The 57,671-nt window shown below is 68.9% G+C and carries 51 protein-coding genes, 3 pseudogenes and 1 riboswitch (1 of these 55 running past the window's edge); of the genes and pseudogenes, 28 read left to right on the plus strand and 26 right to left on the minus strand.

The window, feature by feature from the left end; translation table 11 throughout:
• The first annotated feature begins 408 nt into the window (after positions 1–408).
• Positions 409–1,254 carry a class I SAM-dependent methyltransferase gene (locus tag G447_RS0107400; RefSeq protein ID WP_026430588.1) on the plus strand — a complete coding sequence of 282 codons (846 nt, stop codon included), beginning with the start codon at positions 409–411 and terminating at the stop codon, positions 1,252–1,254.
• Positions 1,255–1,440: 186 nt separating this feature from the next.
• Positions 1,441–2,463 carry an alpha/beta hydrolase gene (locus G447_RS0107405; RefSeq protein ID WP_026430589.1) on the plus strand — a complete coding sequence of 341 codons (1,023 nt, stop codon included), beginning with the start codon at positions 1,441–1,443 and terminating at the stop codon, positions 2,461–2,463.
• Between the two features lie 106 nt (positions 2,464–2,569).
• On the opposite strand, the gene G447_RS0107410 is transcribed toward G447_RS0107405, so the two are convergent.
• The 3 genes from G447_RS0107410 to G447_RS11285 form a co-directional block, all read right to left on the minus strand.
• Positions 2,570–3,535 carry a Fic family protein gene (locus G447_RS0107410; protein WP_026430590.1) on the minus strand — a complete coding sequence of 322 codons (966 nt, stop codon included), beginning with the start codon at positions 3,533–3,535 and terminating at the stop codon, positions 2,570–2,572.
• A gap of 286 nt (positions 3,536–3,821) precedes the next feature.
• Entirely contained in the window at positions 3,822–6,200 is a 2,379-nt protein-coding gene (locus G447_RS0107415; protein WP_026430591.1) for a hypothetical protein, read from the minus strand.
• A gap of 136 nt (positions 6,201–6,336) precedes the next feature.
• Positions 6,337–7,398: a helix-turn-helix transcriptional regulator gene (locus G447_RS11285; RefSeq protein WP_243442333.1), complete on the minus strand. Its 1,062-nt coding sequence runs from the start codon at positions 7,396–7,398 to the stop codon at positions 6,337–6,339.
• Between the two features lie 132 nt (positions 7,399–7,530).
• On the opposite strand from G447_RS11285, the gene G447_RS0107425 reads away from it, so the two are divergent.
• The 14 genes and pseudogenes from G447_RS0107425 to G447_RS0107495 all read left to right on the plus strand — a co-directional run bounded on the left by G447_RS0107425 (position 7,531) and on the right by G447_RS0107495 (position 19,538).
• Positions 7,531–8,166, plus strand: coding sequence for an MptD family putative ECF transporter S component (locus G447_RS0107425; protein WP_051226280.1), 636 nt, complete (start codon positions 7,531–7,533; stop codon positions 8,164–8,166).
• Between the two features lie 133 nt (positions 8,167–8,299).
• Positions 8,300–9,004 carry an energy-coupling factor transporter transmembrane component T gene (locus G447_RS0107430; protein ID WP_026430593.1) on the plus strand — a complete coding sequence of 235 codons (705 nt, stop codon included), beginning with the start codon at positions 8,300–8,302 and terminating at the stop codon, positions 9,002–9,004.
• Entirely contained in the window at positions 9,001–10,617 is a 1,617-nt protein-coding gene (locus G447_RS0107435; RefSeq protein WP_026430594.1) for an ABC transporter ATP-binding protein, read from the plus strand. The genes G447_RS0107430 and G447_RS0107435 overlap by 4 nt, the downstream gene beginning before the upstream one ends.
• 235 nt (positions 10,618–10,852) lie before the next feature.
• Positions 10,853–11,104: pseudogene (locus G447_RS11290) on the plus strand (AAA family ATPase); the annotation flags it as partial.
• Between the two features lie 98 nt (positions 11,105–11,202).
• A complete protein-coding gene (relB, locus tag G447_RS0107445; protein ID WP_026430595.1) occupies positions 11,203–11,418 on the plus strand; it encodes a type II toxin-antitoxin system RelB family antitoxin in 216 nt (71 codons plus the stop codon).
• The gene (locus tag G447_RS0107450) at positions 11,419–11,685 is read left to right on the plus strand and encodes a type II toxin-antitoxin system RelE family toxin (protein WP_005868162.1); all 267 of its coding nucleotides are present in this window, start codon (positions 11,419–11,421) and stop codon (positions 11,683–11,685) included.
• 234 nt (positions 11,686–11,919) lie between these two features.
• Positions 11,920–13,242: a replication-associated recombination protein A gene (locus tag G447_RS0107455; protein WP_026430596.1), complete on the plus strand. Its 1,323-nt coding sequence runs from the start codon at positions 11,920–11,922 to the stop codon at positions 13,240–13,242.
• A 160-nt stretch (positions 13,243–13,402) separates the two neighbouring features.
• On the plus strand, positions 13,403–14,332 hold the full coding sequence (locus G447_RS0107460; RefSeq protein ID WP_026430597.1) for an ABC transporter ATP-binding protein: 930 nt from the start codon (positions 13,403–13,405) through the stop codon (positions 14,330–14,332).
• On the plus strand, positions 14,325–15,080 hold the full coding sequence (locus G447_RS11295; protein ID WP_034476703.1) for an ABC transporter permease: 756 nt from the start codon (positions 14,325–14,327) through the stop codon (positions 15,078–15,080). Before G447_RS0107460 ends, G447_RS11295 begins: the two co-directional genes overlap by 8 nt.
• 271 nt (positions 15,081–15,351) lie before the next feature.
• Positions 15,352–16,338 carry an alpha/beta hydrolase gene (locus tag G447_RS0107475; protein WP_026430598.1) on the plus strand — a complete coding sequence of 329 codons (987 nt, stop codon included), beginning with the start codon at positions 15,352–15,354 and terminating at the stop codon, positions 16,336–16,338.
• Between the two features lie 174 nt (positions 16,339–16,512).
• The gene (locus G447_RS0107480) at positions 16,513–17,325 is read left to right on the plus strand and encodes a TetR/AcrR family transcriptional regulator (protein WP_026430599.1); all 813 of its coding nucleotides are present in this window, start codon (positions 16,513–16,515) and stop codon (positions 17,323–17,325) included.
• A gap of 21 nt (positions 17,326–17,346) precedes the next feature.
• Positions 17,347–18,468, plus strand: a complete 1,122-nt coding sequence (locus G447_RS0107485) for an ADP-ribosylglycohydrolase family protein (protein ID WP_026430600.1) — start codon at positions 17,347–17,349, stop codon at positions 18,466–18,468.
• Positions 18,469–18,604: 136 nt separating this feature from the next.
• A complete protein-coding gene (locus G447_RS0107490; RefSeq protein WP_026430601.1) occupies positions 18,605–19,237 on the plus strand; it encodes a GyrI-like domain-containing protein in 633 nt (210 codons plus the stop codon).
• A gap of 16 nt (positions 19,238–19,253) precedes the next feature.
• Entirely contained in the window at positions 19,254–19,538 is a 285-nt protein-coding gene (locus G447_RS0107495) for a TfoX/Sxy family protein (protein ID WP_026430602.1), read from the plus strand.
• 40 nt (positions 19,539–19,578) lie between these two features.
• Here the strand turns inward: G447_RS0107495 and G447_RS0107500 are convergent, their stop codons facing one another.
• Together G447_RS0107500 and G447_RS0107505 are read right to left on the minus strand one after the other, a co-directional pair.
• Complete coding sequence (locus G447_RS0107500) at positions 19,579–20,124, minus strand: GNAT family N-acetyltransferase (RefSeq protein ID WP_026430603.1); 546 nt, start codon at positions 20,122–20,124, stop codon at positions 19,579–19,581.
• A gap of 124 nt (positions 20,125–20,248) precedes the next feature.
• Entirely contained in the window at positions 20,249–21,058 is an 810-nt protein-coding gene (locus G447_RS0107505; RefSeq protein WP_026430604.1) for a class I SAM-dependent methyltransferase, read from the minus strand.
• Between the two features lie 291 nt (positions 21,059–21,349).
• Between G447_RS0107505 and G447_RS0107510 the strand changes: the two genes are divergently transcribed.
• A complete protein-coding gene (locus G447_RS0107510) occupies positions 21,350–21,865 on the plus strand; it encodes a pyridoxamine 5'-phosphate oxidase family protein (protein ID WP_026430605.1) in 516 nt (171 codons plus the stop codon).
• A 64-nt stretch (positions 21,866–21,929) separates the two neighbouring features.
• On the plus strand, positions 21,930–22,286 hold the full coding sequence (locus G447_RS0107515; RefSeq protein ID WP_243442334.1) for a nuclear transport factor 2 family protein: 357 nt from the start codon (positions 21,930–21,932) through the stop codon (positions 22,284–22,286).
• Positions 22,287–23,150: 864 nt separating this feature from the next.
• Here the strand turns inward: G447_RS0107515 and G447_RS0107520 are convergent.
• From G447_RS0107520 to G447_RS0107550, 7 genes are all read right to left on the minus strand, one after another.
• A complete protein-coding gene (locus tag G447_RS0107520; RefSeq protein ID WP_026430607.1) occupies positions 23,151–23,696 on the minus strand; it encodes a ClbS/DfsB family four-helix bundle protein in 546 nt (181 codons plus the stop codon).
• A gap of 51 nt (positions 23,697–23,747) precedes the next feature.
• Positions 23,748–24,392: a hypothetical protein gene (locus tag G447_RS11300; protein WP_034476706.1), complete on the minus strand. Its 645-nt coding sequence runs from the start codon at positions 24,390–24,392 to the stop codon at positions 23,748–23,750.
• Between the two features lie 32 nt (positions 24,393–24,424).
• Positions 24,425–25,954, minus strand: a complete 1,530-nt coding sequence (locus tag G447_RS0107530) for an MFS transporter (protein ID WP_026430608.1) — start codon at positions 25,952–25,954, stop codon at positions 24,425–24,427.
• The gene (locus tag G447_RS0107535; protein ID WP_026430609.1) at positions 25,951–26,610 is read right to left on the minus strand and encodes a DUF421 domain-containing protein; all 660 of its coding nucleotides are present in this window, start codon (positions 26,608–26,610) and stop codon (positions 25,951–25,953) included. Before G447_RS0107535 ends, G447_RS0107530 begins: the two co-directional genes overlap by 4 nt.
• A gap of 1 nt (position 26,611) precedes the next feature.
• Complete coding sequence (locus G447_RS0107540) at positions 26,612–27,061, minus strand: DUF3290 domain-containing protein (RefSeq protein ID WP_026430610.1); 450 nt, start codon at positions 27,059–27,061, stop codon at positions 26,612–26,614.
• A gap of 237 nt (positions 27,062–27,298) precedes the next feature.
• Positions 27,299–27,742: a hypothetical protein gene (locus G447_RS0107545; protein WP_026430611.1), complete on the minus strand. Its 444-nt coding sequence runs from the start codon at positions 27,740–27,742 to the stop codon at positions 27,299–27,301.
• Between the two features lie 236 nt (positions 27,743–27,978).
• Positions 27,979–28,881: a LysR family transcriptional regulator gene (locus tag G447_RS0107550; RefSeq protein ID WP_026430612.1), complete on the minus strand. Its 903-nt coding sequence runs from the start codon at positions 28,879–28,881 to the stop codon at positions 27,979–27,981.
• A gap of 167 nt (positions 28,882–29,048) precedes the next feature.
• Here G447_RS0107550 and G447_RS0107555 point away from each other — a divergent pair, with 167 nt between their 5' ends.
• The 6 genes and pseudogenes from G447_RS0107555 (at position 29,049) to G447_RS12890 (ending at position 31,766) form a co-directional block, all read left to right on the plus strand.
• Positions 29,049–29,897, plus strand: coding sequence for an aldo/keto reductase (locus G447_RS0107555; RefSeq protein WP_026430613.1), 849 nt, complete (start codon positions 29,049–29,051; stop codon positions 29,895–29,897).
• A gap of 140 nt (positions 29,898–30,037) precedes the next feature.
• Positions 30,038–30,286, plus strand: a pseudogene (locus tag G447_RS12630) (carboxymuconolactone decarboxylase family protein); the annotation flags it as partial.
• A 355-nt stretch (positions 30,287–30,641) separates the two neighbouring features.
• On the plus strand, positions 30,642–30,785 hold the full coding sequence (locus G447_RS12635) for a cupin domain-containing protein (protein WP_243442336.1): 144 nt from the start codon (positions 30,642–30,644) through the stop codon (positions 30,783–30,785).
• Between the two features lie 38 nt (positions 30,786–30,823).
• A pseudogene (locus G447_RS12885) lies at positions 30,824–31,042 on the plus strand (HsmA family protein); the annotation flags it as partial.
• Between the two features lie 125 nt (positions 31,043–31,167).
• Entirely contained in the window at positions 31,168–31,437 is a 270-nt protein-coding gene (locus G447_RS0107570) for a type II toxin-antitoxin system RelB/DinJ family antitoxin (protein WP_026430614.1), read from the plus strand.
• The gene (locus G447_RS12890) at positions 31,434–31,766 is read left to right on the plus strand and encodes a type II toxin-antitoxin system PemK/MazF family toxin (protein WP_081697884.1); all 333 of its coding nucleotides are present in this window, start codon (positions 31,434–31,436) and stop codon (positions 31,764–31,766) included. The genes G447_RS0107570 and G447_RS12890 overlap by 4 nt, the downstream gene beginning before the upstream one ends.
• 215 nt (positions 31,767–31,981) lie before the next feature.
• Here G447_RS12890 and guaA read toward each other — a convergent pair whose 3' ends face one another.
• Both guaA and G447_RS0107585 read right to left on the minus strand, forming a co-directional pair.
• On the minus strand, positions 31,982–33,562 hold the full coding sequence (guaA, locus tag G447_RS0107580) for a glutamine-hydrolyzing GMP synthase (protein WP_026430615.1): 1,581 nt from the start codon (positions 33,560–33,562) through the stop codon (positions 31,982–31,984).
• A gap of 66 nt (positions 33,563–33,628) precedes the next feature.
• Positions 33,629–34,213 (minus strand): biotin transporter BioY, encoded by a 585-nt coding sequence (locus G447_RS0107585; protein ID WP_026430616.1) that lies wholly within the window; start codon positions 34,211–34,213, stop codon positions 33,629–33,631.
• A gap of 63 nt (positions 34,214–34,276) precedes the next feature.
• On the opposite strand from G447_RS0107585, the gene G447_RS0107590 reads away from it, so the two are divergent.
• Entirely contained in the window at positions 34,277–35,098 is an 822-nt protein-coding gene (locus tag G447_RS0107590; protein WP_026430617.1) for a TetR family transcriptional regulator, read from the plus strand.
• A 535-nt stretch (positions 35,099–35,633) separates the two neighbouring features.
• Here the strand turns inward: G447_RS0107590 and G447_RS0107595 are convergent.
• From G447_RS0107595 to G447_RS0107635, 9 genes are all read right to left on the minus strand, one after another.
• Positions 35,634–36,611 (minus strand): endonuclease domain-containing protein, encoded by a 978-nt coding sequence (locus tag G447_RS0107595; RefSeq protein WP_243442335.1) that lies wholly within the window; start codon positions 36,609–36,611, stop codon positions 35,634–35,636.
• Positions 36,612–37,238: 627 nt separating this feature from the next.
• A complete protein-coding gene (locus tag G447_RS0107600; protein WP_026430619.1) occupies positions 37,239–39,311 on the minus strand; it encodes a bifunctional phosphoribosylaminoimidazolecarboxamide formyltransferase/inosine monophosphate cyclohydrolase in 2,073 nt (690 codons plus the stop codon).
• A 20-nt stretch (positions 39,312–39,331) separates the two neighbouring features.
• Positions 39,332–39,413, minus strand: a riboswitch (ZMP/ZTP riboswitch).
• 145 nt (positions 39,414–39,558) lie between these two features.
• Entirely contained in the window at positions 39,559–41,118 is a 1,560-nt protein-coding gene (locus G447_RS11315; protein WP_005869414.1) for a cell division protein PerM, read from the minus strand.
• Positions 41,119–41,255: 137 nt separating this feature from the next.
• Positions 41,256–42,173, minus strand: coding sequence for a succinate--CoA ligase subunit alpha (gene sucD, locus G447_RS0107610; protein ID WP_005869432.1), 918 nt, complete (start codon positions 42,171–42,173; stop codon positions 41,256–41,258).
• 27 nt (positions 42,174–42,200) lie between these two features.
• The gene (sucC, locus tag G447_RS0107615) at positions 42,201–43,382 is read right to left on the minus strand and encodes an ADP-forming succinate--CoA ligase subunit beta (protein ID WP_005869421.1); all 1,182 of its coding nucleotides are present in this window, start codon (positions 43,380–43,382) and stop codon (positions 42,201–42,203) included.
• A 249-nt stretch (positions 43,383–43,631) separates the two neighbouring features.
• The gene (locus G447_RS0107620; RefSeq protein ID WP_026430620.1) at positions 43,632–46,466 is read right to left on the minus strand and encodes a UvrD-helicase domain-containing protein; all 2,835 of its coding nucleotides are present in this window, start codon (positions 46,464–46,466) and stop codon (positions 43,632–43,634) included.
• A 108-nt stretch (positions 46,467–46,574) separates the two neighbouring features.
• A complete protein-coding gene (locus G447_RS0107625) occupies positions 46,575–48,065 on the minus strand; it encodes a DUF1846 domain-containing protein (protein ID WP_026430621.1) in 1,491 nt (496 codons plus the stop codon).
• Between the two features lie 144 nt (positions 48,066–48,209).
• Positions 48,210–48,860 (minus strand): LuxR C-terminal-related transcriptional regulator, encoded by a 651-nt coding sequence (locus G447_RS0107630; protein WP_005868248.1) that lies wholly within the window; start codon positions 48,858–48,860, stop codon positions 48,210–48,212.
• A gap of 22 nt (positions 48,861–48,882) precedes the next feature.
• Positions 48,883–50,061, minus strand: a complete 1,179-nt coding sequence (locus G447_RS0107635) for an ATP-binding protein (RefSeq protein WP_026430622.1) — start codon at positions 50,059–50,061, stop codon at positions 48,883–48,885.
• 265 nt (positions 50,062–50,326) lie between these two features.
• On the opposite strand from G447_RS0107635, the gene G447_RS0107640 reads away from it, so the two are divergent.
• Together G447_RS0107640 and G447_RS0107645 are read left to right on the plus strand one after the other, a co-directional pair.
• Positions 50,327–51,883 (plus strand): PspC domain-containing protein, encoded by a 1,557-nt coding sequence (locus G447_RS0107640; RefSeq protein WP_026430623.1) that lies wholly within the window; start codon positions 50,327–50,329, stop codon positions 51,881–51,883.
• Between the two features lie 19 nt (positions 51,884–51,902).
• Positions 51,903–52,433 carry a DUF350 domain-containing protein gene (locus G447_RS0107645; protein ID WP_005868255.1) on the plus strand — a complete coding sequence of 177 codons (531 nt, stop codon included), beginning with the start codon at positions 51,903–51,905 and terminating at the stop codon, positions 52,431–52,433.
• Between the two features lie 88 nt (positions 52,434–52,521).
• On the opposite strand, the gene ptsP is transcribed toward G447_RS0107645, so the two are convergent.
• A complete protein-coding gene (ptsP, locus tag G447_RS0107650; protein WP_005867846.1) occupies positions 52,522–54,204 on the minus strand; it encodes a phosphoenolpyruvate--protein phosphotransferase in 1,683 nt (560 codons plus the stop codon).
• Between the two features lie 4 nt (positions 54,205–54,208).
• Positions 54,209–54,475 (minus strand): HPr family phosphocarrier protein, encoded by a 267-nt coding sequence (locus tag G447_RS0107655; RefSeq protein ID WP_005867850.1) that lies wholly within the window; start codon positions 54,473–54,475, stop codon positions 54,209–54,211.
• A 245-nt stretch (positions 54,476–54,720) separates the two neighbouring features.
• On the opposite strand from G447_RS0107655, the gene G447_RS0107660 reads away from it, so the two are divergent.
• Positions 54,721–55,728, plus strand: coding sequence for a LacI family DNA-binding transcriptional regulator (locus G447_RS0107660; RefSeq protein WP_026430624.1), 1,008 nt, complete (start codon positions 54,721–54,723; stop codon positions 55,726–55,728).
• A gap of 181 nt (positions 55,729–55,909) precedes the next feature.
• Here the strand turns inward: G447_RS0107660 and G447_RS0107665 are convergent, their stop codons facing one another.
• Positions 55,910–57,671, minus strand: partial view of a sucrose-specific PTS transporter subunit IIBC gene (locus G447_RS0107665; protein WP_034476714.1) — the 3' portion only. The gene runs 284 nt beyond the window's last position; only the last 1,762 of its 2,046 coding nucleotides appear in the window; its start codon lies beyond the right edge, outside the window; its stop codon occupies positions 55,910–55,912.

The following is a 57,671-nucleotide window of genomic DNA, read 5'->3' on the forward strand; positions in this document are numbered from 1 at the left end:
ATCACGTTGACGACCACGTGGGACGCCACCACCACCAACCCCTTCACCGGCCAAACACTCACCCTCCCAGCAGTAGTGACCACCACCGAGAAATCCGACCCCTTCCCCATCTCCCACCTACGCATCGACCTGACCGACACCGCCGACGAACAAGACGGCCACTAACCCCAACCCACGACACGACCAGGCCCGGCCCACGGCCCCCAACGGCCCCTACGAGCCCGCCCGCCGGGCACGCCCAGCGCGGCCCACCCGCGCATGGCCAACCCGGCCGGCGCCCCGCGGTGTACGTGTACAATAACGGACGCGAAGCGGGGCGCCACAGCCTCGCAGACACAGCCCCACAGGCGCAGCCCCCGGCGCAGTCCGCGCTAGCAGGGGCCGAGGCTGCCCCAGGAAGGATTCCCGATGAGCGAACCGACCGAACGAGCACGTTGGTTCTCCGACAATGAGAAGAACTGGGACGACCGCGCGGAACTGCATATGACGGGCGACTACTGCGGCTACCAGCGCCTACTCGAGAATCCGACAGCCATCAGCGCTGAGCTCGCCCAGGACGTTGAGCGCTTCGGCGACCTCACCGGTAGGCACGTGATCCATCTGCAGTGCCACGTCGGCACGGACACCATCGGTTTCGCACGCCTGGGCGCCTCGCGGGTCGTGGGCCTCGACTTGTCCGAGGCGTCGCTCGCACACGCGCGGATCATCGCTGAGAGCGCGGGCGCCGACATCGAGTACGTCCACGCCAACGTCTACGACGCGAGGCGGGCCGTGTCCGGCGACTTCGACCTGGTCTACACGTCGATCGGAGTCCTGTGCTGGCTGCCCGACGTCGAGGAATGGGCGCGGGTCGCGGCGTCCTTACTCAAACCCGGTGGCACCTTCTTCATCCGCGACGACCACCCCATGTTCATGGCGATCGGCGAGGACGTCTCCGACGGCCTGAAGGTGGAGCAGCCGTACTTCCAACTGGACGAGCCCGCCACCTGGGACGACGACTCCAGCTACGTGGACACCCCCGGAGCGCCCCGCATCACCCACACGACGAACCACCAGTGGAACCACTCCCTCGGCCAGACCATCACCGCGCTCATCGACGCGGGCCTGGTCATCGACAGCGTCGAGGAGACCGCCCGCGCCGCGTGGTGCCCGTGGCCGGGGCTCATGGAACAGGACTCCGACGGGGGCTGGCGCCTGCGGGACCAGCCCGAACGACTCCCCCTGCAGTTCGCCATCACCGCGCACAAAGACTGAGAAAATAGCGGACGCACGCGCGCGAACGCGCGAACGCGCGCCTCGGCCGCCAAGTGGACCGCGGCGAAGCGGCGCACGAAGCCACCCCCTCGTCCGCACGAGCGGGATACCCCACACCCGTTAGCAACGACGGGAAACGGGAACTACAGTGGGAGCTATGAGAACGAAGGGCACGGGACGCGATCGATGAGTAGCAGATTCCTGAGGCCGCCCATCGGCAGAACGGCCTTGATCAGCTCGGCACTCGCCGTGTCCGCCTCCCTATTGGGCGCCGTCGGCCTCGCTTCCCACGCCTTCGGGAACGGGGCGTTCGCGCAGCGGGATCCCTCGGCGATCGCCTACGAGGACGGCGAGGAGAGCTCCCTGCCGGTGTTCACGGCCTTCTCGGCCACGGCCTTGCGACTGCACGGCTCCATCGACACGGTGCCCTACCAGCAGGCCTACCGCGGCACCACCTACGACAAGGAAGCGTACGTCTACGTTCCCAACACCTACTCCCCAGGATCCCCCGCGAACATCGTCTACCTGACGCACGGCTGGCAGGGCAGCGCCGACGGGCTGGCGGCGGACATCGCCCCCGTCATCGACCACCTCACGGACTCGGGCCAGCTCTCCCCCACACTCGTCGTGTTCGCGACCTACTACCCGGACCGCTCCTTCGCGACAGACAATTACGAGGACGACTACGAGCTCAACCGCTTCTTCGCGACGACTGAGATTGACACGATCATCGACCGCGTCGAGTCCACCTACACGACGTTCGCCCGCGGTGACACCTCGGACCAGTCCCTGAGGACCTCCCGCACGCACCGCGCTTTCGGCGGCTTCTCGATGGGCGCGACCACCGCGTGGGACGTCTTCTCCATGCGCCCCCAGTACTTCTACGGGTACATGCCGATGGCTGGCGAGTCGTGGATCGGACGCCAGACGGACGCCGACCTCGATCAGATCGCACAGCTCCTCACCGCGGGTTCCGAGCGGGCCGACTACGGGGCCGAGGACTTCCGGATCCTGGCCTCGGTCGGATCGAAGGACCCGGCCCTGAGGGACATGAGCCCCCAGCTGGACGAGCTGCGCCTCGACTACCCCGAGCTCATGACCCAGGACAGCCTGCAGCTGTGGGTGGATGAGGGCGAAACCCACTCCATGACCTCGGTTCAGAACCAGGTCGCCCACAACCTGCCACTCCTGCTGCCGCCGACGCGATAGCACAAGTCGGCTACTGCGCCCAAGACTCCCGCGACAGCCACAGCTACATCACGCCCGCTGAGGCATGAGGCCCCACCCACCAGTACGTCGCTTTCAGACCGCGAGGCTAGAGACCAGGATCGCGGACGACCCACACGCCCGCCCGCGCGCTCCCCTGCCGCGCGAGCGCGCCTTCTTCCTTCAGCTGCGCGACCATGCGCTCAGCGCTTCGCTTCGAACAGCCGAGATACTCTCCGAGCTGGGCAACCGTCGCGCGCGAATTCTCACGGAAGAACCCGAGGGCACGGGACCGAGCAACGTCGCGTTCACTCGTGGGCTTAGCAAACGGGAGTATCGACTCGCGGATCGCCGCGAGCATGAACTCAACGAATCGCTCACTCGACCCGCTCGCGCCCGACTGAGCGAGAGCCGCGTAGTAGCCCGCTTGCTTCCTCCTGATCGCGGACTCCACGGGCAGCCACGCCAGCACCGACCGCCACTTCGACAGGAGCAGGGCGTGCCAGAGCCTTCCTGTCCTGCCGTTCCCATCGGAGAAGGGATGGCAGAACTCGAACTCGAAGTGGAAAACGCACGAGGCTAGGAGCGGGTGCATGCTGGTGGAGCGCAGCCAGTCGAAGATGTCCCCCATCACCTCGGGGACATAGGTGGCCGGGGTACCGGCATGGATCAGGACTCCCCCATCGAACACGCCAACGTTACCGGAACGGAAGCGCCCAGCATCGGCGACGAGGTCGTCCATCATCACGCGGTGAACACGAAGAAGATCGTCGACGGAGTAGGGGTCCAGGTCGGGAACGAGGTCGTAGGCCCCTCGCGCGTTCTGCACCTCCAGGATATCACGCGGATCGCCAAGCACCCGCTGTCCGTCAAGGACAGCGCTCACCGCCCGCTCATCCAGACTGTTCCCCTCAATCGTGAGCGAGGAGTAGATCGTCTGGATCCTCAGCTCACGGCGCAGCGTGGGGTTCGTTGCCAGGGGCGCCTGCGGCGAGAGCATGCCGACCAGCTCAGCGATCTCCATGCAGAGCGCATCGATCGCATCGGTGCGCTCAAACGGCGGTTCGTAAGCCATGACCCCCTCCCATTACCGCCACAATTATACCGCCACTGGCGGTAATGATGAGGAGGCACATGGCAGGCCAGCAACACTCCCTGTTCGAGGACCCGGCCGACGAGGCGCGTCCCCTCGCCATTCGCAACGCCCGCACCTGGCCAACGCGCGGAGCACGGCCACCACGCATCCCTTGCCCCAGGATACGGCGAAACTTAGAACGTATTCAGGGAAGGGAGGCCCTGATGTCCCCCATGACCATGCGCATCGACGAGGAAGACGCGGCTACCGTTCGGAAGTATGCGGGTCATCGCGTTTCAGTTCTCCCAGCGCGCACCAGCTCGCTGCCGCTATCCGGGCAGAGAACACCATTTTTAACAGTCGTTTCGCGAGCCTTCTTTTCCAGGGAAGCCAGCTCTTTGATCGTCTTGTCTATGTGGGAGATCCCCTTGTCCAATCGCTTGACCGATCCCTTCGACTCCCTGTCCTTCTTGTCCTTCAGAGAATCGATCGCGCGCTGATCGGATGCTTTGCGGCGCTCCAGGAATGCCCGCAGCTCGCTGATGCATCGCAACGCGTCGCCCGGCTCCATCTCGACGAGTAGTGAACACTGGGAAAGCGCGCCGACGCAGTCCGTTTTCACACGTTGCGCGTGGTCCTTGGTGAGAGTCCCCGCGAGCGCCGCGCTTCCCGATGCCGTTGCGAGGCCGAGGGCCGCCCCGCCGCCCGTGATGATCGCCGTGCCCCCGGCCATGCCGAGTCCGCCTACAGCGAGGGACCCACCGCCAACCCACGCGAGGCTCGCGCTCGTCAGCGCGGCTCCACTCAACCCGGCCACGGCCTCGCCGGCCAGAAACGGCGCGATGAGGGGCGCAGCGAACCAGGCGATGCCGCCCATGGCGATGGTGGTCGCGACAACCCCTGTCCCTACCACAGCCCGCTTGGAGACTGCGCCCGAAAGCACACGCTCATAAGACGCCTCGGCCCGGCCCAGTCGAGTCAGCATTGTCGCGTCGATAACGTCCTGTTCGTTCACGAAAGCCTTGTCGCGCCAGTCCACGGAGAAACTCAGTTTCTTCTCCATGCGGTACGGATCGAAGCTCCTCAGCACTTGGGCGATGTACAAGCAGCGGACTGCCCCGTTCTCACCCTCCCGGATCGCGCGCAGCTCCCGGTAGGCGCTGGCGGGGTCGAGGAAGTAGTCTCCTCGGTTCTCATCATAGGCGAGGCATCGACTGCGTTTCCACGCGCTGGTGAGCTGCTCCTTCCGCTCGCGATGCTCGGTCTTCTTCGTCCGCTGGCAGTCGTCCTCGCACCACGCGAGGGTTAGGGAGTCGAGCACCCGCTGCGCTTCCTCACCCGCGGGCGCGGACACGGCCACATCCGTTCCCACGCTGTCATGACAATACCGTTCCCAGGCCTGTGTCACGTCCTCGTATATGTAGGAGCTATCGGCCCAGAGCGCGAAGGCGAAACGGGCGACCCCGACGTAGTTCAACCGTATGAAAAAGGAAGGGACGGCCCTCGTTCCAGCCGTTGCCATGCCTTCCGTCGCGGCGCGCACGGCTGCGAGGGAGGCATTCACCGCTACGAACGAACCTGAGGCTACGGTCAGCATACGGGCGAGGGCGCGGCTGTTGACGGGTAGGAAACGCGATGGGTTCACGCGGGCGAGGTCTTTCACGCTGGACACGTTGCAGCGCTTCAGCTCGTCGACGAGCCGGGCGACCGTGTAGAAGCCGCGGACAATGCACTCGTTGGCGAGCACCGAGGGCGCCTGGGTGAGCGCCTGTCCGAGCAGACCGATCTCCGTGCGCAGGTCGAAGCGGAGGGGGTCCCCGGCGTCGTCCGTGAAGAGCGTCCCGTTGAAGGCTTTCGACAGCCACTGGGAGAAGGTGCGGAACTTGCCGTCGCGGCCGATGGACATGTCCTGGAAGAAGGGGAGCGCCGAGACTTCCTTCAGGAAGGAGAGGATGGGGCCGGGGATCCCAGTGCCCGCACCGGGTGTCGCGCTCGATCCCGCCATGTCGCTGATGAGGTGGAGGACCCAGTTGACGGTCCCGAAGAGGATCTTCTCCTCGAGGTTGCGACCGATCAAGGGAGGCTCTCCGCCGGCGACGCTGGCGGGAAGGCCGAATATGGCGAAGCTGCCGTCCGTCGCCGTCCCAACTCCTTTGCCGGTGAATTGCATGATGAGGGAGCACACGAGCCCCACCGGCGAGGGGTGGTGGGAGAAGTCGCGCAGGTGGTGCTGCAGGCCTCCGCCGAACTGCGCGGTGAGTTTGTCCCCCGCAAAGGGAAAAGTCTTTTCCAAGTACCGGATGGCGTCCTCGATGGTCGCGCCTTCCTTGGAGAGCCCCACCCGCTTGGCTATGGAGATCACGAAGCCCTGCACCTTCTTCGATCCCCACGTGCGGGCATCGGCAAGGTTGAAGTCTTTCTGCCACAGGACGTTGATCGCTCCCATGAGGACGCCGCTCGCTGCGGCGAACAGGTAGTCCCTGGCCTGCGCGGGCGCCGCACTCGGATCGTATTCGTAGGAGAACGTCTCCTCCGGCTGTGCTCCTTGGTTCAGGGAGACCTCGTACGTTCCCTCAACGGGAACACCCGTCAGCTGGGGTAGGGGCGTCTTGGGGAATAAGCGGCATTCGTCGTCGCCGCCGTGAAGGATCAAATCCTGGTCCATGATTGCTCCCGTGCAATTCACAATCGGTACCGTGAGAATAACACGACAACCATCCACGCACGGGCGCTCAGCGACCGCACCGGCCCACCTGTGCTGCCACGGGCACGGCACCACCGGTTTCACGCGCTTGGGCGCCTCACGGGCCGTGGCGTCCTCGCTCAAGCCCGGCTGCACTGTCCGCATGGATGGGAACGGGTTCCGCCAGCGTTTCACCCGCCGGCCAGGCGCTCAGCGCCTTGCGGAGGTCGCTGGGGCGAACGCCGACTTCGCGTTTGAACAGCGCGGAGAACCGGCTCGGACAGGTGTAGCCCACGGCGCGCCCCACCTGCTCGATCGTGAGGTCGCTGTGCCGCAGCAGTGCCTCCGCGTGGCTCATCCTCCGCTCTTGGACGTACTGGGTGAGCGTCTTACCGTTCACCCTCTTGAAGGTCTCCTTGAACTTCGTGGGGCTCATGCACGCGATCGCCGCCAGATCCGCCAGGCGCAGGCGCGCCGAGCAGTGGTCGTCGATGTAGAGCGCTACCTCGCGCATGCGTTCCCGGTCGACGGCGGACACCGGTTTGGCTTCGCGGATGGTGGTGGAACGTGAGCGCTCGACGATGAGCCCCATCGCTTCGAGGACCCTGCCCTCGTAGTGCAGCGCGCTGCGCGCGCCGTCCCGCGGTCGTGGCCACAGCCCGGACAGGAGGGCGCTCATCTCCGGGAAGGGGCCGCTGTCGCCCAACGCGGTGAACGCCCTCTCGACCTCCTCCTCCCGGGCCCCGGCGCCGTCGCCTCCCGCGAGTTCTCCCGCCAGGCAGTTCTGCGCGAACCCGGGCGTGACCTCGATGGAAACGCATTGGACGGGGGAGCTCCCATGGGCGACTCCGCGCCAGGGGCCGCCCCCGATGCTCTGCCCCCAGACGGCGCCCGGCCTGAGCCTGCGATAGGGCTGGAACTCCTCGCCGCAAATCGATTTGAACCACGTGACCGTGAGGTACCGGTGCGGGGCCGAGTCCATGACGAAGTCCCCCTCCATCACGAAGTCGTGGATGCTGATGCTCCATTCCGCGCGCTCCGGGGACAGGTGGTGGAACCAGCCCCAGTACCGCTGGCCATCGGATTTGTAGGAGTTCCACAGTGGGCCGAAACCGTCGGGCGGCTCCGTCAGCGCGAACGACGCCCCCGCGAGGAGCGCGGCTTGGAACGCCTCCTTCATCATCCCGTCCTTTCTTCCTATTCCAATCGGACGCGAATCCGTGCGGATCGGACGGAGTTCCCCGGCGGACCACGCCAGTCCCATCCCAACTCATATACTAACGAAGGAAAGGGAAGGCGACCCTAACCTGATATGGAAGGACGGGGAACGGTGAAGCACTCCACCGCTACGAATACGAAGCCGACGGGGCTCGACACCCGTGACTTGGTCACCACGGGCGTGTTCACGGCACTGTACTTCGTGTTCACAATGGTCGGGGGCGGCCTGTTCGCGGCGAACCCCGTCCTCACGTTCTGGATGCCCGCAGCGGCCGCCCTGCTGACCGGCCCCGTCTACCTGCTGCTGATCGCCAGGGTCCCCAAGCACGGGCCCCTCATCATCCTCGGCGTCATCGAAGGCCTCATCCTCTTCGTGACGGGGATGTACTGGGGGTGGTCCGTGGCCTGCGTGGTACTGGCGGTCCTCGCCGACCTCATCGCCGGCTTGGGCGGGTTCCGCAGCAGGGCGCTGGCCTTCTGCGCGTTCGTCGTGTACTCACTGGCGCCCATGGGCTCGTACCTGGTCCTGTGGCTGGATCCCGCCGCTTACGCCTCGTACCTGATCGGAAGAGGAGGCGAGCAGGCGTACATGGACACGATGATGGCGACGGCCACGGGATGGATGCTCCCCGCGATGATCTTGTCCACGATCGCGTGCGCCGTGGTGAGCGGCCTGGTCGGCCTGCGGTTGCTGCGCAGGCAGTTCGAGCGCGCGGGGATCACAGCCTGAGGGCACCGCCCAGGTCCCCCCCGCGCCCGGCCATCGAATCCGCCCCGGTTCCCGCCCGGTCCAGTACAGCAGTCCCCAGCCCAGCCCTGTACAGCAATCCCCAGTCCGGCCCCCGTCCGCAGAAAGGCGCGTCGTGAGGAACAGTGCGCACCTCGACCCCCGCACGAAGCTCCTGTCCATCGCCGCCATGGCGGTGGCGGTGGCGCTCGCCCCCAGCACTTCCTGCGAGATCGCCCTCATGTGCGTGGCCTCCGCCTTCGGCGTCGTGGTCGGCGTGAGGTGGGGGTCCGCTGTGGCGCTCATCCTAGGGATCAGCGCTGTGGTCGCCGCGCGGTTCGTCCCCCACCTGGACAGCGTGGCCCTGCGCACCGCGCTGACCGCGTTCCTTGTGCTCGTGCGCAAAATGTTCGCCTGCGGGATCATCGCCTACGCCACCGTGCGGACCACCCCCGTGAACGAGTTCATGGGCGCGCTCGTGAAAGCCCGCGCCCCCCGCCCACTGGTGGTCCCCTTGGCCGTGGCCTTGCGGTACCTGCCCGTCGTCCGCGAGGATTGGCGCGCCATCACGACGGCCATGCGGATGCGCGGGGTCTCGCCGAGCCCCGCGGGGTTCCTCCGGGCGCCGATGCGCACAATCGACTGCGTCTACGCGCCACTGCTCCTGGGAGCGGGGCGGGTCGCCGACGAACTGACGGTGGCCTCGATAGCGCGCGGCATCGAGAACCCGGCCCGCCGCACCTGCTACCTGCCCATCGCCATGGGCGGCGCGGACTACGCCGTGCTCGCCGTCTTCTGCGCCACCGCCGTCGGCTCGTTGGCTCTGCGGGCGCTGGCATGATCGAGTTCGACCACGCCTCTTTCACCTACCGCGCACAGGGCGACGAGGGGCGTGCCGGGGCCGTGGACGTGTCGCTGACGGCGCACCCCGGCGAGGTGGTGGTGCTGTGCGGGCGCTCGGGGTGCGGCAAGTCGACCGTACTGCGCCTGGCTGGGGGTTTGGCGCCCCGCTTCTTCCCCGGAACCGCGCACGGACGCGTCAGCCTCGACGGCCGGGCCGTGGACGCCCTGGAGACGTGGGAGATCGCCCAGCGGGCGGGTTCACTGTTCCAGAATCCGCGCACCCAGTTCTTCAGCGCCGACTCCACTGGGGAGGTCGCCTTCGCCCTGGAGAACGCGGGCTGGTCCCCGGAGGACATCCGCCAGCGCGTCGGCGCCACGTTCGAGGAGCTGGGCATGAGCGCCTTGGCGGGGCGCGACCTCTTCCGCCTTTCGGGAGGGGAGCGGCAGAAGGTGGCGTTCGCGAGTCTTTGGGCAACGCGACCCGCGAATCTGCTGTTGGACGAGCCGACGAGCAACCTCGATCTGCCGGCGGTGGCGGACATGGCGGGATTCGTGGCGCGCGCGAAGGAGGCGGGATGCGCAGTGCTGGTCGCCGAGCACCGCCTGTCGTGGTTGACGGGGATCGCCGACAGGTACGTGCGCATGGACGCCGGGCGCGTGGACCGCGTGTGGGACGCCGACGGGTTCGCCGCCCTCAGCGCGGAGGAGGTGCGCCGCATGGGGCTGCGGATGCGCAGTGCCGACGAGGCGCGCCCCGTCGTTCGTCCTCCCGTCCGCGAAGCGCCCAACGTGGGTCAGCCCACACTCGGGGTGCCAGGCGGCGGCGCGGCCCCCGCAGGCGACGGGGGTCCTGCCGGCGCCGCTGCCCCCGCGCGCAGGGCGGGCCCCCGATGCTCGGCCCGGCCCGCTGGGGCGTCTGCTCCCCTGTTGTCGGCGCGGGGCCTCGCCGTGCGCTTCGGGGAGCGAACCGTCCTGCGCGGCGCGGACGCGGATTTGCGCGAGGGGGAGGTGTGCGCCATGGTTGGCGCGAACGGGGCCGGCAAGACGACGCTGTGCCGGGCGTTGTGCGGTTTCGAGCGCCGGGCCCGGGGGACCGTGTCACTGGCCGGGCGCACCGCGTCCCGTTCGGCGCGCGTCCGCGCCTCGTCGATGGTCTTCCAGGACGTCAACTACCAGCTGTTCGCAGAGTCGGTCGCCGACGAGGTGGTCTTCGGACTGCCGCGCCGACAGGCGCGCGCGGTGGATGTCGCCGCTCTGCTCGTCGGCCTCGACTTGGACGGGTTGGAGGAGCGCCACCCGGCGACGCTGTCCGGCGGTCAGAAGCAGCGACTCGCAGTCGCCGCGTGCGTGGCCGCGCACAAACAGGTGCTGGTGTTCGACGAGCCCACCAGCGGCCTCGACTTGGACGGGATGCGGCGCGTCGCCCGCCTGCTGCGGGAACTGGCCGCGCAGGGGCGCACGGTCCTGGTGATCACGCACGACCTCGAGCTGGTGGCGTGCGCGTGTGACCGCGCCCTGGTCGTCGAAGGCGGGCGCGTGGGGACCACGATGCTGGTCGCCGACCATTTCGACGCCGTGAAACGGGCGATGGGGGTCTCGCGGGAGCATTGACCCGCATGTCGGAGCGCACGGGAGTTCTATGGGCCTGGGCCCATAGACGCGCGGCCGACGGCCACTCCCCGGGTCTCCGCCGAACCGCCGCATGCCCGCCTCCACCGGGGCCATCGCGCCCGCCTCCGCCACATCTCCGCAGCGTCCGCCGACGTGCCCGCAGTCTCCGCCACGTGCGCGCCGGACCAAGACAGTAGGCTCAAAGAGCGGGGCGCCCCCACGTGGCAGCCGGGCAATGCGAGGTCAAGTGGATTCTCACGGACAGGGCTCTCTCTTCGACGAGGCGGGCGACGAGGCGCGCCCCCTCGCCGACCGGATGCGCCCCACCTCCCTGGACGAGGTCGTGGGCCAGTCCCACCAGATCGGACCCGGCAAGGCCCTGCGCTCCATGATCGAGGCCGACCGCACCCCCTCCATGATCTTCTGGGGGCCTCCCGGAGTCGGCAAAACCACCCTGGCGCGCGTGATCGCCCGCCGCACCCAGGCCGTCCCCGTCTCCCGCGCGGAGTACGGCCTCCACACACCCCTTGTCCCATGGAAACGGTGGAGTTTAGAATACAGTGTATTCAGGGAAGGGAGGCCCCAATGTCCACCATGACCATGCGCATCGACGAGGAAGACGCGGCCATCGTTCGGAAGTATGCGGAATTCGAGGGGAAAACCATCTCGGACTTCATCCGCGACGCCGTTCTCGAGAAGATCGAGGACCAGCAGGACCTCGAGGCCCTGCGCGCCACAGTCGCCGACGACAACGGCGAGCGCCACACTCACGCACAGGTTCTCGAAGAACTAGGACTGTAGATGCCCTACCACGTCGAGTACACGGACACCGCGCTCAAGCAGCTCAAGAAGATGGACCGGTTCGACGCCCGCCTCATCCTGTCGTGGATCAGCAAGAACCTCGAGGGCTGCACCGACCCGCGCGCCCACGGGAAGGGCCTGACGGCCAACCGCTCCGGCGAATGGCGCTACCGCATCGGAAGCTACCGGGCCCTGTGCGTCATCGAAGACGATCGGCTCATCATCGAGGTCTTCTCCGTCGGCCACCGCAGGAACATCTACTCATGAGGCACCAGGAGCTGTAGGCCCACTAAGCACTCGCTCCTGTGTCCTACCGCCACTGGCGGCAACCGAAGGCGAGGCGGCCAGCGAACGACAGCGCCGCGCCAGCGGGACCCGGATGCCCTCCTGCGCGGGCGGCAGCGCCCGGCGGAGCGCACGGGCACGCAAGTGGGTGCGGAGGGCCTTACCCTGGGGGCAGACGCGGGCGCGCGGCCCGCACCCACGCAGGAGGCACGATCGATGGCAGGCCAGCAGGGCTCTCTCTTCGACGGGGCGGGCGACGAGGCGCGCCCCCTCGCCGACCGGATGCGCCCCACCTCCCTGGACGAGGTGGTGGGCCAGTCCCACCAGATCGGACCCGGCAAGGCCCTGCGCTCCATGATCGAGGCCGACCGCACCCCCTCCATGATCTTCTGGGGGCCTCCCGGAGTCGGCAAAACCACCCTGGCGCGCGTGATCGCCCGCCGCACCCACGCCTCGTTCATCGACTTCTCCGCGGTCACCAGCGGCATCAGGGAGATCCGCGAGGTCATGAAGCAGGCCGACGCGCAGGCCAGCATGGGCAGGCGCACCATCGTCTTCGTCGACGAGATCCACCGCTTCAACAAGGCTCAGCAGGACGCTTTCTTGCCCTTCGTGGAGAAGGGGTCGATCGTCCTGATCGGAGCGACCACCGAGAACCCGTCCTTCGAGGTAAACAACGCCCTCCTGTCGCGCTGCAAGGTCTTCGTCCTCAACGCCCTGGCCGAGGACGATATCACCGCTCTGCTGCGCCGCGCCCTGGCGGATCCCCGCGGCTTCGGCGAGCAGGAGGTGCGCATCGCGGACGACCTGCTGCGCGCCATCGCGGTGTTCGCCAACGGGGACGCGCGCGTGGCCCTGTCCACCCTGGAGATGGCGGTCCTCAACGGCGACGAGGACGGCGGGGCGACCACGGTCACCGCCGAGACGGTCGGGCAGTGCACCTCGCGCAAGAGCCTCCTCTACGACAAGGACGGCGACGAGCACTACAACACCATCTCCGCGCTGCACAAGTCAATGCGCAACTCGGACCCGGACGCCGCCGTGTACTGGCTGGCGCGCATGCTCGAGGGCGGCGAGGACCCCCTGTACGTGGCGCGGCGCATCACGCGCTTCGCCTCCGAGGACATCGGCCTGGCGGACACGAACGCCCTGGGCGTCGCGGTCAACGCCTTCCACGCCTGCCATTTCATCGGGATGCCCGAGTGCTCGGTCCACTTGGCGCAGGCCGTCATCTACCTGTCGCTGGCGCCGAAGTCGAACAGCTCCTACACCGCCTACGGGCGGGCGAGGAAGGACGCGCTTCGCACCCAGGCCGACCCCGTCCCCCTCGCCATCCGCAACGCCCCGACGCGCCTCATGAAGGACCTGGGATACGGGCAGGGGTACCGGCTGGCGCACTACGAGGCCGACAAGGTGGCCGCCGACATGCGGTGCCTGCCCGACTCCCTCGCGGGCGCCGAGTACTACAGGCCCACCGAGGAGGGCAACGAGAGGCGCTTCAAGGAGCGCCTGGAATGGCTGAAGCGCCTGCGCGAATAGGCGCGGGCCGCGACCCCGGACGCCTCGGCGAACGACAACGACCAAGCTTAGGCGCCCCGTCGGCCACCACCGCGCGTCCAGGGCTTGCACCCATGAGTTAACGCTGTTAACCTTGCAGTCGTCAGCGAAGTTAACACCGTTAACCAATGAAGGAGTGCACATGCCTGGATCAGAATCGGGCGCGCCAGCACTGCATCTGCGCGCCGTGCGCAAGAGTTACGGGGACCACGAGGTCCTGCGAGGAGTCGACCTCGACGTCGCGCGGGGCCAAGTGCTCGGCCTCCTCGGGCGCAACGGCGCCGGGAAGTCAACCCTCATCGAGATCATGTGCGGATTGAGGAGCGCCGACTCGGGGTCGGTGTCCGTGTGCGGCGCGGACCCCGCCAAGGAGCGAGTCGGCCAGCACATCGGGTACGCCCCGCAGGACCTCGGCGTCTACCCCGACCTCACCGTCGCCCAGAACCTCTCGTTCTACGGGCAGCTCCAGGGCCTGTCCCGCAAACGTGCGCGTACGAGGACCGCGGAGGTCATGGAATTGCTCGGCCTCGAGGAGCAGTGCTCCAAGCGGGCGAAACACCTGTCCGGCGGCCAGAGGCGCAGACTGCACGCCGGGATGGCGATCATGCACGAGCCGGAGGTGGTTTTCATGGACGAGCCGACGGTCGGAGCGGACGTGGAGGCGCGCAGCCGGATCCTGCGGGCCGTGCGCTCGCTCGCCGAGGCGGGCGCCGCCGTCGTCTACACCTCGCACTACCTCGCCGAGTTCGAGGAGCTCGGCGCGGACATCGCCATCCTCGAAGGCGGGCGGGTGGTCGTGTCCGGCACGCTCGGGCGCGTCGTCGCGGACCACTCCCGCGCCTCCATCGCCCTGGGGTTCGCCCGCAACCCGAGGCCCATGGACGGCTGGCAGAACGAGGACAGGTGGCTGCGCCGGGAGGGGGACATCCCCAACCCCGGTGCGCTCATCGCCGATGCGCTGGCCTCACCTGAACTGAGGGGCAACCGCCTTGAGGACGTGCGCATAGGCCAGGCGGGCTTGCAGAGCGCCTACCTCGCAATCGTCGGAGAGGAAGAACAGGACAATGCTTAAGAAACTATCAGCCGTCATCCGGCTCAATATCCGCCTCCAGCTCACAGACCCCGCCTCCACTCTGATCCTGACGGCCATCCCCCTGATATTCATCCCCTTCATGAGCCCCGCCTTCAAATCCATGCTCATGGCGGACGGGTACGTGGACGCGACCGGGGTGGAGCAAGCGGTGCCCTCGATGGCGGTGCTCTTCTCGTTCCTCTCCGTGCAGATCATCATCAACTCCTTCATCAACGAGCGCACGTGGGGGACGTGGCCCAGACTCGCGGCCTCGGCCACCCCGAGGGGCGCAGTTCTCACCGGCAAGGCCCTGGTCGCCTACCTGCTGCAACTCGTCCAGGTCCTCGCCGTCCTGGCCCTCGGCGCCCTCGCCTTCGGGTACAGGCCGAAAGGGTCGGTGAGCGCGCTCCTGCTGGCGGTACTCGCCTTCGCCGCGGTCCTGGCCGCGCTCGGCGTCGCAATCGCCCTGTGGGCGCCCTCGCACGACCTCGCGCTCTCCTTGTCCAATATCATCGGCATGTTGGCCGCCGGGATCGGCGGGGCGTTCTGCACGGTGTCGAGCCTGCCCGACTGGGCGCAGCACGCCGCGCGCTTCTCCCCCGCGTACTGGGCGATCGACGCCATCCACTCGGTGAGCCTGGACGGCGCGGGCGTCACCGATGTCCTCCCGGCCGTCGGTGTCCTCTCACTGTTCTTCGCGGGCCTGGCCGCACTGGCGATGGCGCGCTTGGCCGTGAAGAGGGACTGAGAACCCGACCGCGGGACTCGACCTGGGCGGCGAGGCGTACGCGAACGACCCCATGATCGGCGACACCGCCTACTGGCCGCGCCAACCGCGCCTCGCGCCCCTACCATATGGACGTGGGCGCCTATCCCGGCACCAACGTGATCGGCGCCTTCACGGGCACCGACGACGGCCGGGCCGTGGCAACGTGGGCCGACAGCCGCCAAGACCTCGCCATCGCGCTCGCGTGAGCGCGGACCACGGCCACGACCGAGACAACGACTCAGGAGGACCAATGAGCCAGCAAGCCCCCGCACATGAATGGGACAAGACCTTCCCCAAGAGCGACCGCGTCACCCATGAGAAAGTCACGTTCACCACGAACTTCGGCATCACTCTGGCGGCCGACTTGTACAAGCCGAGGAACGCCGAGGGCGCGCTCCCCGCCATCGCCGTCAGCGGCCCTTTCGGGGCCGTCAAGGAGCAGGCAAGCGGGCTCTACGCTCAGACCATGGCCGAACGGGGATTCCTCACCATCGCCTTCGATCCGTCCTTCACCGGCGAGTCCGGCGGCGCACCCCGCTACATGAGTTCCCCGGACATCAACACCGAGGACTTCCTCAGCGCCGTCGACTACCTGGTCTGCCGCGAGGACGTCGATGGGGACCGGGTCGGCATCATCGGGATCTGCGGCTGGGGCGGCATCGCGCTCAACGCGGCGGCCGCCGACCCCCGGATCAAGGCGACGCTCGCGTCCACGATGTACGACTTGTGCCGCATCTCCGGCAACGGCTACAACGACTCGGCGGATGACGCCGCCACTCGCATCGCCTCGCGCAAACTGGTCGCCGCCCAGCGCACGGCCGACCGCCTCTCCGGCGAGCAGGCGCTCACCGGCGGCGTCGCGGACCCCATGCCCGACGACGCTCCGCAGTTCGCCAAGGACTACCACGCCTACTACAAGACGCCGCGCTGCTACCACCCCCGCTCGCTCTACTCCAACGACGGCTGGGCCGTCGTCAGCGCCAGCTACGCCAACGCGCGGTTCCTGTACTACACGGATGAGATCGAGAACGCGGTCCTGGTCATGCACGGCGAGGACGCCCACTCCCTCTACATGGGCCGGGACGCCTTCGCGAAGGTGAAGGGCGGGGTGAACCCGGACAACAAGCGGTTCCTTCTGGTCCCCGGGGCGAGCCACTGCGACCTCTACGACGGTGGCGGGCGCGGCGCCATCCCCTGGGACGCGCTCACCTCGTTCTTCGCCGAACACCTGGCCTGAGCGTCCGCCGGCCCCTGGCGGGCGCCGCGCACGGGGCGGCGCCGAACCCAGCGGCGAGGTAGTGCGCAGTCGCGACGTGGCGCGCGGGACGGCCCTGCCCTATCGCCCCGGCGGTGCTACGATTCGCGGTTAAGAACGGCTGAAGTCCCCACACGGAGCCAGGGAGGAGGGGCCATGCCCGGTGGCGCGCCCAGAGCACGGACTCTCACGAGGGAGAGGATCTTCGCCGCTGCGCTCGCGCTCGTCGACGAGGAGGGCCTGTCCGCCCTGTCCCTGCGCGCCCTCGGCAAGCGCCTGGGCGTGTCCCAAACGGCCTTCTACCGGTACGTGCCCGACAAGGCCACGCTGCTCGAGGGCGTTTCCGAGGAGGTGTGGAGGCTCATCTTCGAGCGTTTCCTGTCGGCTGTGGAGAAAGAACCGGCAGCAAACGATCAGTCGGCGGCGGAGGGGGGACAGGAGGAGAACGGCCGACTGGAGGACCGGGACCAGCCGAGCACGGACGGGGAAGCGGCCACGGAAAGCCAGTCCCCGGAAAGCGGCCCGGGCCTCGTCGGTGAGCAGAGTGAGGACTGGCGGTGGTATGTGCGCCAGTACGCCACGGCGCTCCACGACACCCTCCTCCAACACCCCGAGGCCGTGGTCCTGCTGCTCACCCACCCCATCTCGACGCCCGAACAGCTCACCCTGCTGGCCAAAGTCATGGTCCGCCTGTCCAACGCCAGCTTCATGCCCCCCGTCGACATGCTCGCCATCATCACGGCGGTCTCGGTGTACACCACGGGTTTCGCCGCAGCAGAAGTCGTCCCCCCCGTGGGCGGCGGCCCGGATGAGACCCCCGACGACAGCATCGCCGCAGCCATCGCGAGCCTGCCAGTCGACGACCTGTCCGCGCTCCGGGGCCTCATCGGCCAGGTGATGGACGGGAAGTGGGACTTCGCCGCCCAATTCGAACGGGGCCTGGACGCCCTCCTGCGGGGTTGGCGCTGACCCACCGCCAAGGAGAAGCACATGAGCAACATCGACAAGTACCGCGGCTGCCTGATCGGCGGGGCAGCCGGGGACGCGCTCGGGTACACGGTCGAGTTCTCGCGCGAGGACCAGATCGCGGCCCGCTACGGGGCGGGCGGCATCCGCGACTACCAGCTCGACGACCGGGGGCTGGCGCCCTTCTCGGACGACACCCAGATGACCCTGTACACCGCCAACGGCCTGCTCCACGCAGTCACCCGGGGCTGCCTCCGGGGCATTCTGGGGCCCCTGCGCGACTACGTGTCCGGTTTCTACGTGGAGTGGTCGCGCACGCAAACAGAGCCCTACCCCCTCGCCAACCACAGCGCGTGGATCTCGGCCCTGCCCGAGCTCTTCGTACCGCGCGCCCCGGGGGCGACCTGTCTGTCGGCCTGCGCGGTGGGAGCGCGGGGCACCCCGGAGGAGCCGATCAACGACTCCAAGGGGTGCGGTGGGATCATGCGCGTCGCCCCCGCGGGCCTGCTCGCCGGTCCCCGGGGAGCCGACGGCGCCGACGTGCAGCGCCTGGGGGCGCAGCTGGCGGCGCTCACGCACGGACACGAACTGGGGTGGCTGCCCGCCGGGGTCTTCGCCCACATCGTGAACGCCCTCGCCCACGGGGAGGCGGACTCCGTGCGCGGGGCCGCCGAGCAGGCGCTCGCCGCCCTGCCCGAGGCACACCCGGGCGCGCGCCGGGTGGGGGAACTGCAGGAGTTGATGCGTTTCACGCTGCGCCTGGCGGACGGCACCACCCCGGACGTGGAGGCGATCCACCAGCTGGGCGAGGGGTGGGTGGCCGAGGAGGCGCTCGCCATCGCGCTGCTGTGCGCGCTGCGCCACGAGGGCGACTTCGAGGGGACGGTCGTCTCGGCCGTGAACCATTCGGGGGACAGCGACTCAACGGGAGCCATCGCGGGCAATATCGCCGGCGCGCACCTGGGCCTGACGGGGATCCCGCGGCGCTACACGGAGCGCTTGGAGCTGGCGGACGTGGTCCTCGCCCTCGCCGACGACCTCTTCACGGGCTGCCCGATCACCGAGTACTGCGCTTCCCCCGATGGCGTGTGGGAGCACAAGTACTTGCACCTGGCGGACTACGTCGAGTGGAAACGGGGCCGGTAGGATAGAGGGGGCAGGCGGTCGGCCCCGAGGTTACCCGAGACGCCCCGGCGACCCGGCGATTCGACCGGCGCCACAGCGGCCGGCCCCGCGGCGACCCGCGGACCAGCAACTCGACCGGCGCAGGAGGAGAGCAGTCATGGCCTTCGATTTCAAGAAGGAGTACAAGGAGTTCTACGTGCCGCCGAAGCGGCCCGGCATCGTCACGGTGCCGCCGATGAACTACCTGGCGGTGCGCGGGCACGGCGACCCCAACGCCGAGGAGGGCGCGTACAAGCGCGCCATCGAACTGCTCTACGGCGTCGCCTACGCCATCAAGATGTCGAAGAAGGGCCCCCACCGCATCGACGGGTACTTCGACTTCGTGGTGCCGCCCCTGGAGGGCTTCTGGTGGCAGCAGGACTCACACGATGTGGATTACGCCCACAAGGAGGACTTCGACTGGATCTCCCTCATCCGCCTGCCCGACTTCGCGACGGCGCAGGAAGTGGAGTGGGCGAAGGCCGAGGCGGCCTCGAAGAAGGGAGGCGACTTCAGCGAGGTGGAGTTCCTGCCCTACGACGAGGGCCTGTGCGTGCAGTGCATGCACGTGGGCCCCTACGACGACGAGCCCGCGACCGTCGAGGCCATGCACGCGCACATGGAGGCCCAGGGCTACGCGCTCGACATCACCGACGAGCGCCACCACCACGAGATCTACTTGGGCGACGCCCGCAAGGTCGCGCCCGAGAAGCTCAGGACCGTCGTGCGCCATCCGATCAAGGCCGTCTGAGAAGCGAGGAGCCGTCATGGCATCGACACCGGACTACCTGGCCCACGTCCTCGACCTGCTCGGGCGGGTCGAGGGCATCACCCACCGCGCGATGATGGGCGAATACCTGCTCTACGCGCGCGGCACACTGTTCGGGGGAGTCTACGACGACCGATTCCTACTCAAGGAGACCCCCGCCTCGTCCGCCGCCCTGGCGACCCAGTGCAGCCCCTACCCCGGGGCGAAGCCCATGCGCCTGGTCGATGTGGAGGACCGCGACGCGCTGGCGGACCTGGTGGAGCGGGTGCGCGCCGAACTGTGAGCCCCTGGCGGTCCGGAGGGCCGGGCCCGCCTTCGGGGCGCTACAGTTCCAGCCTCATGTGCACGAGCTCCTGGTAGCCCGCGGACGAGGACCGGTAGCCCCGGGGGTTGCGCCCGTACTCCTCGAACCCCGCGCGCCGGTAAAGGGACACCGCCCGTTCGTTGTCCGCCACCACTTCGAGCTCGAGCTGGGCGTAGCCCGCCCGCCGGGCGCAGTCGATGCACGCCTCCATCAGCGCCCGGCCGATCCCCATCCCCCAGTGCTCCTTCAGGACACTGATCCCGAAACGCGCCCGGTGCCCCACCTTGCGCCTGCCGCCCACCGCTCCGACTCCCGCAGTTCCCACGATCCGCCCATCGATCATGGCGACGAGCTCGACCTCGTTGCCACTGCGTTCCGTCCCCTCCAGGAGGCGTGCCTCCTGCTCCTCGTCGGCGCCCTGCTCGTCCGGGTACGACAGCAGGTAGTCGGTCTCCGAATGCGTGCGGCGCATGGTCTCGCGCAGCGCCCGGGCGTCCGACGCGACGGCGTTCCTCACGAGGAGTTCCGCCCCGCCCTTCAATGCCACCGTTTCGGCGTACCTCATCGTCGGACTCCTTGTCTCCCCGGTAGCAGGGTTCCGTGCGACGTAGTGGGCTCCCAGCGGCGCGCCTGTCGGCCTGATCCGACCGCGCTCCCGAGGGCTCCTGGTGGCCCGGAGGGCCGGGCCCTCACGGCTCCCGGACGCTGATAGTGGTCATGAACACCATGCGGAACAGGTCGGAGATGCGCATGAAGACCCTGGTCGACAGTCTCATCCCGCGCACGTGGATGTCCCGGTAGTAGGGCACGTGTTCGATCAGGCGCGCCTGATCGATGAGCCTGTCGGCGAACGCGTGGGGGTCATCGATCGAGAAGCGCATGACCGAGGCGTTTTTCAAGTGCTTCACGTAGCGCTGCGACATCTTCAGGCCCCTCGACGAGGTTACGTCGAAGACCACTCGCACGTCGTCGAAAGCGGCCAGATGGTTGATGAAGTCGACGACGCGTTCCTCTTCGAAGAAGTGGAAGACGCCCGAGACGACGACGATGGTGGGGCGCTCACCGTGTTCCTTCACCCGTTCGATCCACGAGTAGTCGAACATGTCCCCCGGGATCAGGAACTGCCGATCGCCGGGCTTGAGGAGTTCCCTGCGCACATCGATGACCTCGGGCAGGTCCAGTTCGAACCAGAGCGCACGACCGTTGTCACAGCGCCAGTACGTCGTCTCCAGGCCGCATCCGACGTTCACGACCGTCGCGTCAGCGTGCCCGGCGAGGAACTCCCGGATCCGGCGGTCCATGTTGACGGAACGCGCGACGCTCGAGAGCATCGTGTATTCGTTTTGCGCGTCGCACATCTTCGCGGCGTCCGAGGGCAGGGCAGGTTCGAGGTCAAGCACCTTGGAGTCGGCGATCATATCGGGATAGTGTTTCGACGCGTAGATGCGCCCCACGAGGGGGATGTACAGGGTCTTCGACAGCTCGCTCAGTTCGGCCATGGCCTTTTTCTCCTTCGCATCGCAGGAACGGTCACCGCTCACAGGGAACACCGTCGGGCGCCAGGTTTCAAGGCGCGGAGGTCCTAGGCCTGCGCCAGGCGGTACGGGCGCGCTCCGGCGTGACAACGCAGCCCCGCCGCATCTGACGCCCCGCCCACGGCGAACCGACCGCACCCCGCACTGCGGAGCAGCCCCGCCGATCAGCCCACAGGCGCACTGCCCGGATCTATGCTGGTGGTGAGGGCCCCGTGTGGCGCGGACCCCGACCCCGACCCCGAAGGGAGAGGACCCATGGATGGAAGCGGAATCGACTGGGAGGCGGCGGCGAACCACTGGCTCGACCAGGAGGCCGGCGAGGCGCGCATGCCCGCGGGCGACCTGATCGCCGAAGTCGAGGAGTTCCTCGGCCGCCACAAGATCTGCGCGCTGGCCACGGCGGGAGCAGGGGTCGTGCGCAATACGACGGTCGAGTACGTCCACGCCGAGGGGGCCTTCTGGATCGTCAGCGAGGGCGGCCTGAAGTTCCGGGCGTTGCGGGAGAACAACAATGTGTGCCTGGCAATCCACGACGACGACACCTCCTTCGACACGCTCGCCGGATTGCAGGTGACAGGCACGGCGGAGGTGCTCGAGCCCTTCGGCACGGAGTACGAGCGCGCTTGCCGACTGCGCGGAATCCCGGTGGAACGGCTGCGCGAGCTGCCCTTCGTCATGAACATCATCAAGGTGACCCCCACGCGCTACGACTACGTCAGCGGCAGACTCAAGGAACACGGGTTCTCCGCGCGCCAGCACATCGACCTCTGAAGGGGGACGCCGGTGGATCTGGTCTTGAGGAGGCGCCCGTGAACCCGGCTTCGAGGAGGCGCCCGTGAACGCGGACCTCGGAGGGGCGCCCGTGAACGCGGTGGAAACACTCGCCCGTTTCTTCCAGGCCGAGAACGACAGGGATTGGAAAGCGTACAGGACTTTCTTGCACGAGGACGTGGTCTGGCACCTGCACGGCGAGGGGGACAGGACGATCCGCGGGGTCGAGGAGTACCTGCGGACGATCCGGGATGCCTACGCGGGATCCGACGCGCGCTTCCGCGTGGAGGAGGCGCACGAGGCGGCCCGCGGAAGCCGCGTCGTCGTCCTGTTGGTCGATGACTCCGGGAAGAGGTCATTCGAGGTGTTCGACTTCGAAGGCGGCCTGATCAGGCGCGAGCACGAGTTCCTCCTGGGGTGACGCGGATGCGCTACGGGGAGGGCCCGCGACCAGGTGCGCTTGGACAACTCCCAGGCGGCCGTCGTCAGCGGCAGCGGTTTCTCCGTGATGGCGGAAGAACCGCGCGATGGTGCGGGGGATTGTGCCCGGGCACTGGGGTAGGCAACTGCGCGTTGGGGTGGGCAATTCGCCTACCCCAATGGGAGGTTCCCTGCCCCGAGAGGCCGTTGCCTACCCTGATGCGTTCCGCTGCGGCACTCGACCTTGACGCTTTCCTGCTGCGGGTTCCGAACCGCGCTGTCACGAGCGCCTTTCGTGCTGGGAGCGCATTCGGATCGGCATTTTCCCTTACCGGCCCTCCCCAGGGCGCCGTCATGGTCCAAAATGCGTCTGGGTTTCGCTGTTTTCAGCGGGCCCAGCACAGGGGTGGTCCAAAATGCGTCTCAGTTTGACGGTTTTGGCCGGATTCAGGCGATTTCGGGCAGACTCAGACGCATTTTGGACCAGGCGTCCGGAAAGACCCCGGATCCGCCCGAGACTCAGACGCATTTCGGACCACCGAGCAACCGGGCAACCGGGCCACTGTCCCGGAAGACCCCGGACAACCGGGCCGCCGTCCCGCAAGACCCCGGACCACCGGACCGCAGGGCGGCTGGCAGAAGCAACGCGCCCGCCGACTCCGTGGAAGTCCCGCACTGCGCCCCCCGCCTAGAACACGAAGAGCTTTCCCGCTGCCATCGTTATCCCGCCACCGGCGATGATCCAGTGGTGTCCCGATAGGCGCCGCCGGCCCTTGCGCCCGGCCAGCCTCGCTACTGGGAACGAAGTGCCACGGCGCGATCAGCCACTCGGGGGGAGCGGAACCCACATCCGCACCCGGCTCGACTACCCGCGTCGTTTGCAGTTCCTCCTGTGGGCGCGCAGTTTCTTGAGCGCCCAGTCGTAGTGGGAGCTCGTGGCGCTCACGAAGTAGGAGCCCAGCGTCGTGGTCCCCGTCCAGTCGAATCGTCCTTTATGGAACAGGTCCTCGTCGGAGAACCCCTCCGCCAGGGCCATGACCGCGTTGTGGGACTCTTCCAACAGCCTGCGAGCCTCCTCCAGGAGCGTCGCCTGGTGTTTGCGCCACAGGGCGATGTTCATGTCGCCGTAGGTCCGCCACGTGTAGGGCCCGGGCAGGAATGGCCGTTTCTCCCCGGCCGCGTTGGCACCCGCCCATTCCAGCAGAAGCAGGTGCCACTCGTGGAGGTGGGCCAGGACGTCGCGCAGGTTCTCATCCCGGCTCCAGTGCGCCTCATTCCGGCCCTTATCGGCGGAGAAGTCGAAGGGGGCCACCAGCTCGCCCTCAGTCATGGAGGCAGTGAACTCCGTGAGCTTCCCGTACCCGCGCGCGGACGCGGCGATCAGCTCATCCTTGCTCGTAGGTCGCGCCACGCAGCAGCCTCCTCCATCTCCCGGGCAAAGGGGTTCCTGACTCCTCCCATCCTAGGGTGTGGGTTGCGGGCCCCCGCTGGAAACACCGCGCATCAGCAACCATGCCGTCGATAGGACGATCGCTATCAACATGGGGATCGGCTTCACGGGCTGCCCGAAGTAGGTGCTGAGGATCTGTGCCAGTCCGATGGCTGCCCCGCTGTACTTCCAAAGGGGCCGGGACAACAACCCGGCCCAGGCGATCATGAACACCCCGAGCATGATGTCGCACATATGCCACGCCCCGTAGATCTCGGCCACAGCCGCCTGGAGACCGTCGTCGGCGATGGAGGGCAGCCCATTGACGGGATAGACGAGCCTGCCAGTCCCGAGCACGATCACCACCCATGCGATCAGCATCAGCACGAAGCTCGCCACCGCAAGCCCGGTCAGCGTTCTCCCATTGCGGACACGCGATTCGAGACCGTTGTAGAAAGCCCACCCGCCCAGGACGGCTGAGAGCACGAGCAATTCGTCCATGGCCATGAGCAGACCACTGTACTGGTTGACGGCTTGGCGCAAGGAGGCCGCCGGCGCCATCTGGAGGCTGAAGTACAGGAAGCCGATCCGAACGGCCGCGTACACCAGAACAGCTGCGACGAGCACCCCCTGGGCCAGTCGGCGCCTTCTCTTCTGTTCAGAGGACCGACTGCCCATGTGTTCCTCCCTCGGGTTCCCGGCTCACTCTCTCACCGCTCCCCTGCCTGCGACCTCGATCCGAATGCGGCGAGCGCCGCGATCAGCACGAGCACCACCGCCGCCGCGCAGAACGCCACGAGGACCGCATGGGCGTAGGCGCTGCTCGCTGCGGCGCGCACCGCCTCCGCCTGCCAAGCGCCTCGCGTGTCGGCGGCCTTGAACGCGAGGGAAATGGACGCGAAACCCTCGGCGGCGGTTCCCCGGCACGCCACTGCGTACGACGAGCCGACGAGCGATCCGAGGGCCCCGATCCCGATAAGGCACCCGAGCTGTTGGAAGGTGGAGACGAGCGCGGATCCGCCGCCTCTTCGCTGGTCCGGAACGCGCTCCATCGCCCACCCCTGCATGACGGGCAGGCCCATTGCCATGCCCAGGCCGCAGGCGCACTGGCCCACGACCATGAGGGGGTATCCCGCGACCGCCGTCGACGCAGCCATGACGACCAACCCGAGGGCGATGACGACGAGGCTCGCCACGCACGCGCGTCTCTTCCCCAGCCGATCCGAGACTTTCCTAGTGATGGCGGCGCCCACCATTGCAGCGGCGACCATGGGCATGAGCATGAGCGCCCCCACCAGCGCGCTGTTCCCCAGTGCGGTCTCGACATAGGCGGGCAGCACGAACATAATGCCCGAGATCGCGACGTTGAGTGCGAGCAGGGACAACGAGGCGGCGGCGAAAGAGGGGATGCGCAGCAGACCGAGCTCGGCCAGCGGGTTCGACGACCGGATGTCACGACGGACGAACACCGCGATCACCAGCGCCCCCGCCACCATCGGGCCCCAGGAATCCGGTGAGGCAGGGGAGATCTGCGCGTTGATGAGACCGGCCGAGACCAGGGCGAGCCCGGCGAGGGCGAGCAACGCCGACACGAGGGGCAGCCGGGCACGGGCCCCAGCTCCTCCACCGGACTGACTCCGGTCGCCGGGCAGCAGGAGGACGTTGAGGAGCAGGACGATGAGGAACGCCGCCAGGTCGAACACGAAGATGGCGCGCCAGTCGGCGAGGTTGACGAGCAGGCCGCCGAGCACCAGGCCGAAGGGGGCGCCGAGGGTCATCGCAACGGCGTTCATCGTGAGGGCCAGGACTTGCCCGTCGGATTCGAACAGGCGCGTGATGAGGGCGAGCGTCATAGTGATGGAGAAGCCCGCGCCGAACCCCATGACTCCCCGTGCGACGATAGTGGTCACGGAGCTCGTCGCGAGGACGCCCGCAGCGGAGGCAACAGCGAAGGCACTTGCGCCGACCAGGAGCGTCCGCTTGCTCCCCCACCTGTCACCCAGAGAACCCGCGAGCAGCATGAACGCCCCGAAGACCAAGTTGTAAGCCGAGACCATCCACTGCTGCTCGACCTGGCCCGCCCCCAGTGAGACCGAGATCGCGGGGAGGGCGATATTGAACGCAGTCGTGTTGGTGAAACACACGAATGTTCCCAGGCACAAGCCCCCCAACGCCCGCCAGGCCCGTTTCGCCTCGTTCCCGCCCCGCGCCTCGCGGCTGCCGCGGCCCAGGCCGCTCACGCCTTCGATCCGGCGGCCTTCGAGAACGGCACGATCTCGAGCTGTCCGTCAACCAGCTCAGCCAGGAAGACCTGCTTGACCGCGGAATAGCCCTGCGCTTTCAGCTGCTCTTTCACCCACGCCGCATCGCGGCCCACCAGTGCGAGGCCGCTGGGCACCAACTGCCCATCGCTCACCAGCGGCAGGAGCGAGTGCTTGCTCTCAGCGCCGCGCACCCGGATCGTGAGGCTTCCATTGGTTTCCATGACCGCGGCCTCGACATCCGCAACTCTGGAAACACCCTGGTCGCGCAGGCTCCTGCTGAGGCTCTGCGCCGTCAACCCCACCTTCGCGCAGTGCGCGATGTCCACCTGCCCGTCACGGATGATCAGTTCGGGCTGGCAGGCGGTGAGCTTCTTGAAGGTCTTGGAGTAATCGATGAGGATCTTCGTCGCAATGACGACGAGCGACCAGATGAGGATGATGATGAGGAACTGCAGCAGCGTGATCGACGAGTTGTAGATGACTCCGCCGATGATGCCGCCCAGCACGTAGTTCTGGACCTGGTTGAGCGGGGTGTTGAGGGAGAAGTCCCGCTTTCCGAGGATATTGATCTGGAAGATCATCGTGAGGATCCCCAGCGCGAACTTGATGGCCGTCAGCGTGTAGAAATCCATGTCAGTGCTCCCCGTTCACGTAGACGTTGTGATCGATGATGTGGGTTCGCTCGAGGGTGTAGGAGTTGTTGTCGTCGCCCAAGTGGACCAGGTAGTCCTCCTCGTTGAAGCGCACGATGATGCCGTCTTGCAGGGAGGTCGAGTTCACCAGGACTTCGCTGGCTGGGACGTTGTGGTCCGTGGCGACGCCCTCCACGAAGCGCACGAGCAGCTGGGACTGGGATATCTGGCTGCTCACATGGAGGTACTGCTCGGTCTGAATGCCCAGCAGCACGAGGGAGAGGACGATGGCGCCCACCCCGGCGTCCCGCCAACGGGTCCGCACCTTGTCGCGCAGGTAGAGGGCGCTGAAGACGAGGCCCACCAGGAGGAGGACGAGGATCGCCGCCACGCGCCGGGCCGAATCGGCGCTCTGGTGCGAGATGATGTAGTCGAGGGTGTAGAAGTCCATGCGCCGTCCGCTCCGCTTCCGATTGGCTTGGATCGGGGGAAGCGTACCACCGCCGCCTGCCGCCCGTCACCCATCTCCCATCGTCGCGCTCGCGGGGCCTGGCGAACAGGCCCCACCGCCTGTTCCCCACCCGGCAGCGGCCCCAGCGCCCATCGGAGCCCTGCGCGCTGGCCCCGTCGCCCGTCACTCCCAGGTTGCCGGGTTGTCAATGGCGCACAAGGGGATGTTGCGCATCGCTCAACGGCGGCGCGCGCGGAACGCCCAGCCCTCGTCCCGGACCCTGTGCAGGAGGAAACTGACCCCGGCCAGGGCGAGGGCGAGGCCAAGGCCCGTGTAGAAGAATGCGACGAACCAATCGGGGAAGATCCCGGCTGCCCGCATCCCGATGCCGAGCGACATCATGACCGCCATCGTCGCGTAGCTCCGGGCGTCGAAGAACCGGAGGGGGTTGTGCCTCGCACCCTTGAGCGACCTGATCCTGCGGGAGTTCTTCACGACGAGTCTGCTGAATATCGTGTGGAACGCCAGGAACGTCGCAACCGCTCCCACAACCAGCGCGACGGCGACGGCCAAGGCGATCCCGCTCATTCCGGTTGCCGCGCGGGCGCCCAGAACTGCGACATTGGCCCCGGCGACCAGCCACACCACGCCGGCCACGACGATGAGGTTATTCTTCTTCATTCTCATTCATTCCTCCGCAGGGTTGCTCCAGAATCGGTTGACGGGGCGTGGGCGTACAGGGCGGCGTCGAGGAGTGCGAAGAGCGTCTCGCAGTCGGCCCCTTCCATCAGCGACGCGAAGACGGTGCGCAGGGTGAAACGGCACAGGCCCTCACAGCTTCCCGGGCACTGCGCCCACTGCCGGGAAGGCCCCGCATCCAATGAGCGGGATTCATTATAGGCGCGCACCAGGGAGCCTCATTGGTCCCCCGCTGAGGCCACCATATCCCCCAGGCAGCGGAGGAACTCCTCGCAGGCGCGGGAGCGCAGGCGATTCTTCTTCCACACGAGGAAGGACGCGATCGTCAGGGGCGGATCGAGTGGGACGAAGCGCATCCGCGGATCGTCGTCGACCTGCACGAGGTGCTCGATCCCCATGGCGCATGCGACGCCCGTTCGCACGAGGTACGACGCGTTGCCGATGAGGTCGAAGCGTCCGACGACGTTCAAGCGCTCTGTGCTGATGGCTCCATTCGACCAGGCGGCCACGTCGACGGCCTTGTTGGAGGTCCGCGAGCTCATAAGGAGGGGCATCCGTTTCAGGTCGTGGGGGCTCACGGCCCCGAGGGAACCCCACGGGCCGTCGGCCGCCACGCACACGCCGACACGGTCTACGACAGGCATGCGGACGGACTCGTATTTGTCCAGGTTGACCGGCTCGAGCAGGAGCGCGAAGTCCAGCAGACCGCGTTCGAGGCGCTCCTCGACCGCGTCCGCGTTGCCCGTGTACAGGTCGATGGTCACATCGGGGTGCGCGCCGCGCAGCTGGCTGAAGGCCGAGAGCACGACCCGCATCGCCCGCGCCTCCCCGGCTCCGATGCGCACACTCCCGGCAACACCGCCCTCCCGATCGGCCAGCTCCCGTTCGGTCTGCTCGACGAGGGCGAGGATCTCCTCGGCGCGCTGGCGCAGGCGCATGCCGTCTGCCGTGAGCACGCACGCCCTATTGGTGCGCTCGAAGAGCACCACACCCAGCTCCCGTTCAAGGTCTGCGATCTGACGGGAGAGGGTGGGCTGTGTCACGTACAGCACGTTCGCCGCCCCCGTCATGTTCTCCTCGCGGGCAACGGCGAGGAAGTAGCGAAGGGTTCGGAGTTCCACACTCCCCTCTCATACGTATTACACATCTCCAGTTAGTTGACATAGGCATTTTACATGCCGCGCGGCGGGGCATACGCTGGGAGCAGCGCGGTGATCGAGGTGCGCGCAGGTTTTCGGGCGGGCCCCGGTCGCGCGGGCGATACGACTGAGGACGAAGGAAGGCAACAATGAACCACATCACCCTGAACAACGGCGTCGAGATGCCCCTCGTCGGCCTTGGCACCTACCTGCTCTCCCCCGACGAAGCCCAGGCGTCCGCCACCTTCGCCCTGGACAACGGCTACGAGCTCATCGACACCGCCAACGTCTACGTCAACGAGCGCGGCGTTGGACGCGGCATGCGCGCCTCCACCAAGGCGCGCGAGGACATCTTCCTGGAGACGAAGTTGTGGCCGTCCTTCTACAGGAGCGCCACCGCCGTGGACGAGACGCTCGAGCGCCTGGGCACTGACTACATCGACCTCATGATCCTGCACCAGCCGGCCGGCGACTACATCACCGGATACAGGAAGCTCGAGGGCGCTTACAAGGCGGGCAAACTGCGCTCCATCGGCATCTCGAACTTCAACGCGGCAGAAGTCCAACACCTCATCGACGAGTGCGAGACCACCCCCGCGCTCATTCAGACCGAATGCCACCCCTACTTCCCGCAGACCGAGCTCAAGGAGCTCCTCGCGCAGCACAACATCGCACTGCAGGCGTGGTACCCGCTGGGCGGGCGCGGCAACGACTCGATCATGGGCGAGCCCTTGATCGGCGAGATCGCCAAGGCCCACGGAAAGTCCCCCGCGCAGGTCATCCTCCGCTGGCACGTGCAGCAGGGCACTATCGTCATCCCGGGCTCGAAGACCCCCTCGCACATCGCCCAGAACATCGAGCTCTTCGACTTCGCGCTGACGGACGAGGAGATGGCGCGGATCGCGACGCTCGACAAGGGCGATAGCATCTTCCACCACACACCGGAGATCCTGGACCGCTTCGCCCACTTCGTTCCCGACGTCGACGGCCAGAAGTAGAGCCGAGGCCGAGGCGCGCAGGCACCGCGGTCGCAAGGCGGTGCCATGCGCGCGAAAGCCATCCCGGCGGCCTCGTCCCCGGTTCTTGCTGAGACACCGGAGACGGCCCCACAATGCCATGAGACGTGAAGGAGCACGCAATGCCAATCAAGCAGACGGCGGGACGCGACAGGCTCGGCGAGTTCGCCCCCGTGTTCGCCCGCCTCAACGACGACGTCCTTTTCGGCGAGGTGTGGAGCCGAGAGGGTCAGCTCCCCCTCAAGTTCCGCAGCATCGTCACGGTGAGTGCGCTGATCGGCAAGGGCATCACCGACAGCTCGCTCAAGCACCACCTGGAGTTGGCGCGCAAGAACGGCGTCTCCCGGCTCGAGATGGCGGAGCTCCTCACCCACATCGCCTTCTACGCGGGGTGGCCCAACGCCTGGGCGGCCTTCGCCATGGCGGCAGAGGTCTACGACGAGGCCGGGGCTGAGGAGTCCGGACACGGCGGTTTCTTCGGCATGGGCGCCCCGAACGACGGGTATGCGCAGTACTTCAGTGGCCGCTCGTGGCTGAGCCGGGTGAGCCACGAGGGCGACTACCTGCCGGTCTTCAACGTCACCTTCGAGCCGGGGTGCCGCAACAACTGGCACGTGCACCACGCGAGCAGCGGCGGCGGCCAGGTCCTCATCTGCGTGGACGGCGAGGGCTGGCACCAGGAGGAGGGGGCCCGCGCAGCGCCTACGGCCCGGCGACGTCGTGGAGGTGGGCGCCAATGTCAAGCACTGGCACGGCGCCACCGCCGGTTCGTGGTTCAGCCACCTGGCATTCGAGTATCCCGGCGGGGACACGAGCACCGAGTGGCTGGAGCCCGTGGACGACCAGGCCTACGCCGCGTTGGAGGGGTAGCACCGCACAACCCCCATGAACAAGGGGGCTTCCCGTGCGACACGGCGGGGACGGTAGTCATGTCCGTGGTCGCGCGGGGCGCCTCGGCGAACCCGGCGCACGCGGTGACCGCGGCCCTGGCGACTATCCTCGTGGTCGTCCACGCCGTGTGGGCGACCGTCGTCCTGGTGCGCAAGAACCGCGAGGCCATAGCGCGTTTCCACCGCTCCAGCGCGGCCGTGTGGACGATCTGGCTGATCCCCTGCTTCTGCGGCATGCTCATGGGCGTCCCCGCCATCGACCTGACTCCGAACGCTGCCTTCGGCGTCACCCAGGTGCAGCAGTCGTATGCCCACTATGGGGATGCACTGGGTACACTATCTATACGAAGAAGGGAGCAACGATGCCAACGACAGCCCGCAGTGCCGAGATCAAGACCCGCACGACCGCCCAGATCAAGGCTGATGCCTCAAAGATCTACGCCCATTGGGGAATCAGCCTTTCGGACGCGATCAACATCTTCCTCACCAAGTCGATCGAGGTGGGAGGACTCCCCTTCGACATGCGCCCCTCCGCCCCCTCGTTCGACGGCTTGGGGCACCACGCATACCACCCCAGATTGGACCCGAACGGGGTAGCCACCCTCCCGGGAGACTGGGATGAGGACGAGTGAGCCCCCCGCCCTCCCCATGGGAGGTCTGGCATGCGCGTTTCAACTTCGACAGACGCGGCTACAAGTTCCGTCCCGTCCTCGTACTGAGCCACGCCCCCAGCGGCTTGCTCGCCGCCATGATCACCAGCGCATCCAACAAGCGGGCGCTCCCGCACGACACCCCCATCGAAGACTGGGAACAAGCCGGACTCGCCAAACCATCGCTCGTGCGAGTCGACCGAATCGCCATGCTTCCCACACCGTACCTCGGAACAGCGGGCAGGGTCGGCAGACTATCCCTTCACGATGCCCACAGAGTCAGCGAGGCATTGAGAGCACTCTCTGGCTAGTTGTTGTGGGGTGTGAGGTTGTTGTGGTGGTGTTGGTGGCTGGTGATGGGGGCACCTTCGGGCAGGTGGCGGTCCGCAGTGGCGTTCATATTCTTACTCACTCCACCTTTCCCGGTAACCGGCCCTCCGTAAAACCCGGGACTATCCAGCAACATGGTTAATGCCGATGGGCTTTTCCACTTCACTAGGAAAAGGCGCTTCTATGCGGCCTATCGTCATTCCCACTCGATCGTGGCCGGGGGCTTGGAGGTGACGTCGAGGACCACGCGGTTCACCTCGGGCACCGAGTTGGTGATGCGCGTGGAGATGCGGGCCAGGACGTCGTAGGGCAGGCGCGTCCAGTCGGCGGTCATGGCATCCTCGGAGGACACGGGGCGCAGCACGATGGGATGGCCGTAGGTGCGCCCATCCCCCTGCACGCCCACGCTGCGCACGTCCGCCAACAACACCACGGGGCACTGCCAGATCTCCTGGTCCAGGCCCGCGGCGGTCAGCTCCTCGCGGGCGATCAGGTCGGCGGCGCGCAGGATGTCCAGGCGCTCGCGCGTCACCTCGCCGATGATGCGGATCCCCAGGCCAGGGCCCGGGAAGGGCTGGCGGTTCACCAGGTAGTCGGGCAGGCCCAGCTCGCGCCCCACCGCGCGCACCTCGTCCTTGAAGAGGGTGCGCAGGGGCTCGACCAGCTCGAAGGCCATGTCCTCGGGCAGGCCGCCCACGTTGTGGTGGCTCTTGATGTTGGCGGCGCCCTCGCCGCCGCCGGACTCGACGACGTCGGGGTACAGGGTGCCCTGGACGAGGAACTTGACCTCGCCGTCGGCGGCGCCAACCTCTTCGATGACCTGCTTCTGGGCGGCCTCGAAGGAACGGATGAACTCGCGACCGATGATCTTGCGCTTGGCCTCGGGCTCGGTGACGCCCACCAAGGCGGACAGGAAGCGCTCGGACTCGTCGCAGGTGATGACGCAGATGCCCATTCCGCACGCGTAGTCGTTCTCCACCTCCTCGCGCTCACCCGCGCGCAGCAGGCCGTGGTCGATGAAGAAGCAGGTCAGCTGATCGCCGACGGCCTTGTGCACGAGGGCCGCAGCCACGGAGGAGTCCACGCCGCCCGACAGGGCGCAGATCACCTGGGCGTCGCCGACCTGCTCGCGGATCTTCGCGACCTGCTCGTCCACGATGGACCACGCGGTCCAGTTGGGCTTCAGGCCCGCACCCTCGTACAGGAAGTTCTTCAGGGCCGCCTGGCCGAACTGGGAGTGGCCGACCTCGGGGTGCCACTGCAGGCCGAACAGGCGACGCTCGCGCGACTCGAAGGCCGCGACCGGGGTCTCGGAGGTGGAGGCCGTGACGGTGAAGCCCTGCGGGGCGCCCTGGACGGCATCGCCGTGGCTCATCCACACGACCTGGTCGGCGGGGGTGCCGCCGAAGAGGCACGAATCCCCTGCGACTGAGGCCTCGGTGTGCCCGTACTCGCGGGTGCCGGTGCGTCCCACGGTGCCGCCGAGCGCGTGCGCCATCGCCTGGAAGCCGTAGCAGATCCCCAGGACGGGGACGCCGGCCTCGAACACCGCCGGGTCCACGGAAGGGGCGCCCGCCTCGTACACCGAGGAGGGGCCGCCGGAAAGGATGATCGCCGCGGGATCCTTGGCGAGCATGTCGGCCACGCTCATGGTGTGGGGGACGATCTCGGAGTAGATGAATGCCTCGCGCACGCGGCGGGCGATGAGCTGGGCGTACTGGGCGCCGAAGTCGACGACGAGGACGGGGCGGGGGGCAGGTGCGTTCACGCCAACCATGCTACCCGTTGGAATGGGGCGGCGCCCCCACGCTCACGGGGGCGCCGCAACACGGCCGGACCGGGGTCAGCGGCGGGTGAGGGAGCGGACGACGGGGAAGACGCCGGCCGCGACCACCGCCTTGAGCAGGTCGCCGACGACGAAGGGGGCCAGGCCCTTCGCGATGCCGTCGGCGAGGCCCATGTGGGTGAAGGGGATCATCCACGCGAGACCCGTGGCGTAGACCGAGAAGAGGGAGACTACGGACGCGGCGAGCATCGTGTGGGGCTTGCGGTCCCAGCCGCGCTCGGCGGCGGCGCCCGCGATCAGCGCCACCAGCGCGTAGCCCAGGACGTAGCCGAACGAGGCGAAGGCCCAGCCGACGTGGTCCTCGGCGAAGACCGGGGCGCCCGCGACGCCCAGCGCGGTGTACAGGGCGACCGACAGGAGGGAGCGGCGGGCGCCGCCGAGGGCGCCCACGCTGAGGGCACCGAGCGTGCCCAGCGAGACGGGGATCGGTGTGAAGGGCAGGGGGACGGAGAGGCGGGCCATCAGAGTCAGGACCAGTGTGCCCGCAACGACCAGGACGGCTTCGCGGACCAGGGTGCCGCCGAAGCGGTCGGCGAGGACGCGGTCACGGCGCAGGGCGGGGGACGCGGTTGCAGTTGCCACAGAACTTCCTTAAAGACTTGAATTGAACACTGTTCAGGACAGGGTATTCACTATAGTGGCCGCATGTCAACAGGGAGCGCGCCCGACAGGGGCCGCATCACGCGCGAGCAGATCCTGGCGGCGGCCATGGAACTCCTCGACCAGCGCGGCCTGCCGGACCTCACCATGCGCAAACTGGCCGCCGAACTCGGCATCCGCCCCTCCGCGCTCTACTGGCACTTCCCCGACAAACAAACGCTCCTGGCGCGCCTGGCGGACCGGATCATCGGGAGCGCGCCGAAGCCTCCCACGAGCAGCCCGGGTGCGGGTGAAGGCCTGGGCGGGGGCGGTAGCGCCGCGCGTTCCGGGCCCCTGAGCAAGCACTCCGGTCCCGCGCGCTCTGGGGAAGCCGCATATCCTGGCGACTCCAGCGAGGACGGCGGTGCCGCATGCTCCGAGGCGGCCACGCACCCCCACGACTCCAGCGAGGACCAGGGCGCCTCGTGCCCCTGCACTGCCGGCACTGTGCCCTGGGAGAACGCGATGCGCGCCTCGGCGGACACCATGCGCGCGCGGTTGCTGGCCCACCGCGACGGGGCGGAGATCGTCTCGAGCTCCATCGCCCTTGGCCTGACGCGCCTGCCCTTGACCGCGATGATCCACGAGCCGCTGCACCGCGCGGGCGCCTCGGCCGAGACCATCGACATCGCCGCGCGCACACTCGGGCACTTCCTACTGGGGCACGCCTTCGACGAACAGCAGGCCGAGGCCGCGCGCGCCCTCGGCGTCGAACCGGCACTCCCCCAGCTCCGACTCGACCCCGCGTCGGCCGGGGCCGCCTTCCGCGCGGGCATCGACCTCATCGTCGCCGGCACCGCCGTTCGGATCGCAGCGGACCACCCCTGACCCCTTGTGGGACGAGGGCGCGATCCACGCAACCGCCGGCCGGATCACAGTAAACCGCGTCCGACCACGGAAAAGATCACCCGTCATGCTACGGCCCCCCAACGGCTCCGGCCGTTGCCCCGAAACTGCGTGACGCGGCCCTTCCCATCGCACGACGCGGTGGAATGCCACCGCTGTTAGGGACTCGGCCCCGACCCGCACTCCACCCGCACGACGCAGTGGAGCACCGCTTCGGTTTGAAAGGCGGGCCTCCCGCTCGCACGGTGGATTCGAGTGCTGCCGCATTTTGGGAGCACCCAGTCCTCTACCCACACCCCACCTCGCGACGCACTGCGGGCACCGTCGGGCAGGGCATACTCCTCCGCGCCGCTTAGACCCCACTTTCACCGGCCCGGGCCCAACCTCGTGAAATCGGAGGGGAACATTCGCACCAGTTAGACCCCACTTTCACCACTTAGGCCCAGAATCCTGCTGTGTTCCCGCCACTCCAGAGGCCTAAGTGGTGCAGATGGGCGAGAAATGGTGCACAACGACGTTACGCGTAGAAGCGCCTATGGGGCCCATTGCTCTCAAACGAAGGAATCTGCCATAGATCCTCATACGAGGACATCAACACCCCTCCAGCCGCGCAGAGGAAACGGGCGATGCGGGAACGCAACCCCACGAAGTCGTTGAGATCATGCCAATTTAGCCGGAAAACGCGCCACCCCGCCTCTTCGATGCGCTGCTGACGCACCATCCAACGCCGCTGGGCCCGGCGAAATGAAGTCAGATCGTCGCCAAGCTTCCCCCGACCGTCGAGTTCAATGATCACGCGCAGTTCAGGGAGGGCAATGTCCGCGAAGTACTGTTCCCCGTCCGCAAACACTTCGAACTGGGTCACGACAACGCTGTCGGTCAAGGTCCTCACGATCCAGACGACAACGGCTTCGAGCACGCTGTCGCATCCGCCATCGGCAGATGCGATGAGCCGCCGGGCCCGGTTGCGCCAACGCCGGTTACCCGACTGTTCGAGCGCTTCCAGCATGCTCTCGCGCACCGCCTCAACACGCCCGCGCGACGCCGGCAGGTTGAAGCGATCGAATCGGGCCAGACGATGAAGAACCATCGCAACCGCGACAGCCCCCTCTATGACTCCGCTCCCCTGCACCAGTCTCACGGCCGCGTCAACGGGCGTTTCCGCCTGAACGCCTCCGAGGACTGCGACAGGCCCATGAATCGGTGGAACCGTCGTGATGCGGATCCGGGCCTGCGGCACGACCGTCCGCGTCCCCTCGACAGTTGCCAGCGCATACGCGCGGCGGCGCCGGTAAGGCCACAACGTGACATCGGGATTCGCGACCCACATCGGGATTCCGTGAAGGACCAGGGCGCTGGAACCGACGAAGACGGCCCTGCCGCGGTAGGTGTCATTCACCGCGAGAATCCGCCCCAGGGCAACCGCCTGCCATTCCTGCCATGGTTCGGTGTTTCCGGGATGCGGACGGATGTGGAATCCGCGTCTGATCCTCATACGCGGCGAGGATCCCACCGCATGCCTGTCCGTGTGCGTGGTCCTGATGATTTCGATCCGTGGGACGCTCATCTTCCAACTATCGAGCGAGCACCGGCGAACGCGCATACTCCCTTCCCTGGCCTGTGGATAACGGCACGCCGTGGGCACACCCTCTTCTTAATCTCCCCACGCATCGCTGGCCTGTGGATAACGGCATGCCGTGGGCACGAGGCCCCGGGGCCATTCGCACCAGTTAGATCCCACTTCCACCACTTAGGCCCAGAATCCTGCTGTGTTCCGGCCATTCCAGAGCCCTAAGTGGTGCAGATACGCACTAAGTGGTGCGACAGCCTCGTGGAGCACCGAAGCCGAACACGATATGGGAATGGGAAGCCGGCTCCCAGCCTTGGACAAGCAGACCGCCACGGGCACAAGGCCGGCTACAGCACCCGCACGAGGACGCCCCCGGGTGGCAGAGGAATTTCCGCATCGGCGCAACTGCCCCACACCGCAGAAGGAGGGCCGGTCTCAGCCCCTGCGAACCACACAACCCGGCTCCGGGGGCTCGGCCGACCACAGAGGCGGCGCACCGTGCTGTGCGAAGCGCGCCCCACGGGCGCCACCCCCAGGCCCCGCAGCCGGGGATCAGTGCGCGAAGTGCCGCGTCCCAGTCAGGTACATCGTGATCCCGGCTGCGTTGGCGGCGTCGATGGACTCCTGGTCGCGCACGGAACCACCGGGCTGGACGACCGCTTTCACGCCTGCGTCGATGAGGACCTGGAGGCCGTCGGCGAAGGGGAAGAACGCGTCCGACGCGGCGACGGCACCGACCGAGCGGCGCTCGGGCGCGGCGGAGACGACATCCCTGGCCCTCGCCCCGCCGGCGGAGTCCACGTCCGCGACGGCATCGGCAGCGGCGTCGCCGGTGCTGCGCACCCCCAGGGCGTTGGCCCGCTCGACGGCGAGCCTGCACGAGTCCACCCGGTTGACCTGCCCCATGCCGACACCCACTGAGGCGCCGTCCTTGGCCAGCAGGATCGCGTTGGAACGCACCGCGCGCACGGAGCGCCACGCGAACTCCAGGTCCGCCAGGGTCTCCGCGTCAGCCGGGGCCCCGGCCGCAAGCGTCCAGTTCTGGGGGAAGTCGCCGGGCGCGTCGAGTCCATCGCGCTGCTGGACGAGCACGCCCCCACTGATCTGCTTGAACTCGTATCCACCCCGGGCGGGTGGGGCGACCTGGAGGACGCGCAGGTTCTTCTTCGCGGAAAGGACCTCCACAGCCCCCTCCTCGTAGGCGGGCGCCAGGACCACCTCGGTGAAAACAGGGACGATCTGCCGCGCCAATTCAACGCTCACAGGACGGTTGACCGCGATGACGCCGCCGAAAGCGGACACGGGATCGCAGGCGTGCGCCTTGCGGTGGGCTTCGGCGGCGTCCCCGCCCACGGCGATCCCACAGGGGTTGGCGTGCTTGACGATGGCCACGCACGGGCGCTCGTGGTCGTAGGCGGCGCGCAGCGCGGCGTCGCCGTCGGTGTAGTTGTTGTAGCTCATGGCCTTGCCGTGGAGCTGGCGCGCGTTGGCGATACCCGGCAGGACGGCGCCACCGCGCGGATCCGACCCACTGTCACCGTCCAGACCGCCCTGCGGGGCGGGGGCAGTGCCATCGGGACCAACCCCAGAAGCGGGGGCCCCACCATCGGGCCCAATCCCTGAAGCCGTCGCCCCACCATCGGGACCTCCCTCGGCGGAAGACGCAGCACCGTGGACTCCGACCTGATCGGAGTCATCGAACTTGCGGTACACGGCGGCGCCCTGGTGGGGGTTCTCCCCGTAGCGCAGCACGTCGGCGCGCTCGAAGGCGTCGGCCACATACAAGGGCATCGGGGCGGGCGCCCCATCCTGCGCCTCCGACCCTTGCACCTCCCAACCCGCGCCCGTGGCCGCCCCGTCTGCCGCCTCCGAAGTCGCGCCCTGTTCCACCGGGGCTTCCGCGTCGTCGCCGACGATGTAGCCCAGCGAGCGGAGGAACGCCTCATCGGAGGCGTCGAGATGCTGTTCGCACACGTAGTCCAGGCCGTCGGCGACCTCCTCGAGCCCCAGGGAGCGCGCGAACCACCCGGCGATGGCCAGGTCGTAGGCGGCCGTGTGGGCGAAGGCCTCGGCGGCGAGCCCGCGGCGCTGCTCCAGGGTGAACCCCTGCCCCGCGGCGGCGGCTGCGACCTCGGCGTAGCGCGAGGGCGAGGTGACGACGGCGACCGACGGGTGGTTCTTGGCGGCCGCGCGCACCATCGAGGGCCCGCCGATGTCGATCTGCTCGACGCACTCGTCGAAACCGGCACCGGAGGCCACTGTCCGCTCGAAGGGGTAGAGGTTGCACACCACCAGGTCGAAGGCGGCGATGCCCAGGTCGGCCAGTTGGGCGCGGTGGGCGGGCTTGCGCTGGTCGGCCAGGATCCCGGCGTGGACCGAGGGGTGCAGGGTTTTGACCCGCCCCTCGAGCACCTCCGGGAAGCCCGTGACCCGGTCGACGGGGGTGACGGCCAGTCCCGCCTCGGCGATGCGCGAGGCCGTGGATCCGGTGGAGACGATCTCGACGCCGGCGTCGGCCAGGGAGCGCGCCAAGTCGATCAGACCGGTCTTGTCGTAGACCGAGACGAGGGCGCGCCGGATGGGGCGGGTGTCAAGGGGTTCGAAGTCGTCGGGGCGTGCGGACATGTTTCCTCCTCGGGGTCATGCCCTGGCGCCCAGGCGGGCGACGCCAAAAGCTGGTGGCCGCTCCCCGGTGGTGCCCCACCCTCGCCAGTCGCGGCTCTCCCCATGCTAGTCGTTGGGCCCGCGGATCCACAATGACCGCCCTGTGGGGCGCCGCGCACTCCCGCCCCACCATCCGAGGCGGGGGGCGCCGCGCACTCCCGCCCCACCATCCGAGGCGGGGGGCGCCGCGCACTCCCGCGCCGCCGTCCTAGGCGGGGGGCGCTCCATCGGCACTGCCCGACGGATCCGCGGGCTCCCCGTCCCGTCGTTCCCCGTCGGCGCCCTGGGCAGCCGCCGAGTGCTCGCCGCGCGCGGTGGCCGAATGCTCCCGGTCGGCCTGGTCGGCATCGGAGCCCCCGGCATCGGTCCCGTCGGCGCCGGGCCCCGAATCGCCGGCCGTCCCGTCCCCGGTTCCCCCCGCGCCGGGCTCCCCTTCACCAGTCCCGGCGGCCCCGGTTGCCTCCGCACCGGCTTGTGCGGCGGCGCTGTCGGAGCCGTTCACCTCGGCGCTGATCCAGTCAGGGTCGGCCCCTCCGCGCGCTCCACCGCGTGTCCCGCCGCGCGCACCGGACAGCAACGCCGAGGCCCGCTCCCGCGTGGAGGGGTGCGCGCAGGCGGTGACCACGAGGGCGACTAGGGGCACTTCGAGGGTAAGGGCCAGCAGGGTCCAACCGATGTTCGGGCCGAGGACGCTCATGCGCACGGCCCCCGCGCTCATCGTGGCACTCCACATCCACGCGGCGCACACGGCGCCGAAGACGAGGGAAGCCGTGAGCGCCAGCCCCATCTGTTCGCCGAGGGTCTTGCAGGGGTAGCGCCTCACCAGGCGCGCGCCGCAGGCGGCGCCGACCGCGACGAGGACGAGGGCGGTCCAGGCGCCCGGGGCACCGGTGGGCACTGCGCCCAGCAGCGGGAACGGCGCGATTGGCCCCTCCCCCACCACCGACGGGGAGTGCAGCGCGTCGACTCCCACGAAGAAACCGGGACCGGCCCACCACGCCAGCGCCCACGCGACCACTGTCGGAGCGAAGAACGCCTGGGCGGCCACTATCAGCACGTTATCAACAGCCGACGAGGCGCCGAGCAGCTCGTGGATCCCGGCGATCCTGCCCCAGCCGGCAACGAGGGCGACCACGGCGAGGACCGACCCGGCGGCGGCGAGGTACCCCACCCATGCCACTCCCGTGCGCACCCCGCCGCCAAGCCACCTGGCGGCGTGGAACTGCGCGGCGCGGACCTTGAGCGAAGCGACCGTCGCCCAGGCGCTGGCCGCGAAGGGGAGGCCGAGGGCGCCGGGGGCGATGCTGGCCAGTTGGGCGTGCGGGGCGCTCAGGGCGGTGAGGATCCAGGAGGTGAAGACGAACGCCGGGATGGACAGCCACAGAGAGGCGCGCGAGTAGGAGAAGGAGGACCGCAGGAGCAGGCGGAGCAGGCAGACGACGAGGACCCCCATCAGGGTGGGGGCAGCCCGGTAGGGCACTCCCCCCACCACGGATGTCCCGCCCAAGACCGCGGCCCACAGGTCCCCGCCGACTCCGAGGGCGTCCTTGGGGGTGAAGTCCTTCATCCACACGTTCGAAGCGACGGACATGTACGCCCCGAAAGCCGCCACGAGGCACAGGGCCCAACCGACGAATGCGGCCTCCGCCCCCGCGAGCGCCCCCCTGGCCCACCCGTCGGGGACCGCAATGCGGATGGTGCGCCGCTGCGCCACGTAGGTGGTCGTCGTCTTGCGGGGGGCTGACTGCGGGTGGATCTCGTCGCTCACGTGCCAATCCTGCCAAAGGGAGCCCGGGGTCGGCACGGTGCAGCGCCGACCCCGGGCGGAATGTAGGGAAAGCGGGCGCGCTCACCCGGGGCCGACGACCCGGGGCCGGGAGGCCCCGGCCGCCTGGGCGCGCGCTCTCAGGCCAGCAGCTCGCGGGCGATGAGCGCGGTTTGCGAAGGGGTGCGCCCCACGCGCACACCAACTGCTTCGAGCGCCTCGGCCTTCGCCGCGGCCGTGCCCGACGAGCCCGACACGATCGCTCCGGCGTGCCCCATGGTCTTGCCCTCGGGGGCGGTGAAACCCGCGATGTAGGCGACGACGGGTTTCGTCATGTTCTCACTGATCCACGCCGCCGCCCTCTCCTCGGCGTCGCCGCCGATCTCGCCGATCATGACGACCAGGTCGGTGCCGGGGTCCGCCTCGAAGGCCTTGAGCGCGTCGATGTGCGTGGTGCCCACGACGGGGTCGCCCCCGATGCCCAGGCACGTGGTGAAACCGATGTCGCGCAGCTCGTGCATGAGCTGGTAGGTGAGGGTGCCGGACTTGGAGACCAGGCCGATGCGGCCCGGGCCCGTGATATCGGCGGGTGTGATGCCGACGTTGGACTGGGCGGGCGAAATGATGCCCGGGCAGTTCGGGCCGATGAGCCGCGTCCCCTTCTCCAGCGCGCGGTCGACGAAAACCACGGAGTCCTGCACGGGGATGCCCTCTGTGATGACGACCACCGTCTCGATGCCCGCGTCGATGGCCTCCAGGGCCGCGTCCTTCGCGAACGCCGGGGGCACGAAGACCACGGACACGTTCGCGCCGGTGGCGGCCCTGGCCTCGGCGACAGTGCCGAAAACGGGGACCTCGGCCACTCCCGGGCGGACACGGTCAGCCGCGGGCCCGTAGCCGACGACGTCGAAGGACACGGAAGTGCCCGCCTTGCGGGGGTTGGTGCCGCCCACCACCGCGGTCCCGGCACAGAGCATCCGGGCCGTGTGCTTGCGGCCCTCGGCCCCGGTCATGCCTTGGACGAGCACCCGGGAGTCGGAGTTGATGAAAATCGTCATGTCGGTGTCTCCTCGTGTTCTCGTCTCTCACTCGGGCGCCGCGGCGAGCTCCGCGGCCCGCCGCGCCGCGCCGTCCATGGTCTCCTCCAAGTGGACCAGGGGGTGGCCCGCCGCGGCCAGGATTCGTCGGCCCTCGGCGACCTTGTTGCCGTCAAGGCGCACGACGAGGGGTTTGGAGGCGGCGCCCCCCAACTCCTCCAGGGCACCGAGAACGCCCCTGGCGACCTCGTCACACGCCGTGATCCCGCCGAATACGTTGACGAACACGGAGCGCACTTGGTCGTCTCCCAGGATGATCTCCAGGCCGCGGGCCATGACCTCGGCGGACGCGCCGCCCCCGATGTCCAGGAAGTTCGCGGGCTTCAATCCGCCGAACTCCTCGCCCGCCATGGCGACCACGTCCAGGGTGGACATGACCAGTCCCGCGCCGTTGCCGATCACTCCGACCTGGCCTTCGAGGCGCACGTAGTTCAGGCCGGCTTCCTTCGCGGCCGCCTCGCGCGGATCCTGGGCGGCGGCGTCCACCAGGTCCGCGTGAGCGGGGTGGCGGAAACGCGCGTTGTCGTCCAGTGTGACCTTGCCGTCCACCGCCCAGATGGAGCCGTTGGGCGAGGCGACCAGGGGGTTGACCTCCACCAGGGTCGCGTCCTCGTCGCGGTACACGCGCCACAGGGACTCCAGGACGGGCGCGATCGCTTCGGCCCGCCCGCGGTCGAAGCCCGCCTGGTCGAGGATGGCGAGGGCGACGGCGCGGTCGATGCCGACTGCGGGGTCCAGGGGGACGCGGGCGAGTGCCTCGGGCCGCTCCTTCGCGAGGGTTTCGATGTCCATGCCGCCCTCGCGCGAGCACATCGCCAGGTGGCGGCGGTTGGAGCGGTCGAGCAGGATCGAGAAGTAGTACTCGGCGGAGATGTCGGCGCCCGAGGCGATCATGAGCCGCTCGACGACGTGGCCCTTGATGTCGAGCCCGAGGACCGCCTCCGCCTTCTCGCGCGCCTCGTCCGGGGTCCGCGCCAGTTTCACACCGCCGGCCTTGCCGCGCCCGCCGGTCTTCACCTGCGCTTTTACGACCAGCAGGGAGGCTCCCGCGCCGAGCAGGCGCTCAGCCGCGCCGCGCGCCTGATCGGGTGTGGCGGCGAGTTCGAAATCCAGCACGGGCACGCCGTGCTTCCTGAACAGTTCACGGGCCTGGTACTCGTAGAGGTCCACCGGGCTATCCCTCCGTCGAACGAATGTGGTCGCGGACGCAACGCGACAATTCTAGCGCGGCCGCAGTTCCCCGAGTGCGCTCCCGCTCTCCCCGATCCGCTGTTCCACGCGGTGTTCCACGGCGGACGCTCGTTTCCCGATCCGCTGTTCCACGCGGTGTTCCACGGCGGACGCACCCAACGCCGGGAGCAGCCGGGCCCGGCGCCTCCACGCGGATCCGCGCCCCGCCCGGGACTGGCGCGGTAGCCGTCAGGTGATCTTCTCCATCGGCGCCATGCGCACGAGCAGGCGCTTGTCCACGCCCCCGAAGCGCACGCGCGCAACCGTGCGCTGCCCCTCCCCCTCGATGCCGGTGACCGTGCCCGTGCCCAGGGTCGCATGCTTGACGCGGTCCCCCACTTTCAGGGCGAGGACCTTCTGGGCGGGGGCGCTCGCCTGCGCGGGCACCCCCATGCGCTGGATCCTCCGCGCGCGCCCCTGGCCGATGGGCGCCGCTCCCCCGCGCCCGCTCCCGTAGGCGCGGCCGGTGTCCTCCTCGCCCCACGGGTCCCGCCCGTTCCGGCCCGCTCCGTCGTCGCTCCCGTAGGAGCCCCCCTGGAAGGCGCGCAGGCGCTCGGCGGAGGTGGTGGCCCGGCGCACCTCCAGCAGTTCGGCGGGGATGTCATCGAGGAAGCGCGAGGGCGGCATCTCCTGGGGCGCCCCCCATGCGCTGCGCACCGCCGCGCGCGTCAAGTACAGGCGCTCGCGCGCGCGGGTGATCGCCACGTAGGCCAGGCGGCGCTCCTCCTCCAACTCGCTGGCCTCCCCGAGGCTGCGCTGGTGCGGGAAAGTCCCGTCCTCCATGCCGGTGACGAAGACGACCGGGAACTCCAGGCCCTTCGCCGTGTGCACCGTCATGAGGGTGACCTGTCCGCTGCGCGCGCCCCCCGAGGGGACCTGGTCGGAGTCGGCCACCAGCGCGACCCTCTCCAGGAAGTCCGCGAGCCCCCCGCCGGGCGCCTCCTGGGCGAAGGCCCCGGCCACCGAGTGAAGCTCCGCCAGGTTCTCGACGCGCGAGGCGTCCTGCGGGTCCTCGGAGCGGCGCAGTTGGGCGAGGTAGCCGGTCCGGTCGAGCGCCTCTTCGAGGATGTCCGCCACGGAGGCGCCGCCGCGCTCGGCGCGCCGCAGTGCTTCGATGAGCCCCCAGAAGGACGCGGCCGCCTTCGCGGCCCGCGCCGGGACGCCCACCACTTCGGGCGCTTCCTCTGCGCCGCCGCCGGGATCCTCCTGCGGGGCCGCGGGGGCGGGGCCCCCTGCCCCGCCGCCCGGGGGTACGGCACCCGGGCCCTGCGCGCCCGCGCCGCCGCCCGCAGAGGCGCCCCCTGCCTTGTCCGCTGGGTCAACCGCGCCCGCACCGTCGTCCGGAGAAGGGCCCCCCGCCCCGCCGCCGTGGCGCACCAGGGCGGCGATGTCCACGCCCTCGCCCTCGCCGAGGGGGCGCCCCTGGCGGATCCACAGGTGGGCGAGCGCGCGCCCGAAGGACACCCCGTGGCGGGCGGCGTGGGCGGCGATGGCCTCCTCGGCTTTCGCCCCGATGCCTCGTTTGGGCAGGTTGATGACGCGGCGCGCCGCCACCGTGTCGTCCGGGTTGGACACGACCTGCAGGTAGGCCAGCGCGTCCTTGATCTCACGGCGCTCGTAGAAGCGCGTGCCCCCCACGACCCGGTAGGGGATCCCCTGACGGACCAGAAGCTCCTCCAGGGCGCGCGACTGGGCGTTGGTGCGGTAGAAGACCGCGATGTCGCCCCAGTCCGCGCCCGCGTCGGCGACGCGGTCGATCTCGCCGACGACGAAACGGGCCTCGTCGTGCTCGGAGTCGGCGGCGTCCACCGTGATCGGCGCGCCGTCGCCCTCCTGCGTCCACAGGTTCTTCGGGCGGCGCCCCTGGTTGCGGCTGATGACCGCGTTGGCCGCCGAGAGGATGTTCTGCGTGGAACGGTAGTTCTGCTCCAGCAGGATCGTCCTGGCGCCCGGGAAGTCGCGCTCGAACTCCTCGATATTGCGGATCGTGGCCCCGCGGAACGCGTAGATCGACTGGTCCGAGTCGCCCACGACCGTCAGCTCGGCGGGCACCACGCCGTCGTCCCCGGCCCCCACCAGTTCCCGCACCAGCACGTACTGCGCGTGGTTGGTGTCCTGGTACTCGTCGACCAGGATGTGGCGGAAACGCCGGTGGTAGTGCTCGGCGATCAACGGGTTCCGCTGCAGCAGGAGGACCGTGCGCATGATGAGGTCGTCGAAATCGACGGCGTTGGAGTCCCGCAGGCGCTTGTCGTACTCGGCGTAGGCGGCGGCGACGATCCGCGACACCGGGTCCTTGCCCGCGACCTCGGCGTAGCGCTCGGGGCCGATCAGCTCGTTCTTCAAATCGGAGACGCGCGCCGCCACCATCTTCGGCGTGAACCGCTTCACGTCCACGTCCTGGGCCTTGAGGACCATTTGCATGAGCCTCTGGGAGTCCTGCGCGTCGTAGATCGTGAAGGAGCCGGACAGGCCCGCCGCCTCGTGCTCGTAGCGCAGGATGCGCACGCACGCCGAGTGGAAGGTCGACACCCACATGCGCCCCGCCTCGTCGCCCACGAGCGCCGCGATCCGCTCGCGCATCTCGGCGGCGGCTTTGTTCGTGAAGGTGATGGCCAGGATCTGGCCGGCCCTGGCCTGGCCGGTCGCCAGCAGGTACGCGATGCGGTGGGTGAGGACCCGTGTCTTGCCCGACCCGGCGCCCGCCATGATGAGCAGCGGGGCGCCCCGGTGCTCCACCGAGGCGCGCTGGCGGTCGTTGAGCCCGCGCGTCAGCTCCCCCGGGTCCTCCGCCGGGCTTCCGTAAGCGCTCTGCGTCCACTCGAAGGTCCCCTGGGCCCGCGCACTGGGCCCGGCGCCCGAGGCGGGGGCCGCCCCCGACGCGGCCCCGGGCATAGCGGCCGGCGGCCACCCGTCGCCGGCATCATCGACATCGAAGGCGGGCGCCTCCGGCGGCGCGTAATCCGGGTCCTCCCCGGGGCCGATGAGGAAGCCGAGGTCGGGCAGCGAAGTCGAGTCAGTCATCCCTCTAAGAGTAGGCCAGTGGCCGCGCCGACGCGCTCCCTGCCCGCCCGGTCCGCGGGGCTCCGCCTGCCCGCCTCGCACGCCGCCGCGGGGCTCCGCCGCGCGGCGTCACTTCTTGCGGTAGAGCGACTTCGTGGCGTACACCGGCTCGGTGGTCACCTGGATGCCCAGGGCGCGGAAGATCCCCTCGTCCACCGAGCCCAGGATCACCGATTCGTGAACGTCGCACCCGCGCAGCGCCCCCAACTGCGCCAGGGCGAGGCGCGCGTTCTCGTCGCCGTTGGCGGAGACCGCGAGCGCGATCAGTACCTCGTCGGTGTGCAGGCGCGGGTTCCGCGACCCCAGGTCGGCCGTCTTGAGGCGCTGGATGGGCTCGATGGATTCCCGTGCGAGCAGTTTCACGTCGGGGTCGATCCCGGCCAGCAGCTTCAGGGCGTTGAGCAGCATCGCCGACGAGCAGCCCAGGAGCGGCGAGGTCTTGCCCAGGACGATCCGTCCGTCCTCCAATTCGATGGCGGCTGCGGGCGCCCCCGTGCTCTCGGCCAGTTCCAGCGCGGGGCGCACTACCGGGCGGTCGGCGCGTTCCAGGCCCAGCCTGCCCATGAGCAGGCCGATGCGCGCCGATTGCACCGGCTCACTGCCTTGCTTCTTCTCGGCCACGAGCGCCTTGTAGTAGCGGCGGATGACCTCCTGCTCCGACGCCTCGCGGCACGCCCCGTCGTCGCAGATCGACATGCCCGCCATGTTCACGCCCATGTCGGTCGGCGACTTGTACGGCGACGCCCCCAGGATCCGCTCGAAGAGCCTGTTGAGCACCGGGAAGATCTCCACGTCCCGGTTGTAATTCACAGTTTTGACGCCGTAGGCCTCCAGGTGGAACGGGTCGATCATGTTCACGTCGTCCAGGTCCGCGGTGGCCGCCTCGTAGGCGATGTTCACCGGGTGGTCCAAAGGCAGGTTCCAGATGGGGAAGGTCTCCCACTTGGCGTACCCCGACTCGATGCCGCGCTTGTGGTCGTGGTAGAGCTGCGACAGGCACGTCGCCATCTTCCCACTGCCCGGCCCTGGGGCGGTGACGACGACGAGGTCGCGGCTGGTCCTGATGTACTCGTTCGCGCCATACCCCTCCTCCGAGACGATGCGCGACACATTCGAGGGGTAGCCGGGGATGGGGAAGTGCCGGTAGACGGTGATCCCCAGCTTCTCGAAACGGCTCTTGACCTCGTGGGCGGCCTTGTTGTCGTCCGTCCACTGGGTGATGACGACGGAGCCCACGAACAGTCCGCGCTCGCGGAGCTCGTCGATCTGGCGCAGTACCTCGTCGTCGTAGGTGGTCCCCATGTCGGCGCGGACCTTGCGGCGGGCGAAGTCCTTCGCGTTCACCGCGACGATGATCTCCACTTCGTCCGCCAGTTCCTTGAGCATGACGATCTTGTTGTCCGGGGTGAAACCGGGCAGGACGCGGGACGCGTGCAGGTCGTCCACCAGCTTCCCGCCGAACTCCAAGTACAGTTTCCCGCCGAACTGCGCCCGCCTCTGGGCGATGTGCTCCGATTGCAGTCTGATGTACGTGTCGCGGTCAAATCCGATGCGGTGCATACCGGCCTCCGGTAGTGGGTCTCAGGCCGTGGGGCCTGGAGGGCTGCGCGCCCATCGGGATTCCATCATAATCCCGCCCGCCGCGGCTTCCCCCGTCAGCGCCGGAGCGGCGTGCCGTTGTGGGCCGTCAGACTCCGCCGCAGCTCACACGATGTGGCGCTGCATCGCCCACCGGGTCAGTTCGTGACGGTTCGACAGCTGGAGTTTGCGCAGCACCGCCGACACGTGCGTCTCCACCGTCTTGATGGAGATGAACAAATCGTGGGCGACCTCCTTGTACGTGTAGCCCCGGGCTATCAGGCGCATGACCTCCTGCTCCCGGGCGCTGAGCAGGTCGAGCTCGGAGTCCGTGGTCGACACCTCGCCCGTCCCGAAAGCGTCCAGAACGAAGCCCGCCAAGCGCGGACTGAACGCGGCGTCGCCCCCTGCGACGCGCTTGATGGCCTCCACCAGGTCGGAGGGGGAGATCGACTTCGTCACGTACCCGCGCGCGCCCGCCCGGATCACGGACACCACGTCCTCCGCGGAGTCCGACACCGACAACGCCAGGAAGCGCAGCCCCTCGACGTCCTGGCACGCGCTCGCCACCTCTGCGCCGCCCCCTCCGTTGCCGCCGGGCAGGTGCACGTCCAGTAGTGCCACGTCGGGGCGGAGTTCGTGGCAGGCGGCCACGGCGCCCTCCACGTCGGAGGCCTCGCCCAGGATCCGCAGGTCCGCCCCCGTCGCCTCCAACTCCGCGCGCACGCCCGCGCGCACCATGTGGTGGTCGTCGATGATAACGAGACTGATCGTCATGGGGGGCTCCTGGCCGCTGGGGTTAGTCCGGGGTCCCCCCTAGGGTATCGGAGCGCGGCACGATGAGTTCGACTTCCGTGCCGGGTGTGCGGCGTCTAATCCGCGCGGTGCCCCCCGCGCGCGCCATGCGCCCGATGATCGAGTCCTTCACCCCGTGCCTGTCGTCGGCCACGGTCCCCATGTCGAATCCGGGGCCGTTGTCCTTCACGTAGGCCTCGACCCGGTCGGGGCGCACCTCCATGTAGACGGAGACCGGCGGCTCCCCGTGTTTGACGGCGTTCTGGGCCGCCTCGCCGAGCGCGGCGACGAGGGCGAGTTCGCCCGCCCCAGCGGAGGTGTCCGACACGGTGACCACCGAGATGGGGACGCCGTAGCGGGCCTCGACGGCGCCGACCGCCTCCTCGACGGCGGCCGCCAGGGAGCTCGCGGACTCGGTGCGCCCCGTGTACAGCCACGAGCGCAGCTCCCGTTCCTCGCTGAGCGCGATGGCGCGCACGCGCGCGGGATCGTCCGCACTGGCGCGGATCAGGGTGAGGGCCTGGAGGACGGAGTCGTGCAGATGCGCCGCGATATCGGCGCGCTCAGTCTCGCGGACGCGTTTGGCCTCCGCCTCCGAGAGGTCCTTGTTCGCCCGGAGCAGCAGCGGCGCCATCGCGAAGAGGACGCCGGCGACCAGCGCTGCCCCGATCAGGCCCCCCCTCCACAGGATGACCGCCGGGTTCGCCCTCGAGGCAGCAAGCACGATCCCGGACGCCAGCAGGACCAGCCCGCCCCCGACGGCGGCCAGGAAGCGCAGGGACTTCCACCCCCGCAGGTTCAGGGACTGGCTCCACACCAGGGCTATGCCTGTGACGATGAAGATGGAGGCGGTGATGTCGCGCCATTCGACGACGCGGGTCCGCGCCAGCAGGAGCCCCACGGCCGCCAGTGCGATCAGGCAGGCGCCCGCCATCGCGAGACGGTTCCGGGCCACCGCCTGGGCGCGGTCCTCGACGACGACTAGCCTTTGGCCAATCCCGGTTCCCCCGCGCGCCTCGTCCCCGGGGCGGTCAACGGGGACCGTCCCCCACAGCCACAAGTAGATGAGCACGCCGACCCCGACGGCAGCCGAACCGACTGTGATGAGGCGAAGCGTGTTGACCGGGATGCCCAGGTGGACGGACAAACCCGAGCACACGCCGCCCATCCACGGCGTCGGCATGTCCGTCGACGAGGCGGAGGCGCGCCGCAGGGGCGGGCGCTCCACGGGCTGCGGGGGCACCCACTGGGGCCCTGGCGGGTAGGACCCCCAGTACCCGGGGTCGCTCTCTGGTCGGCTCACACCCCCATCTTCGCATTCCGGGGCCGCCCCACCCAGTACTCGGACGGCGAATCAGGGACAGTTCAGGGCATTCCCCACTACCGACGGCGGTCCAGGGTTGGCAGAGTAGTACACAGCCACACGCCCGCCCACCTAGGAGGTACTGATGTCTTGGCAACAACAGCCGAGTTCACGCTTCTTCGACTCGGTCCGGGCCTCCGGCTGGTACCGGTCGCAGCCGCGCGTCGTCGGAGGCGTGTGCGCGGGGATATCCGCGCGCACCGGCTGGGACCTGTCCCTGGTGCGCGTCCTCATCGCAGCGCTCGCCTTCTTCGCCCCTCCCGTTGTGGCGGGCTACGGCCTGGCGTGGTTGTTCCTTCCAGACGCCCAGGACGGGGGCATCCACGCCGAGGAACTCGCGCGGGGGCGCTTCGGCATCGCCCAGCTCGGCGGCATCGCACTGGCCGCGATCGGTTTGAGCACGGCGCTGCCGTTAGCGAGCCTCTTCGGCCCCGTCGGCTACGTGTTCAACGGATTCTGGTTCTTCGCCCTAGTCTCAGCCGTCGTCGCATTCGTCGTCATCTCATCCCATTCCACTGTCCAGGGAGGACCCCCAATGTCTGGAACCCAACCCAATGACGCATCCCATTCCCAGCCCCGCTGGGGAGCCCCCGCGGACGGGTGGCCCTCCGCCGGGCCGACGGGCCCCGCAGGGGCACCGGCGGGCCCGGTATTCTCCAACGCCATGCCCCATGGCGCCCCGCAGCAGGGGGCCGGCCCCATGCCCGGGTACGGGCAGCGCGCAGGGTACGGGCAGCGCGCGGGGTACGGGCCCCGTCCAGGGTACGGACCCGCGTCCGGCCCGCACAGAGCGCGGACGTGGGCGCCCGCCGGACCCAAGGAGCGCCCTCGCCTGGTCTCCGCTCGCGTGACCCTGGTCGTGACGGGCCTCATCGCACTGGTGTTCGCCGCCGTCTTCGCCGCCATCTACTGGCTGGCCGAGGGGGTGCTGGGCACACCGAACACCCAGATCGACGACGCGGTATCACTCAAAATCGCTCAAGTCGTTCTGATCGGTGGCGGCGTGTGCCTGCTGATCTCCGGTTTCTCGCTGGTCGTCGCCGCGGTGAAGGACCGCTCCAGTGGGTGGCTGCTGGCGATGTCGATCATCGGGATGCTCCTGTTCGTCCCCACCGCGGTCATGGGCATGCTCGTCCGCAGCGACTACCTCTTCCACAACAGCACCAACGTCTCCCGGCCCTGGACCAACGTACCGGGCAGCGAGACCTCCCTCACCTGGGAGGCGGACACCGTCACCGGCAGCCCCGTGGGCACGAGCACCCTGGACCTGACCGGCGCCCCGGTCGGCACAACGAAGACGATCACTGTCACCCAATGGTCGTGGAACAGGGTCAATATCCTGGTCGCGGAGGGCCAGCCCGTCCAGATCATCTGCCGCTCCGAAGTCGGCTCCCTGTCCACGTCGTTCCCCGACGGCCAGCAGGACTGGGTGGCGGACCTGGGTGGCTGCGCGGACGCCGATAGCCACACCCCTGTGAGTGCGGTCTCCCCCGGGTGGGGCAAGCCCGGCCTCGGGGGCATCACCATCGAGATCGGCGCCGACGCCGACTTGAGCACCCTCCACATCACGCAAACGCGCACCGTCGCGGACACAGGCCTGCGGTGGGACGGCACCGATCCCGCCCAATCAGGCGACAACTGAGGCAAGGAGAAGGAAGATCATGACCCCCAACGATGACAAGACCGAGCAGCTGTCCGCTACGGCCCCGGCCGATCCCGCCCAGGCCCTGCCCACCACAGCCCCGGCCGATCCCACCCAGGCCCTGCCCACGACCGCGTCGGGGGAATCCGCCTCGTCCACTCCCGAAGCGGAGAGAACGCGCCCCCTCTACCAGGTCGAGGACGACACGCCGGAGCACGGCGACGGAGCGACCGCCCGCCAGGCACCCCAGCAGGACCATGGGGGCGACGAAGACGAGTCCCACCGCGTGTGGAGCGCCCCTCCCACGCCAGTGGACCACCGCGATCTGCCGGAAGCACCCCGTAGGGGCGTGCGCGCCGGGGGCCTGGCATGGGGCGTGATCGTGATGCTGGCGGGAGTGTTCCTGATAGCGCTGGCACTGATCCCCCGCCTCAATGTGCCGGTCCTCGCGATCACTCTGATGGCCACCCTCGGCGTCGCCCTGATCGTGAGCGCGTTGTTCACAGGACGCAAACCGCGCACTACCGCTCCATCCGGCCGGAGGAAGTAGGCGCGGGCGCGGCGCCCCGGCACTGGAGCAGCCAGCGGTGCGCCCCGGCGAAACCGCCGGGGCGCACCGCTGCCCGTCGACCGGACTCTCAGATCAGGTCGAGCATGGTCGGCGACACCAGTTTCAGGACGGCCTCGCGCCCCTTGGCGGCCGACGGCGCGTCGGCCGCGAAAGCGCCCATCTGCTGGCACGTTGCCAGGTCGTGCAGGCGCAGGGCCGCTCGCACCGCGTTGACTTTCGACGGCGCCATCGACAAGGAAGCCACGCCCAGGCCCGTGAGGACGAGGGCGAGCAGTGGGTCGCCGCCGGCCTCGCCGCACACGCTCACCGGTTTGCCGGTGGCCCGTCCGCCTTTGCAAGCAGCTCGGATCATCTGCAGAACGGCGGGCTGCCACGGATCGAGCAAGTGCGCCAGATTCCCGTCGAGGCGGTCGGCGGCCATCGTGTACTGCGTGAGGTCGTTCGTCCCGATGGAGGCGAAATCGACGATGGACAGCAGCTGCTCGGCCCGCAGCGCGGCGGCGGGCACCTCGATCATGATGCCCACCTTCGGCAGGCCCATGCCCCGCGCCTTGTCGGCGAACCACGTCGCCTCATCGGCGGTGGCGACCATCGGCGCCATGACCCACAGGTCGGCGTCCGTCGCCTTGTGCGCCGCGGCGAGCGCCGCCAACTGGGTGTCGATGAGGTCCTCGCGGACCTGGCACAGGCGCAGACCGCGCCGCCCCAGGGCGGGGTTCTCCTCGGCGCCCAGATCGGCGAAGCTGAGGGGCTTGTCGGCTCCCGCGTCCAGCGTGCGCACGACGACCCGCCGTCCGCCGAATGCCTTGAGCACGTTCGTGTAGGTCTCCGTCTGCTCCTCCAGGGTGGGGGCGTCGGAGCGCTCGAGGAAGAGGAACTCCGTGCGGAACAGGCCCGAGCCCTCGAGGTCGTAGGTCGCCGCCCTCTGGGCGTCATCGACTGTGCCGATATTGGCCAGCAGTTTCACGCGGTACCCGTCGTAGGTCGCACCCTCTCCGGAGGAACCAGCGAGCGCCACCGCACGTCTGCGGGAGCGCTCCTCCAGCAGCGAGACCTCCTCCGGGGTCGGCGCGACGATGACCTCGCCAACGCCGCCGTCGAGGGCCAGGACCTCGCCGTCGCTCACACCCATGATGCCCGTGGCCTTCACAATGGCGGGGATTCCCAGCTGGGCCGCCAGGATCGCCGTGTGCGAGGTCGGCCCCCCCACCTCGGTGATGATGCCCTTGACGGTGCCGGGGTCGAGGGTCGCTGTCTCAGCGGGGGCCAGGTCGTGGGCGACCAGGATCGCCTCGCCGTCCAGTGCGGGCACCCCCGGCTCGGGGAGGCCCCGCAGTTCGCTGATCGCCCGGTCGCGGACGTCGTAGAGATCGGTGGCGCGCTCGGCCATGTAGCCGCCGAGGCCCCGCAGCATCTCCGCGTACTCCTCGACCGCCGCGTGGACGGCCGCGGTCACGCCCATGCCCTTCTTGAGCTTCTTGTCGACGGCCTTGGCCAGGCCACGGTCCGCCGCAAGTTTCGCGGTCGCCTTCAAGATCGCCTTGGTCTCCTCGGGAGCGGTCTCCTCGCGGGCTTTCAGGCGCGCGGATACGGCGGCGAACGCCTCGCGGACGCGGGCGCCGTCCGCCGCCGGATCCGTGCAGGCGGGCTCTGCGGCGTCCACGCCCGGCGCGGGCTGGACGAGGGCAGCCGGGGCCGAAGCGGTGCCCGCCGACACGCCTATGCCGTGCAGAACAGTGTGCTCGCCCACGAGCTCACTCCTTGTCCAGATCGCGGGACAGCAGGGCGACCAGGGAGTCGAGGACCTCTGCGGCGTTGTCGTCGTCAGTGGACAGGGTCACAACGTCCCCGTGCTTCGCGCCGAGCGTCATGATCTCCAGGAGCGACGCGGCGTCGGCTTCCTCCCCGTTGAAGGAGATGGTGACGTCGACGCCCGTCTCATCCACGGCCTCGGCGAGGACTGAAGCGGGTCGCGCATGCAAGCCGACGGCGGAGGCGATCGCTACGGTGCGGGAAATCATGGTCGATCCTTTCGGTCGCGGGTATGTCCATCGTTAGACACATTGGCCCGTGCCCCCATGGTATGGGCTGGATACCCTTTTGGACAATGGCCGGATAGGAGAACGCGCCATGATCTGCGCCCCACCGCAGCCAACCCTGGTGCTCGGACGCGGCACCTGCGGCGGGGCGCCCGGCTGGGAAACTACACTGGTCCTGTGAAGGCACATTCCCCGGTGCCCCCGCTGACGACCAGTTTGGAGGAGACGTGGCACGCTCCCACGAGCCGACCCTGGCCGATGTCGCCGAGCGCGCCGGCGTTTCGGTGACGACCGTGTCGCGGGTGCTCAACGCCCGCGGCTACCTCTCCCAGGACGCCAAGGACAGGGTGGCCCGCGCCATCGAGGATCTCGGGTACCGGCCCAACCAGGTCGCTCGCGCCCTGCACGGGAAGAAGACGAACACCATCGGCCTGATAATCCCCACGGTGGCACTGCCCTTCTTCGGGGAACTGGCCGTGGAGGTCGAGAACGCGCTGGCCGACGGCGGCTACCGGATCCTCATCTGCAACTCCCTTGGCCGCGCCGACCGCGAGCGCGAGTACTTGAACCTGCTCATCGGCAACAGGGTGGACGGCATCATATCCGGCGCGCACAACGAGGGCCTGTGCGAGTACGAGTCGATCCGCATGCCGCTGGTGACCATCGACAGGGACTTGTCCCCCACGATCCCCAACGTGCGGTGCGACAACCGCGGCGCCGGGCGAATGGCCACGGAGAAGCTCCTCGAGGCGGGGGCGCGCCGCCCGGCCCTGCTCACCTCGCGCTCGGGCGCGCACAACTTGCGCGAGCAGGGCTACAGGGACGCCCTGGCGGACACGGGGGCCGAGCCCCTGGTTCTCGCGGTCCCCTTCGACACCCCCAGCCCCCTCAGGCAGAGACGGGTCGAGGAGGCCCTCGACTCCATCGCCGGGCGCTTCGACGCGGTCTTCGCCACCGACGACCTGGCCGCCGCCGAGGTGCTGGAATGGGCGAGGGGGCGCGGCGTCGATGTGCCCTCACGGCTCAAGGTGGTCGGGTTCGACGGGACGACGGCGATCCGGCGCGCCCTGCCCGCCCTGGCCACCATCCGCCAGCCCCTCGACCTCATCGCCCGCAAGGCCGTCGAGCTCCTGGTCGCCCAGATCGACGGGTCCGGGCCCTCCCCCGGGGACGCGGGCGGGGTGCCGTCGGCGGTCGAGTTCCCCGTTGCCTTCCTGCCGGGCCGTACCCTTTGACGCCCCACTAGCCGCACCCTCTGACGCCGGAGCCGGTACCGGCTCCAACGGGGCGGGCACGAGGAGCGCGCGCAGGGGGCGGACGTGTACCGTTTCCCAACCGGCTCCAACGGGGCGGGCAACGAGGAGCGCGCGCAGGGGGCGGACGCCGAAGCGCCCGCCCCCTCCGCCGGGAACCGGATCACGCGGTGGGCTGCGCGGCCTCCTTCGGGACGACCGTGAGCAGCGCCCCTCCGGGGGCGACCTCGCCCTCGGCGTCCGGGGTGACGGACGCGAACTTCTTCTTGTTGGTGACGACCACGGGGGTGACGGTGTCGTATCCGGCCTCGCGGATCACGTCGAGGTCCACCTCGGCCAGCACGTCGCCGCGGCGCACCACGTCGCCCTTGGCGACCTTGGGGGTGAAGCCCTTGCCGTCGAGCTTGACGGTGTCCATACCGATGTGGATGAGCACCTGGACGCCGGAGGCCGACTTGATGCCGTAGGCGTGGCCCGTCGGGAAGGCGACCGTCACCTTCCCGTCGCAGGGCGCCACGACGACGCCGCTGGAGGGCTCGATGGCGATGCCGGGGCCCAGCATCCCCTTCGCGAAGGACTCGTCCTTCACTTGGCCCAGGGGCACGGCGGTTCCCGCCATCGGGGAGGTGAGGGTGAGATCGGCCTTGGCCTCGGCGCTGAACTCGACCGCGGACGCGGCGGCGGGCGCGGCGACCGACGGGGCCGCGGAAGCGGGGGCCGCCGCAGCAGCGGGAGCGGTGGCGGCAGAGTCGGCACCAGCGGCCCCATCGACCATGTCGGCCCTGCCCCGCGTGGAGGCGTAGGCCAGGGTGGCGGCGAAGGCGAGGACGAACACGAGGACCTCGAGGGCCAGGTACGCGGGGATCGAAGCGGGGATGATGGACACGAAACCGGCGAAGCCCGCGGCGCCCAGGGCCTGGCCGCGCACGCCGAGGAGCGCGACTCCGGCGGAGCCGATCGCCGCGGCGCCCATCCCGATGAAGAAGGGCCAGCGCAGGCGCAGGTTGACGCCGAAGATCGCGGGCTCGGTGATGCCGAAGACTGCGGAGACGCCGCCTGCGCCCGCCAGGCCCTTCATCTTCGCGTTGCGGCACTTGAAGAAGACCGCCAGCGCGGCAGCGCCCTGGGCCACGTTCGCCATGGACGCCACGGGGAAGATGAAGTCGCCGAGGCCGCCGTTGGAGGGCAGCAGGGGGATCTCGATGGCGGGGAAGGACTGGTGGAGGCCGGTGACGACGATCGGGGAGTAGAAGAAGCCGAAGAGGAGGCCGCCGACCGGGCCGAGCGTCCCGTACAGCCAGTCGATGCCGCTGGTCAGCTGGTTGGAGATCTCACGGGTGATGGGGCCGACGACGACGAAGGCCAGGAACCCGGTGACGAGCAGCGTGATGAGCGGCGTGAGCAGGAAGTCGGCCGTGCCCTTGAAGACCTTGTGCAGCCTCTTCTCGATCAGGCACAGGATCCACGTGACGACCAGGGTGGGGATGACCATCGCCTGGTAGCCGACCTTCGTGACCTCCAGGCCGAAGAGGTGCCACACGGAGGACTGGTTCGAGTAGCTCCAGAAGGCGCTCGCCTCGTCGGGCTTGGCCATCGAGTAGGCGCTGAGCAGGGAGGGCGAGACCATCGCCGCGCCCATCGCGGCGCCGAGGTACACGTTCCCGCCGAAGCGCTTGGCCGACGAGAAGCCGACCAGGATCGGCAGCGAGGCGAAGGCCGCGGAGGACACCAGGTTGATGAGCGAGTCGTAGTCCTCCAGCCAGGGGAACATCTGCACGACGGACTGCTCGGCGAAGAGGCCCTCGGCCTTGAGGACGGAGTGGAGGGCCATCAGGAGGCCGCCGGCGATCAGGGCCGGCAGGATCGGGACGAAGATGTCGGCGATCATCTTGATGAAGCGGGAGAACAGGTTCCCGCCCTGCTCG

This window comes from Schaalia georgiae DSM 6843 (assembly GCF_000429245.1).
Taxonomy (GTDB): Bacteria; Actinomycetota; Actinomycetes; order Actinomycetales; family Actinomycetaceae; genus Pauljensenia; species Pauljensenia georgiae.

Bases quoted from the DNA above. Each gene is read 5' to 3' on its own strand.
- G447_RS0107400 (WP_026430588.1), top strand. From the start codon at position 409: ATGAGCGAACCGACCGAACGAGCACGTTGGTTCTCCGACAATGAGAAG.
- G447_RS0107590 (WP_026430617.1), top strand. From the start codon at position 34,277: ATGTCAACAGGGAGCGCGCCCGACAGGGGCCGCATCACGCGCGAGCAG.
- G447_RS0107535 (WP_026430609.1), bottom strand. From the start codon at position 26,610: ATGGATTTCTACACGCTGACGGCCATCAAGTTCGCGCTGGGGATCCTC.
- G447_RS0107475 (WP_026430598.1), top strand. From the start codon at position 15,352: ATGAGCCAGCAAGCCCCCGCACATGAATGGGACAAGACCTTCCCCAAG.
- G447_RS0107500 (WP_026430603.1), bottom strand. From the start codon at position 20,124: ATGAGGTACGCCGAAACGGTGGCATTGAAGGGCGGGGCGGAACTCCTC.
- G447_RS0107625 (WP_026430621.1), bottom strand. From the start codon at position 48,065: ATGCACCGCATCGGATTTGACCGCGACACGTACATCAGACTGCAATCG.
- G447_RS0107545 (WP_026430611.1), bottom strand. From the start codon at position 27,742: ATGAAGAAGAATAACCTCATCGTCGTGGCCGGCGTGGTGTGGCTGGTC.
- sucD (WP_005869432.1), bottom strand. From the start codon at position 42,173: ATGACGATTTTCATCAACTCCGACTCCCGGGTGCTCGTCCAAGGCATG.
- G447_RS0107405 (WP_026430589.1), top strand. From the start codon at position 1,441: ATGAGTAGCAGATTCCTGAGGCCGCCCATCGGCAGAACGGCCTTGATC.
- G447_RS0107435 (WP_026430594.1), top strand. From the start codon at position 9,001: ATGATCGAGTTCGACCACGCCTCTTTCACCTACCGCGCACAGGGCGAC.
- G447_RS0107485 (WP_026430600.1), top strand. From the start codon at position 17,347: ATGAGCAACATCGACAAGTACCGCGGCTGCCTGATCGGCGGGGCAGCC.
- G447_RS0107480 (WP_026430599.1), top strand. From the start codon at position 16,513: ATGCCCGGTGGCGCGCCCAGAGCACGGACTCTCACGAGGGAGAGGATC.
- G447_RS0107455 (WP_026430596.1), top strand. From the start codon at position 11,920: ATGGCAGGCCAGCAGGGCTCTCTCTTCGACGGGGCGGGCGACGAGGCG.
- guaA (WP_026430615.1), bottom strand. From the start codon at position 33,562: ATGGTTGGCGTGAACGCACCTGCCCCCCGCCCCGTCCTCGTCGTCGAC.
- G447_RS0107425 (WP_051226280.1), top strand. From the start codon at position 7,531: ATGGAAGGACGGGGAACGGTGAAGCACTCCACCGCTACGAATACGAAG.
- G447_RS0107460 (WP_026430597.1), top strand. From the start codon at position 13,403: ATGCCTGGATCAGAATCGGGCGCGCCAGCACTGCATCTGCGCGCCGTG.
- G447_RS0107595 (WP_243442335.1), bottom strand. From the start codon at position 36,611: ATGAGGATCAGACGCGGATTCCACATCCGTCCGCATCCCGGAAACACC.
- G447_RS11295 (WP_034476703.1), top strand. From the start codon at position 14,325: ATGCTTAAGAAACTATCAGCCGTCATCCGGCTCAATATCCGCCTCCAG.
- G447_RS11285 (WP_243442333.1), bottom strand. From the start codon at position 7,398: ATGAAGGAGGCGTTCCAAGCCGCGCTCCTCGCGGGGGCGTCGTTCGCG.
- G447_RS0107570 (WP_026430614.1), top strand. From the start codon at position 31,168: ATGCCAACGACAGCCCGCAGTGCCGAGATCAAGACCCGCACGACCGCC.
- G447_RS0107645 (WP_005868255.1), top strand. From the start codon at position 51,903: ATGACCCCCAACGATGACAAGACCGAGCAGCTGTCCGCTACGGCCCCG.
- G447_RS0107505 (WP_026430604.1), bottom strand. From the start codon at position 21,058: ATGGCCGAACTGAGCGAGCTGTCGAAGACCCTGTACATCCCCCTCGTG.
- G447_RS0107600 (WP_026430619.1), bottom strand. From the start codon at position 39,311: ATGTCCGCACGCCCCGACGACTTCGAACCCCTTGACACCCGCCCCATC.
- G447_RS0107640 (WP_026430623.1), top strand. From the start codon at position 50,327: ATGTCTTGGCAACAACAGCCGAGTTCACGCTTCTTCGACTCGGTCCGG.
- relB (WP_026430595.1), top strand. From the start codon at position 11,203: ATGTCCACCATGACCATGCGCATCGACGAGGAAGACGCGGCCATCGTT.
- G447_RS0107410 (WP_026430590.1), bottom strand. From the start codon at position 3,535: ATGGCTTACGAACCGCCGTTTGAGCGCACCGATGCGATCGATGCGCTC.
- G447_RS11300 (WP_034476706.1), bottom strand. From the start codon at position 24,392: ATGGGCAGTCGGTCCTCTGAACAGAAGAGAAGGCGCCGACTGGCCCAG.
- G447_RS0107630 (WP_005868248.1), bottom strand. From the start codon at position 48,860: ATGACGATCAGTCTCGTTATCATCGACGACCACCACATGGTGCGCGCG.
- G447_RS0107555 (WP_026430613.1), top strand. From the start codon at position 29,049: ATGAACCACATCACCCTGAACAACGGCGTCGAGATGCCCCTCGTCGGC.
- G447_RS0107635 (WP_026430622.1), bottom strand. From the start codon at position 50,061: ATGCCGACGCCGTGGATGGGCGGCGTGTGCTCGGGTTTGTCCGTCCAC.
- G447_RS0107490 (WP_026430601.1), top strand. From the start codon at position 18,605: ATGGCCTTCGATTTCAAGAAGGAGTACAAGGAGTTCTACGTGCCGCCG.
- G447_RS0107495 (WP_026430602.1), top strand. From the start codon at position 19,254: ATGGCATCGACACCGGACTACCTGGCCCACGTCCTCGACCTGCTCGGG.
- G447_RS0107540 (WP_026430610.1), bottom strand. From the start codon at position 27,061: ATGGACTTCTACACCCTCGACTACATCATCTCGCACCAGAGCGCCGAT.
- G447_RS0107450 (WP_005868162.1), top strand. From the start codon at position 11,419: ATGCCCTACCACGTCGAGTACACGGACACCGCGCTCAAGCAGCTCAAG.
- G447_RS0107510 (WP_026430605.1), top strand. From the start codon at position 21,350: ATGGATGGAAGCGGAATCGACTGGGAGGCGGCGGCGAACCACTGGCTC.
- G447_RS0107620 (WP_026430620.1), bottom strand. From the start codon at position 46,466: ATGACTGACTCGACTTCGCTGCCCGACCTCGGCTTCCTCATCGGCCCC.
- G447_RS0107415 (WP_026430591.1), bottom strand. From the start codon at position 6,200: ATGGACCAGGATTTGATCCTTCACGGCGGCGACGACGAATGCCGCTTA.
- G447_RS0107655 (WP_005867850.1), bottom strand. From the start codon at position 54,475: ATGATTTCCCGCACCGTAGCGATCGCCTCCGCCGTCGGCTTGCATGCG.